The sequence below is a fragment of the Bacillus sp. J33 genome (assembly GCF_000518885.1).
Taxonomy (GTDB): Bacteria; Bacillota; Bacilli; order Bacillales; family Cytobacillaceae; genus Cytobacillus.
Window position 1 is genome coordinate 1 of sequence record NZ_JAEL01000035.1, and the last position, 51,131, is coordinate 51,131.

Here is a 51,131-nt window from a genome sequence, read left to right on the forward strand (position 1 = left end):
GTGGGGAATAAAAATCGCCTTCCCCACTGATTGAGTTTCACTTTATCGCAGATTAACGGGCAGTAAAACCCCTTCTGGTTTTTTCAAAGCAGATTTTGCTTTAACTGCCCGTAAATGCCCGATTCCGTTCAGCCGGAATTCTTAGGGGATCCTTTTTCCGATTTTCACTTTATCACAGAAGTTCTAAAAATCTCAAAGATTGCAGTCATGGCTAATGGAAGAGATAATAAGATAAATAAGATTCAATGAGGTGGAGTTAGGCATGTCCAGAAATGTTGAAATTGAATTTAAAAATATCCTTAGAAAGGATGAATTCTTAGCATTTATGAGGTTTTTGAACATTCGGGAATGTGATTTTACCGAACAGGTAAACCATTACTTTGACACGCCTGAATTTTCTTTAAAATCTAAAGGAAGTGCCCTGAGGGTCCGTGAGAAAAATGGTTCCTTTGAGATAACGCTAAAACAGCCGCACCCTGAAGGGCTTTTGGAAACCAATGAGCAGATTACAGAGTCTGAGGCTCAGGAAATGCTTGCAACAGGAAAAATTCTTAGTAAACAGATTAGGCATACAATAAAGCAAATGGATGTAGATACGGATAAACTTCAATATTTTGGCTCACTCTCCACAGCCCGGGCAGAAATAGAATATTTAAATGGGTTAGCTGTATTGGATCACAGCAGGTATTTAAATCAGGAAGATTTTGAGATTGAATATGAAGTAAAAAATAGGGAAGAAGGCGAAATTAATTTTTATAAAATGCTCAAAGAGCTAAACATTCCCGTAAGAAAAACCGAAAATAAAATTAAGCGGTTCTATAACGAAAAATATAGACAGCAAAAGGAAACATAAAAATTCCCTTTTGCCAAGGAGCTTTACTATGAACGTAGATCAATTAAAATTAATGCTGGAATTACAAGCACTTCAAAGCTTTAACGATAAAAAGCAAACTAATAATTCAAACCCTTTGTTTCAGGAGCTCTTAGCAGGTTTAATGTCAGGCAGCGGACAAACTGCAGAACTTCAAGCTACAGGAGGGCTTGGTACTGTTGCATCTCTGGAGCCTTATTTGAATTTGGCAAATACAAAGCATTTCAATGCTGCGGCCATGCCGCCTGTAAAGCTGACCAAGCTGGCCGACACTACAAAAAGTGATTTCGATGATTTAATTAAAAAAGCTTCAGATATATTTAATGTTCCTGTACAACTAATTAAGTCTGTCATCAAACAAGAATCAAACTACAATCCAAACGCAGTCAGTCCAGCTGGTGCTTCCGGACTTATGCAGCTCATGCCGGAAACCGCGAGAGGGCTTGGCGTAAAAAATGTCTTCGATCCAGCCGAAAACATATTTGGCGGTGTAAAATACCTGCGGCAAATGATGGACAGGTATGGAGATAATATTGAATTGGCACTCGCTGCCTACAATGCCGGACCTGGAAATGTAGATAAATACGGCGGCGTTCCTCCTTTTAAGGAAACTCTGACCTACATTAAAAAAGTAACTTCCACTTTTCTTGCATAAAGATTATATTGAAAAGCCGCCTGATAGCCAGGCGGCTTTTTTCAACGGTAAAGGATCATTATTTTAACTTGCATCCGGATTGATGGTATGTTATTTACTCATACTATTAGAAAAATCTGCATCCAGGCAAAATGGTTCCCTAAGTGCTAAGTTCCAGCGCGGCAAGCTATTTGTTTGAGATATAACCCCCCCATTGATAGAATATAAAGAGATAACAGCATCCTATTTTAAATAGGAAGGTTCTAATAAATGAACTAACTCATAAAAGGAGTTTTTAAATATGGCCGAGAAAATGCACACTCCCTTCGACGCTATTGGTGAGGAAAAGCTGCACAAGCTTATAGACGCTTTTTACCGGCGCGTAGGACAACATCCTGATCTCGTTCCTATTTTTCCAGATGATCTGACAGAGACAGCTAGAAAACAAAAACAATTCATGACCCAATATTTAGGGGGGCCGCCATTATATACTTCAGAGCATGGGCATCCAATGCTGCGAGCGAGGCATATGCCTTTTCCTATAACGGAAACGAGGGCCAGGGCATGGCTTTCCTGCATGAATAGTGCAATGGACGAAATCGGGCTGGATGGACCATTGCGGGAAGACTTTTTTGCAAGGCTTGTTCTTACCGCACAGCATATGATTAACTCACCTGAAAATGATATGAAAGGTGAAGGATCGTGAACAAGCGGGACTCATTTGAATACAAACAGGTATCTCCCCATTGCCATGGCAGTGAGAAAAAGCCGATTGAAGTATATATGTTCGTTGACCCTCTATGTCCTGAATGCTGGGCACTCGAACCAATTCTTAAAAAGCTGCTCATTGAATATGGACGCTACTTTTCAATAAAACATGTATTAAGCGGCCGGTTGGCTACCTTAAATATGGGGAAAAGGCAAAATTATGAAAACATTGCGGATTTGTGGGAAAAAACAGCAAGCCGCTCTGGAATGTCCTGTGACGGAAGCGTTTGGTTTGAAAACCCAATTTCTTCTCCCCATCTTGCATCCATTGCGATTAAAGCAGCTGAATTGCAGGGCAGAAAAGCGGGCATCAAGTATTTACGCAAACTTCAGGAGGTCTTATTTCTTGAGAAACAGAATGTCTCCAGCTTTGAGGTCTTAAAGGATTGTGCAAAAGATGTCGGTCTTGATGTAGTCGAGTTTGTATCTGATATCCATTCAGACAGTGCAGCAAAAGCTTTTCAATGCGACTTAAAAATAACTTCTGAAATGGATGTCCAGGAAATTCCAACCCTTGTTTTCTTTAATGAAAATATTGAAGAGGAAGGAATAAAAGTAACGGGTTATTATCCTTATGAAATCTATGAACAAATCCTGGAGGAAATGCTTCCTTTTAAGCCAGAACGTTCCTCCCTCCCACCATTAGAATATTTTTTAAAATATTTTAAGCTTGTAGCAAGCAAGGAAATCTCAGTTGTCTATAACATGTCAGATAATGAAGTAAATCGGGAAATGAAGAAGCTTCAGCTAAAACAGGTAGTTGAACAAATCCCGGCTAAATACGGGAAGTTTTGGAAGTATATTGGTTAGAAAGAAAGCTGTGCACTAGCACAGCTTTTTCTTTTATTAACTCATTATTAATGAAAAAAACCATGCAGATCGAAAGCACGGCTTTTTTCGGATTATTTATACGAACAAAGGGGATGGGAGAAATTTTTCACAATCAAACAAAGGGGTTTATATTTGCTTGTGATCAACTTCACACCTGTAATATACCATGGAAAAAACCATATTAACAAGCAGTTTGTGTGCTACTTCACAATATTGTCATATTCAAGTCATGATTACTGGACAACCGCATAAGATTATATAGAAAGTTCTTAGACTTTTAATTGTGCAATTTCAAAAATGTTTTATGTAAGGAGGAGAACACAAATGAAAAAACTGCCCATCATCCTGATGCTATTGCTCATTTTGCTCTCCTTTATCCTAAATATTTTTGGATTGATGAAGCTCATACCCATATTTATTACCTCTCCCATTCTGTTTGTTTCACTGCTGATCCTCTTTTTATATTTGAATGACCGCAGACGATTTAAGGGATTTTAAATCAAGATTAAAGGAGCCAGACATGTAGTCCGGCTCCTTTTAATTATGACAGCAAACTCTCCATTTCGTTCAGCTTTTCTTCAAACACTTTGCATGCATCTTCAATTGGCTTGCTGCTGGTCATATCAACACCAGCTTTCTTCAGGACTTCAATTGGATAATCTGAACTTCCCGACTTTAGGAACTCAATATATCGATCTACTGCAGGCTGACCTTCCTGAAGGATTTGTTTGCTTAGAGCTGTTGCTGCACTGAAGCCAGTTGCATATTGATATACATAATAATTGTAGTAGAAATGCGGGATTCTTGACCATTCCAGACCGATCTCTTCATCAATCACAATGTCTTCTTCTCCAAAATATTTCTTATTAAGTTCATAATACTCTTTTGTTAACGAATCTGCTGTTAAGGCCTCATTTTTCTGAGCCTTTTGATGGATTAAATGTTCAAACTCCGCAAACATGGTCTGGCGGAAAACTGTCCCTCTAAAGCCCTCGAGATAGTGGTTCAACAAATATAGACGTTTTTTATCATCATCAATTGTCTTAAGCAAATAATCATTCAGCAGCGCTTCATTACAGGTTGACGCCACCTCGGCTACAAAAATTGAATAGTTGCCATATGGGTATGGCTGATATTTGCGCGTATAATAGCTATGCACTGAATGGCCGAATTCATGTGCAAGAGTAAATAGATTGTTTACATTGTCCTGCCAGTTCATCAGAATATATGGATTGGTTCCATATGTTCCGGATGAATAGGCTCCACTTCGTTTTCCTTTATTTTCATGAATATCCACCCAGCGATTTTCAAAGCCTTCTTTTAAAATATTTAAATAATCTTCTCCTAGCGGTTTCAATCCTTTTAAGATCAGATCCTTGGCTTCATTATAAGGAATATCCATTTTAACTTCTTTAACTAAGGGTGTATATAGATCATACATATGAAGCTCATCAACGCCTAAAACCTTTTTGCGCAGTTTGACATAGCGATGCAGCAGGTGCAAATTATCATTAATCGTGTTCACTAGGTTTTCATAGACACTTTCAGGGATATTATTTGCTGCTAATGCAGCATGGCGTGCAGAATCATAATTTCTAATCTTAGCATTAAAATTATCCTTCTTAACATTGCCGCTCAAAGTGCTGGCAAATGTATTGCGGAATTTACCGTATGTGCCATATACGGCTTTAAATGCGTCATGGCGTACACGCTGATCATCACTTTCAAGGAAACGGATAAATCGTCCATGAGTAATTTCAACTTCTTCGCCTTTTTCATCCTTTATGGATGGAAATTCCAAATCAGCATTATTCAGCATACCGAATGTATTGCTGGAAGCTCCAAGCACTTCGGAAGCCTGCGCAAGCAAAGCTTCCTGCTCAGCAGATAATACATGCGGCCTTTGAAGGTTTATTTCCTCCAGGGAATGCTTATATAATTGAAGTTCCTGTTTTTCTTCCAAAAAGCCTTCAATCTTATCTTCATCCACCTCAAGCAGTTCCGGAACAATATATGCCAATGTACTAGCTGCTGCAGAATAAAGATTTTTAATTTTATCATCCATTCCTTGATAAAAAGAGTTAGTCGTATCTTGGTCATAACGCATATGGGCATATGTATACAGCTTGCCAAGGCGGGATAATAAGTGATCCTGAAACTGAAGGGCTTCATATAATGTCTCAGCACTTTCGCCAAGTTTCCCCTGATATTTGCCTGCATTTGGGATTAACCGCTCTACCTCTTTATATTCTTTGTCCCACTCTTCATCTGTTGAGAAAATATCTTCAAGACGCCAAGTATCTTCCTCTGCTACTTCACTTCTAGCGGGAAGTTTTTTTACAGTTGTTTCGTTCGTCATTATTCATCCTCCATTCAGTAGTCCCAATTCATAAAACACCAATACTGTATCTTCTCCTTTTAACACCGAAATCCTTCTTTTATAGCCAATTATTGTCCAATCCACGATTATTGTATGATTAAAAAGGGATTTTCATTAATTTTTATTCAATTAATACCGATTGTTTTGTACCTTTCATGATCAAAGCCCCTTGTCTATGGTAAAATTCTTCTTCCCGCTGAAGCAGCCATGCCTGTGTTTCCGGTACTGGGCATGAAGATGCTTTCTTGTATAGCCCAATTCCAGCTTTAGCTATTATCTGTAAACGAATAAGAATTTCTAAATATTCTCGAATGGCAAGGTGAGCATTACCGCAAACCAATGGGAGCTTTCTAATTTTAATATCATTTTTTCTTACCCTATTATGAAAGCAGGAAATCACTTTTTCCAAAGAAAAAGGACCTTCATTTAAAAGCACATCCAAAAATAAATAACTTTGCCATTGTATTGGGGATGTTTCAATAAAAGGAGCGTGAAATACCGGGAGGCCAATCTCCGGAGGCAGGAGAACAGGAGACAAAGAGCGGGAATAAAGTTCTTTCAGGAATTTATTTTGGAAAGCACCTCGGATTTGCGGGAGAAGATTTTTAGTTTTTCTTATTTCCCTTAGCCACTCGTACTGGTTTATATGTCCTGTGATATTCGGACAAAAAAGTGCTGTCAAATCAGCTTTGCTCAATGGACTAATATGATAATTTGAAAATGAGTTTCTTACTGTATAAGGGACGATATTGTGGATATTAATAAAGGATTTAGTAATGGGGCAAAAAGAAGGGATCACCCAATGGCCTAGGTCGGTTTTCCGAAGAAATAAATAGTGGAAGCCAGATAGTGATATTTTATTTTTTCCTATGCGTCTTATATTCTTTCCTGCCAAGATCCAAATAGGGATAATGCCTGATTGTATATACGCTTCTGAACGTTTTGTAAATAACTCCTCTGATATGACTGAACATTGAAACTCAATTGCATAATCAATGCCCTTAAAATTGACGCCAATATCAGGCCTTTGAGAAATGTTTCGATAATATGGTTCCAGTATTGGATCAAGTCCCTTTTCTTTCAGCCAGTTTAAAATAAGAACTTTGCCGCTATTATGGTACTCTGATTCCCTTTCATAGCTTTCTGCACAGTTAGAACCCTTTTTGTGACTAAAATGCGGGATTCTCTTCGTGCCAATTTTCATGGCAACCTCTTCTTTGCACTCAGGGCAAAAAAACATCTTACATTCCCTTAATTTTTTTAAAGTGAAGAGATTTCTCTTCTCAGACAGATTTATTCGTTCTCCTTCCTCTGTTTGGGCTACTAACAAATAATCATCTCCTTTCCTAACGTAATGTTACTTCTACACAATGCTTCCAAAATCCTTTAAGTCCTGGCATTATAATTTCATTTTCATAAAATGTAGAACAAAAGCGGAAGCGCCTTGAAATAGAAACTTCAGCTAAAAACCGCCACGTCCTCCCAAAAGCTAACGCTTTCGGTCGTGCGATGATGATGCTGCCGAAGCTTTCCTTGTCCTGTGGCGAACGCTGAAGCCAGCACATCGTGTGCAAGTCCGACAGGCATAAGACGAATCACGCAGGAAACCTCCCAAAGCTCGCTTTGGTCGGGCGGTGTATCGCTGCCGAAGCCTTCCTTGTCCTGATTTCTGGAGTGATTTGTTACGTTCCGAGCAAGATATTCAAGGGAGCCAATTCGGGATAAAAACTGGCTAGGCGCTGGAGCTAGATGCAGACAACTTTTCACAAAGATATTCACATAATTGGATTTGATAATTTGCTAAACATCAAAAAAACCGATTTCAGAAATGAAATCGGTTTGAATTATTTAAAATGCTTCCTTAAGTTTTCGAAAACATTTTCATTTAAAATCAATTTCCCGTATTCCATAATACGGTGAATTGTAGTATTAGTTTCTTGCCCATATTCAAGAAGAATGCTTAGCATGTTATCTATATCATCTTCTTCAAAAAGATCTTCCGGGAACTCTGCAAATAGGTAGTACTTCCCTTCAAATGAATACAGCTTAGTATTAACAGAATCTAAATTTGTACGTTTTGATAATGAAATGATATCCTCGAAGTCCTTAAAAGTTAACAGGAACTCAAGGTCTCCATCATACCCTGAATCTTCATCATCTGATTTTCGGAAGTGATGGTCCAGCATTTCCTCTATATGCTCATCGACAGGCAAATCCTTCACTTTTTCATCAGGTACAGGAAGCTCAAATTTTTGGCCATCCTTGGAAAGCTGAGCCTTTGTAACCAATACTTCCAAGCCCTTATCCAAAGCTTGGACCTGTATCCAAAGCGGCCCCTCTACCAGGAATTCTTCCTCCTGATGCACCTCATCCATCATTTCCCAAAAGAGCTCCTCGCTCCGCTCACGATTGTACCAAATCTCTTCACGGTCAAAGCCTCTTTCTTCTATATCAAGATAAGAAATATAAAATTTAACTGTATGATCATTAATACGTTCGATTTCCATGCAGCAACTCTCCCTTCTGGCTATGATTGAAGGGACTAAATACCCCCAGCAGTCATGTGTGTAATCAATTTACCCATTAATCAATCGGTTAATCCCATTAAAAGAAGGTAAAGTGTATTTTGTACCTTGTACTTTTATTTTATGACAAAATAAGAATAAAGGGAATTAAAAAGTCATATCTTTAAAAAAACCGTTATATGCCTATTACCCGAGCTCCTTATAATATTGCATCTTTTCAGCATAGGTATACTCCAATAAAACAGCTTACTTAAGATATATTCTATTATTATTTCCATTTTCCTTGTTATTTTTCACCCAACATGGACAAAAGCGAAGTGGCTTCGCAGATGCCAAATAATATCTGAGAGCAGCCCTTCCCATAAAATGTACAGCTATAAAATCATCAACTATGAGTTTTGACGAAAATGAATCCAGCCAATCATCATAGAAGTAACCTAACACAGTTAGGCAGTAATAAAAAAGACCTCCTCTGCAAGCAGATAGAAGGTCTAATTATTATTAGTTAACCATGCGCTGGGCTTCACGCAGCTGGTAAGTACGAACCTTTCTTGGCAGAAAACGTCTAATCTCATCTTCATTATATCCAACCTGCAGACGTTTTTCATCAATAATGATTGGACGGCGAAGAAGACCAGGATTTTCTTTAATCAGCTCGAACAAATCTTGTAAAGGCATAGTTTCAAGGTTTACATCGAGCTTTTGGAATGTCTTGGAGCGGGTAGAAATAATTTCATCTGTTCCATCTTCTGTCATTCGAAGAATTTCTTTAATTTCCTCAATCGAAAGAGGCTCAGAAAAAATATTTCTTTCTTTGTAGCTTATTTCATGCTCTTCTAGCCATGATTTCGCTTTTCTGCAAGATGTACAACTTGGTGAAGTGTATAATGTGACCATTTTACAAATTCACACTCCTTAAATTTAGACATATATAAAACCATCTAGATTAATATTTGTTTAATTACATATATTTAGAGCTATCTAAATTAAAATAACTTTAATCAAGTAATTTATATTAAGTATTATACACTAAAAATTTGACATTTGGTATAACTTTTTATAAATATGAAAAAAGTCTTATACATTAATTAAACAAACGTTTTTAGAAAAGAATCTACTATATAAGACGAACCAGAAAGTGAAAAGTTTCATTTTTTTATTAATTTCCCTATTTTATTTCTTAAGGATCTAAATAACCAACTGATTTAAGGAAAATTATGCAGAAGGAAATTCCTGCTGATTTTAATTAATCTCTTATTTAATACCCAGGTTTTTTCGGGTTAAACCTTATAATTTCAATTTTTTATTCTCAATTATTTTATGAAAATGAAAACACAGCCATTAACATAAATGACTGTGTTTTCTAATTATCAATCCCTGCGGATTATTATCCATTATACGTCCTCTAAAACATCCCCGCCCATTTTATCTTCCTCAAAGGTCAAAACTTCTTCAACAGGCTGATAAGACTTGCCGTAAAAGTGAGTATCCCGGTATGTGTGAATCAATTCATACGTTTTTTTCATTGCTTCATAAATCATTTCTTCACTTTGATTTCCTGGGGACCAATAGAGAATCTCCATTGTATTAATTTCATTTGTTGCAAGGGACCTGCGGCTGTAGCCAATAGATTGGGCATGCTCGAAACCTTCTCTTTTATAGAAACGCAAACGCTTTTCAGTATCAGTATCTTCATAATCAACAGGTTCAACTTCTAAAATAATTGGCTTCCCCTTCGCTTTTAGCTTTTCCAGCAGCTTGTGGCCCAAACCTTGGCCTCGCGATTCCTTTGATACAAATAAATAGTCGATAAACACAAAATTATCAAGTTCTGCGTACATAAGGACATGGTGAGGACCTTCATCCTTATGATAAATATCAGAACGCTCCTTTAAAAGGGTTTCCATATGTTCTTTTGACTTCATTTCCTCGATAGGGAAATACTGATTCAATTTTTCATACCAATGCATGGATCTGCTCCTTTTTTCTGCTGCCAAACAGTGATTTGGCAGCTCGAGTATTTATTCCAGCATGATAAGCTCCCAGCTTTCCTTTCCATAGCTGTGTCTTAGAAAGGATAAATGACATATCTTCTATATTATGATCATTCCTGTCTGATTAAGTATTTGAAATTTTTCCCCTTTTAATACAAGAAAATTTCGAATAAAATAAGGATAGGGGATGTTTTTCATAATAATCACAGGATACTGTGAAAAGAAAGATGGAGGTTTATCATGCTTGGTTACATAACAGACTTAACAATTGTTGCTTTGCTCATTATTGGATTTACTGCCTTTTTAGGTGTACTGACTAATGGTATTGGAGAAAAGGTTTTTGGCGGTAAAAATAAAACCCAATTCGTGGATCAATCTGCAAGGGTGCAGACTGGATGGAAAAGCGTAGGCGGAAAGAAAAAATAAATTTCAATATGCCTATATACTATGATAACGCATACAAAAATGGTGTCAAATAATATGAAAAAGAGGCTGGATTTGCAGCCTCTTTTTCTATGGGGTATAATCCACGTTCTGTGTATAAGTATTACCTGCATTCCACAACAGGAATTCATTTATCCCCTGTTCATTGAGGGCCTTAATCTGTGCCTCGACTTCAGCTTTTCCATATTTTTTGTAGTTTCCTGCTCCTAAATAAGAAGCTGTAAAGTCTTGCAGCCAAGGTCTGGAAAGTGGCGGATTTTCCAGTTCATCCAATTTCCTTTTCTCCAGCTTCGCATATTCCGTTACTAGCTTATACGGTTCCAAGTCAGGCTTTGCTATCCCAAAGTAAGAAGTCCAATGGCTAGGATATATCATTGATGAAATTACATCTACATGTTCAGAAATCTTAGAAAAATTCTGGCCAATTCCTGGAGCCTCAGGCAAGGTTGCAGTATATCCAAAAATATCCACTGATACCTTTACTCCATATGGTTCTAATTGCTCTTTTGCATATGCTACAAAATCTGTCACAGCACTTACCCGTTTTTGAACGTTCTCCATTTCTAAATCCTTATACTTTCCCATATTATAAGTCAAAGAAGAGTCCCGATGTTCAAATCCTTCTGGAAAACGGACATAATCAAACTGAATTTCTTGAAAGCCCATTTTTGCTGCATCAATAGCAATTCCTATATTATAATCCCATACCTCTTTCAAAAACGGATTAACAAAGGACTCGCCTCTGCCGTTCTTCCATACTTCATTGCCATCTTTAAAGGACCACTCGGGCTTCTTTTCTGCAAGCACGGAGTCTTTAAACACAACAACCCTTGCAATCGGATAAATCTGCTTTTCTTCCATTGTTTGAAGGATCTTTTTTGTATCTTTTATGTAAGGTTTCCCTATTTTGCTGTATGGGGAGTTCTCCTCTGGAATATAGGTGAGGTTGCCCCAATCATCCTTTATGTCTATAACCATAGCATTTAACTCAGTTTCATCCATTAAATTCACTAGTTTATTAAACCTTTCTCCTCCTGCTGTATGCCCTGTAACATAGACCCCTCTTACAGCATCTGGATATTGAAAGGCATAGCCTGAATCAAATTGAAAACGGCTAATTTGGTCAGGCAATTCCTTTTTAAGAGAAACATATTCTCTCTGCGGCTGGGTGCCCGGCTCCATAACTACCTGGTCTTTTGCTTCACTGGTTTCGGAAATTGCAGATAATGAAACTCCTGCCATAAATAACAGGGATGCAGTCATCTTTTTTGTATTATTCAACTGTTATGCCCCCTCATCCTTGCAAACTTCAAAAATATACCTTCATTATAATGTTATTTTATAGCCCTTACTATATTGAAACTAAAAAACTTGTCCACTATATATATGTATCTTATACTTTTATTCTTTAAACCTCTTTAAATAAAAAATAAATTAAAATTTGTATAAAAGATTTCAACGAAAAGAGTTTACGGAAAAAAAATAATTAATCGAAAATTCTAATAGTAATATTCGTAAAAATGTTGTATTATAAACTAAAGAAAAATACATTAGCGTATAAAAGTGTTAAAGAAATATTTCTGCTCTCTAAATATATGCGGGTCGTTTTTACATCTTGGGATATCCTTTTCGGTAAAGAAAAGATCAAGTGCTAAGTATATCCAAAATAACTTTTTCCAAGGAGTAAAAAAAACGATCTCAAATGAGATCGTTTTTGTTATTTTGCATATTGGGCTTTTAATTGTTCATATTCTTTATCTGAACAATAAACAAAATGGCCAGGTGTAATTTCGCGCATCTCAAGCTTTTCGTTTTCTGCGTAGTTATGCATAGACGGCTCATATGACTTCCTTCTGCGTGAGCGTTCCGTTTCTGGGTCAGGAAGCGGTATGGCCGAAAGAAGAGATTGAGTATAAGGATGCATAGGATTGTTATATAAATCATCTGCTGGTGCCAATTCTACCAGTTTGCCAAAGTACATAACACCAATCCTGTCACTGATATACTTAACCATTGATAAATCATGGGCAATGAATAAGTATGTCAGCCCCTTTTCACGCTGAAGTTTCTTCATAAGGTTAACTACCTGAGCCTGAATGGAAACGTCAAGCGCTGAAATCGGCTCATCGGCAATGATAAAGTCTGGATCAACTGCAAGTGCACGTGCAATGCCGATACGCTGTCTTTGTCCGCCAGAGAATTCATGAGGATAGCGGTTGGCATGCTCTTTGTTTAAACCAACTGTTTCCAATAGCTCATAAACTCTTTCCATACGTTCTTTCTTGCTTTTGGCAAGGCCGTGGATATCGATGCCTTCAGCAATGATATCTGCTACAGTCATACGCGGATTTAAGGAAGCATATGGATCCTGGAAAATCATTTGCATTTTGCGATTGAATTTTTTTAGTTCTTTTGCAGACTTTTTGCCATGAACATCTTCACCCTCGAAAAGAACCTGGCCATCTGTCGCATCGTATAATCTAATAATTGTTCGTCCAGTAGTTGATTTACCGCAGCCTGACTCACCAACAAGTCCAAGGGTTTCCCCCTTGTAGATATCAAAAGTGATGCCATCTACCGCTTTTACCATATTTGGACGACCAACATTAAAGTGCTGTTTTAAGTTTTTAATTTCAAGCAATTTTTCTGCCATGATTATTTACCCTCCTTCACTAATACTGGCTTTTCAAATGTGGAGGATAATTGACGCATGCGTTTCTTTACCGCTTCTGGAGGCTCAACCTTAGGAGCATCCGGATGCAGAAGCCATGTTTTGGCAAAGTGAGTTTCTGAAACCTGGAACATAGGCGGTTCTTCCTCAAAGTCAATCGCCAATGCATACTTATTCCTAGCAGCAAACGCGTCTCCTTTTGGTGGGTTTGTTAAGTCCGGAGGAGTTCCAGGAATGGCTGCCAATTCGGCTGACTCATCACTTTCCAGACTTGGCATCGATGCTAGCAGCCCCCATGTATATGGATGACGCGGGTCATAGAAAATCTCATCAACTGTACCCATTTCAACAATCTGGCCAGCGTACATAACAGCTACTCTATCCGCCACATTTGCTACAACTCCAAGGTCATGGGTAATGAAGATAATTGATGTGTCCATTTTGCTTTGAAGATCTTTCATCAATTCCAAGATTTGCGCCTGAATCGTAACGTCAAGAGCTGTTGTCGGCTCATCGGCAATTAACAGCTTTGGATTAGCTGCAAGAGCAATTGCAATCATGGCACGCTGTCTCATACCGCCAGAAAATTCATGCGGATATTGGTTTACCCTTTTTTCCGGCATCGGAATACCAACAAGACGAAGCAGTTCAATTGCTCTATTCTTGGCATCCTGCTTTGACATATTTTGGTGTTTGATTAAACCCTCTATGATCTGGTTTCCAACTTTCATCGTTGGATTCAGTGATGTCATAGGATCCTGGAAGATCATACTGATTTCTTTACCGCGGATTTTTTCCATTTGTTTTTCAGTTTTAGGTACTATATCGTCACCATTCAATAAAATCTGGCCGCCGGAAATTTGGCCTGGTGGCATAGGGATTAGCTTCATAATTGACTGGGAAGTAACACTTTTTCCTGATCCTGATTCACCAACGATGGCAAGCGTCTCTCCCTTATGAAGGTCAAAGCTGACACCGCGGACTGCTTTTACTGTACCTCCATATGTTTGGAATGAGACTTCTAAATTTTTGACTTCTAATAATTTTTCCATATTCTCACTCCTTTATTTCCGCATTCTTGGATCTAAGGCATCACGCAATCCATCTCCGACTACGTTAAAAGCAAAGATTGTTAGGCAGATAAACGTAGCAGGGAAGAATAAGCGCCATGGATAATAACGCATTGCCGGCAAGCCGTCATTGGCCATTGTTCCCCAGCTGGCAAGCGGTGGAGTCAAACCAAGGCCCAAGAAGCTTAAGAATGCTTCAGTAAATATAGCAGAAGGGACAGTTAATGTCATGGTAACAAGAATTGGCCCCATTGAGTTAGGAATTAAGTGTTTGCCCATAATCCGGTTAGTATTGGCTCCAAGTGTCTTGGCAGCCAGAACATACTCCTGGTTTTTCAGGGATAGTACCTGTCCGCGGACAATACGGGACATATTGATCCACCCTGTTATTGACATCGCTATGATCATTGTTGTAAGTCCCTGACCTAGCACAACCATTAACAAGATAACTAATAGAAGATATGGAACTCCGTATAAGATATCTGCAAAACGCATCATAAACTCGTCTGTGCGTCCGCCCTTATATCCGGCGATACCGCCCCATAAAACACCGATAATCAAATCAATTACGGCTGCTGCAACACCAATAAAGATTGAAATTCTGGCACCTTCCCATGTACGTGCAAAAACATCTCGCCCCAGATCATCAGTACCGAACCAATGTTCTGAAGAAGGAGGCTGGTTTTTATTGCTTAGATCATTTGATGCATAATCATATGGAGTCATATATGGTCCAAAGATCGCCATGAAGATTAGTAGACCTAAAAGAACTAACCCAAACAAAGCGAGCTTGTTTTTTCGAAATCGGATAAAAACGTCTTTCCAAAATGAAAGACTTGGTTTAGAGATTTTTTCAGCTTCATGCAGCTGTGTTCCGACTAGCTTAAACTTATCTTTCGAAATCTGCATAATTACTCTCCTTTCTTCCCGCCAGCAAGTTTGATGCGTGGGTCGATGATTCCGTATGCAATGTCAACAAGGAGAATAGATACAAGCAACAGAATACTGTAGAAAACTGTAACACCCATAATTACCGTATAGTCACGGTTATTGATACTTGTTACAAAGTGTGCACCTAGTCCAGGAATACCAAAGATTCTCTCAATTACAAAGCTTCCTGTTAAAATACCGGCAGTCAACGGTCCCATATATGTTACAACTGGTAATAGCGCATTACGGATCGTATGTTTAACTGTAATTACTCCTCTGCTTAATCCTTTAGATTTAGCAGTCTTAATGTAATCATTTGCAAGTACCTCAAGCATGCTTGAACGTGTTAAACGCGCAATAAATGCCATCGGTGTCGAAGCAAGTGCTAAAGCTGGAAGAACACTATGCATGAAAGATTCCCAACGTGCTACCGGGAAGATACCCATTTTAATAGCGAGGAAATACTGCAGGAAAGACGCCATAATAAAGGAAGGTACAGAGATACCTAGAACAGCAATAATCATCGCTGTGTAATCCGGCCATCTATTATGCTTTAAGGCAGCAATAATTCCTAAAAGTACTCCAGCAGCTACGGCAATAAAAATGGCTTCCATCCCAAGCAAGAATGAAACAGGGAAGCCTTCATTAATTAAATCGTTAACAGTTTGGCTTTTATATTTAAATGACGGGCCGAAATCCCAATTGACAATTCTAACTAAATACTCCCAGTATTGCGCATACCATGGCTTGTCCAGGCCGAAGTGGGCATTCAGGTTAGCTTCAATTTCGGGAGGAAGTTTTTTCTCAGATGCAAATGGGTTTCCGGGTGCAATGCGCATGAAGAAAAACGTTGCTGTAATTATCATCCATAATGAAAGAAGCATATACAGTAAGCGTTTTCCAATATATTTCGCCATTGTCAAATACCTCCAATTTATTACAATGCCTTATTCAGAAACGAAGGTATATGGGATTTTATATCCCATATACCTTTCGTCAAGTTAGCTATTATTCAAAGTATGCCCACTTGTATTGGACGTCACCAAGACCGGATACTGCAACACCTTTTAAGTTTTCAGCCTGTACCCAGTTGTTAGTGTAGAAATAGATTGGAGCAACTGGCATATCTTCCATGAAGATTGCTTCTGCATCCTTTAATAATTGCTGGCGAGCTTCAGGATCTGTTTCTGTTGCAGATTTTGCAAGCAGATCCTGGAATTCTTTGCTTTCCCAGCCAGTGTTATTGTTTCCGCCATCTGCATCACGATACATTTCAAGGAAGTTGATTGCATCGTTAAAGTCACCTAACCAGCCCATACGAGCAACTTGGTAATCCATTTGGTTTACTTTATCAAGGAATACATTCCACTCAGCGTTATCAAGAGTTACTTCTACGCCAAGGTTTTGCTTCCACATATCCTGGATTNCCTGAGCAATCTTTTGGTGTGCTTCAGAAGTATTGTAAGAAAGTGTTACAGCTGGAAGCTCAGAAGCATCTTTCAATCCAAGCTCTTCTAAACCTTTCTGTAAATATTCCTTCGCTTTTTCTACATCATTATCAGGGAAATAGCCTTTTTCGTTTTCTTCAAACATGGATGGTGGTACAATCGCCATTGCAGGAAGCTGTTCACCCTGCAGGATGTTGTCAATAATCTCCTGACGGTTGATCGCATGTGCAAATGCCTTACGAATATTAACGTTGTTGAAAGGCTCAACAGTTGTGTTGAACTTATAGTTGTAGATACCAGCAATCGGCTGTGTTACTAAGCGGCCTTCATCTTTAAGAGCCTGCATAGCGTCAGTTGGAAGGGCACCAGTTGGAGCTCCAGCCCAATCTAGTTCACCATTGTCAAACATTGATAATTCTGTGTTTGGATCATTGATCATGATCATTTCAATGCTGTCTAGCTTAACTGTTTCAGCATCCCAGTATGTTTCGCTCTTTTCAAGAACAATCTTGTCACTGTGAGACCATTCAACTAAATGGAAAGGTCCGTTAGTTGTAAAGTTATCACCAGCATCAGTTGCCCATTCAGGGTTAGCTTCAGCAATTTTGCTGTTAACCGGTAGATAAGTATAGAAAGCTGTTAATTCTTCAAAATATGGAGTAGGATTTACTAATTTAACTTCTAACGTTTTGTCATCGATAGCTTTAACGCCTACATCATCAAGTGAACCTTTACCAGTGTTAGCAGCTTCAGCACCCTCAATGTAGTAAAGCTGGTATGCATAAGTTGAATTGTTGGCAGGATCAAGTGCCCATTTCCAAGCATATTCAAAGTCTTTAGCGATTACAGGGTCTCCATTTGACCATTGAGCATCGCGGATTTTAAAAGTGTAAGTTTTTCCATCTTCAGAAACTTGAATATCTTCTGCCATTGCCTTTTCAGGCTTACCGTCTGGACCGATTCGAGTCAGACCTTCTAAAATCTGGCGAAGAACAGTTCCAGATGTGGAATCCTCAGCTAATCCTGGGTTTAAAGATGGTGGTTCAGTATTAATATTAACTCTTAATTCCTGCGGTACATCAGACTTTCCACCGTCGTCCCCGCCATTGTCTCCGCCGTCAGCATTGTCTCCGCCGCCGTTACACGCAGCAAGGAACATGCTTAAGACAAGCAGCATGCTAAAAAAGATCGATAATCTTTTGTTCACGGTTTTTAACCCCCTATATAATTTCCTCAAACAATATCCTCTACGTGACGTTCCTATTTTAAAACACAACTGTACGCCCCAGGTATATTTCTTAAATAGTCTGTTAATTCGATTTGCAAAAATTTGCAGACTATTTAGAAGGCAACAAAAAAAGTAAGTTTATATTCTTTCAAAGACAGATTATTCCTTTATTCTGACAATTCAGGACAAAAGAATAAATCTTCAATATGTAAGCTATAAACTTACTCATTATGTACCATATTCTCTCTACCCAGAGTGTTATAGTTTTGTTTTAAAATGTTACAAAATCGTAAAGAATATGTTTGTTACGTTTATTATAAATAGTTTAAAAACTTATTGCAAGTAGCTTTTGACAGCACTATTTCAATCTAGCAATTTTTTATTGGCCTAAAAGTCTTGTAAAATAAAGATTTTTTAGATTTTAAAAAAATTTTTCAATTCATTATTTTACGAGTTAAAAGAGGGAAAATAATCCTATTTTTACCATTTTTTCAGGTTGAATTTTTTTGGCATCCAGCTTTTTTCCCAGTAATTTTCTTGATTTTTATATCTCAATCGTTTATTTTAATATATAATAACAATAAAATGTATTAGAAATCGGCAATGAAAAAAGAGTAGTACATTTACTTAGGGTTGGCAGAGAGCCTGTGGATGGTGAGAACAGGAAACCCGGTAAATCGAATGGACTTTTGAGCCTTCTGATTTTCTTCAGGCGTAACCTCTCGTTATCGAGGATCTATGCATAAGATGCATAGGACAGAGTGACTCATTATGAGTAATTAGGGTGGCAACGCGGACCATTCGTCCCTATTTTTTTAGGGATGAATGGTCTTTTTTGCGTTTGTTTTACCCATAATATGTAAATGCCTGGCATAAATACAAATCCAGAAGCCTGCAGTCTTCGCACTTTTTTTATCCGAACAAAGGAGGAAAAACATGAAAACCATCTTTTCAGGTATTCAGCCGAGCGGGACGATTACCCTCGGAAATTACATTGGCGCCATGAAGCAGTTTGTTGAACTGCAAAATGAATATAACTGTTATTTTTGCATTGTCGACCAGCATGCCATAACAGTTCCCCAAGACAGACTCGAATTAAGAAAAAACATCCGCAGCCTGGCTGCCCTCTACCTGGCAGTGGGCATCGACCCTGAAAAATCTACACTATTCATACAATCGGAGGTTCCGGCACACGCGCAAGCCGGCTGGATGATGCAATGTGTTTCATATATCGGCGAGCTGGAGCGTATGACTCAATTTAAAGATAAATCTGAAGGAAAGGAAGCTGTATCTGCCGGATTGCTTACCTATCCGCCATTGATGGCAGCGGATATTCTTTTATACAATACCGATTTAGTCCCTGTGGGAGAAGACCAAAAGCAGCACCTGGAACTGACTCGGGATTTAGCGGAGAGATTTAATAAGAAATATAATGATATCTTCACTATTCCTGATGTTAGAATCGCTAAAGTTGGTGCAAGGGTTATGTCGCTGCAGGATCCGCTTAAGAAAATGAGCAAGTCCGACCCTAATAAAAAGTCATTTATTTCATTATTAGATGACCCAAAACAGATTGAAAAGAAAATAAAGAGTGCAGTAACTGACTCCGAAGGAATCGTAAAGTATGACAAAGAAAGTAAACCGGGTGTCTCCAACCTGCTTTCTATCTACTCCATCCTTTCCGGCAAACCAGTTGAAGAAATCGAAAAAGAATATGAAGGCAAAGGCTATGGCGACTTTAAAGCTGGACTTTCAGAAGTTGTGATTAATACTATCAAGCCAATCCAGGAAAAATATTATGAACTGATGGAATCGAAAGAACTTGATGATGTTCTTGATCATGGAGCTGAAAAAGCACGTACAGTCGCAAATAAAATGATTCGGAAAATGGAAAGCGCTATGGGTCTTGGGCGAAAAAGAAAATAAAAAACAGCTGTTTTGGGGCTATTGACAAATTCCCTCTTCGAACAAAAAAGAAGATGAATCTCTACTAAATGTAGTGTTCATCTTCTTTTTCATTTACTGGATGTTGTGTCCGGTAATGATACTCTTTAGTTTGCCAACAGCCCCTTTTGGCTGTTTTTTATTTAGATACCTGCTTAATTCACTTTAGGGCCATGCTCCATCTCCCACAATTTTTCAAAAAATGGCTGGCCTTTAATTAAATTCTCACAAAATTGCTCATGCTTGCTTGACCAGCCATATTTGCTTTCCTCATACAATTCATACCATGCTTCTTCAAAATTCATTGACTGGATTTGTGAATAGCGTTCCGGGCTCCATTCCGTATACCAGTACCGAACTTCTGCATCATTTTTTGAGGAATGCAGCTGATCTAAAGCCATAAAGAGCAGTTGCTTTAATTGTCTTTCTTTTCTGGTAAGCCCCGCCATAAGGTCTGGTGAAGGCGAAAGAATATGAAATTCTTTTAGCGCTGTCTGGTCATTGAATGAATAGCTTTTCGTTTCTTGATTTTCTAACATCTCATAAGCAAGCTGTTCCTGACGGGGGATGAGCCTGCTCTTTCTAATCGGAATATTATAGCCGATTGTATCCACCGCCAATATGCCTGTCCCATCTGACACCACAAAACAATATTCCAATTGAATTCTTTCATGATTTTTCCGTAAATAAGCCTTTTGATAAATATCATCTAACAGTTGTTGTGGCAGCTCCGAAAGATCGTTCTCAATGTAATTAAATAGGATCGGGTCAATCTTTAATAATGGTACCTGATCAAGCAGCTCTACTCCATCATCTTTTCTCCATTCATGAAAATGGCATACATTATAACCGTTTTCTTCCCCTTCAAACCAGTTCACCCAAACATCATGAAGATATAACATTTTTAAACCCCCACTTCAACAAACTATTTGTCACTCAGTATGGGCAGCCTGCAGTAAATTTATTCCTTAATTACATCCCCAATCCATTTTTCACCTTTCTCTTCTCACAAAAGGAAAATAGATGCTGAACCAAATGATTATAATCCCAATTGGAAGCAAATAGCATTCTAGCCTGTTAGAAATAAAAATCAAGTACTCCTTAAAGGCATGTCCAGTTGTAATCAGATTTAAATATGCAATCACACTGACTCCTCCCGAGACAGCTATGCCAAACCCTGTCAGCAGCCAAAACACCCTAAAAAGCATATTGTTTCACAGTTCTGTGAGCCCTACTTAATAAAAATGCTGACATGAACTCACTCCTTGACCTTTACTTTTTACATATATATGAAAGCTAAAGGTATGATATGTACAAGCTATTGCGCTAAGGCACTTTAAACAACAAAAAAACGCCAATCATGGCGTTTTTTTATTATCTGTTTGATTTAGGATTGAAAGCATCCTTTAGTCCTTCACCAATAAAGTTGATGGATAGAATGGTGAAAGTTAAAACAGCTGCCGGCGGAATCCAGATCCACCATTTGCTAGTTAATACATCTGGACTTCTCGCTTCCTGGAGCATATTACCCCATGTTGGGATATTCATTGGTACACCAAATCCGAGAAAACTGAGAGCTGTTTCTGCTACTATCATTGCAGCAAGGGTAATTGTTGCCTGTACAATGATTGTTGACATAACGTTTGGAAGCAAATGTTTAAAAATTGTTTTCGGAGCTGAACAGCCGATTGAGACTGCACTCATAATGTATTCATTTTCTTTCTCTGCCATAACCTTGCTTCGTACGAGACGTGCAGTTCCCGTCCAGCTGAGTACACTAATGACAAAAATCAGGGTTCCTGTGCTTGACTCTATAAAGATGGATTTTAAAACGATAACAAACAGCAGGAATGGAAAGTTCATCATAAAGTCTGTGAATCTCATTAAGGCATTATCAACCCAGCCGCCAAAATATCCTGCAGTAGCACCAACAAGTGTGCCTAATGCTATTACAGCACTTGTAATTGAAAATGCAAGTAAAAGTGAAGTTTTTCCCCCATGCAACGTGCGGGCAAATACGTCCCTTCCCGATTTATCTGTTCCGAAAAAATGCTCTGCAGAAGGTTCCTTGCTCATTTGAGTTAAATTAATCTTAGCTGTTTCTTCAACCGGCATGGTTAGCGGCTCAGCCAAGATGGACATTGCACAAACAATCAGCAAAAAGACTAAACTGATCATAGCAACTTTATTGCGTAAAAACTTGCGGCGGGCGAGAGCCCATGGTGATTGACTCTTCGGCGGTTTAACAGGTTCTGCTAGACCAGGCGATGTTTGCTGTGAAATTGAAGGATCCATACTCTCACCTACCTAACTTAAACGAATACGCGGATCTACCAAACCATAAAGTAAATCAGCAATTAAATTTCCAACTAAAGTTAAAATAGTCAGCATCATTGTAATAGCCATCATCACAGAATAGTCGCGGGAATTAACTGACTCTACAAATAAATATCCAATTCCCGGGTACGTGAAAATGGTTTCAGTAATAATCGCCCCTCCAAATAGGTTGGCAATATCAAAACCAAGCAATGTAACAATAGGAATAATTGAATTTCTTAGAATGTGCTTATTATAAATCGCAGATTCTTTCGTTCCTTTAGCTCTTGCAGTACGAACATAATCTTTGCGAGAGCTTTCGATCATATCATTTCTTAAAAATTGTGTATAGGCGGCGGTAGCCATAGTACCTAATACAAGAGCCGGCAGGATTGTATGTTTTGCTTTACTTAGATAGTACTCTAGAGTACCCGCTTCCACACCGCTGCCGATACTTCCGCTTGCTGGTACCCAGCCAAGATGGATAGCAAAAATATAAATAGCAACCAATGCAGCAACGAAACTCGGAATTGCAAGACCCAAATAGTTAAAGGCCGATATTAAATAATCTCCAAAGCTATAGGCAAAACGCCCAGAGTATCTTCCCATTAAAAAAGCCAATAAATAAGTAATTATAAGAGCTGTTAATCCCAGAATAATTGTATTCGGCAAACGGTCCCCGATTAATTCCATAACCGGGCGCTTGTGAATAAATGAATCTCCAAAATCTCCTTTGACCACTCCACTCATCCAGCGGACATACTGCACAGGGATAGGATCATTCAGTCCCATTTTCTCACGCATTTCTTCAATATACTCCGGATCTGAGTTTAAAGGGTCAATTTTACCAGATAGTGCATCTCCAGGCATTAACTTAGCCAAAGTGAATACGACTACTGAGATAAGGAAAATTATTGGAATCATACCTATAAGCCGTCGAATTGTGTACTGTAGCATTTTCCATTCCCCTTGCCAAACAAAAGTTTATTCGTTGGTTAAACTGGCAGTAATGGGGGATTATTCCCCCATTACTGCTGTTTTCATTATTTTTTTACTCTACAAGGTGCCAGTTATATACCTCATCAGGCATTACTCCGTCTGCATATAACTTAACTCCACCTACCCGTTTATTAACAGCCCAAGCGTCTATACGCTGTTCAAAGAAAATAATTGGCAATTCTTCATTAACAAGCTTTTGCCATTCATTGTAGATTTCCTGGCGGTGCTCTTGAACATCTTTGCTGGAATCTTCAGGGAATGTTACACCTTTCTTAATAAGAGCGTCAGACTCTTCACTGTACCATCTCCACATATTCCATTTATCAGTAGACAGCCAGATGCCAGCTGGATCCGGATCATTAGCAAGTCCCCACGCACCCATGAACGTTTCTACAGATGGATCATCTGCTTCGATAGTATCATAGAAAAGGTTAAAGTCTTTTAATGAACCGCCGTTAAGCTTTGCATTTAAACCGATTTCCTGCCAAGATTGAAGAATGAATTGAGCACGTGCTTCTGAAGTTTCAGCTCCAGCCATTGCATCAAAGTTGATTGTGAATGGCTTGCCTTCTGGATCTTCACGGAAGCCGTCGCCGTCCTTGTCAACATAGCCTGCTTCGTCAAGTAATTTTTTAGCTTTTTCTACGTCATACTCGTATTGATTGATTTCTGAATCATCAATTTTTGCCCATGATACGGATGGGAATGGAGTGTTTAAAGGCCTTCCTAGGCCGTTTGCAAAACCATCGATGAATGCTTGACGGTCAATAGCATGTGCCATCGCATGGCGAAGGTTTTTGTTTTGGAATTTCTTATTATCAGAAACAACTACACCCTTTTTAGTGTCATAATGACCCCAATCAAATGCGATATAGCTATATGACAATGCATCAACTTCTTGAGGATTCACATTATCTAGAGCCTTTATAGTTTCCCATTGGTCTTTTGGAGCTTCAATAATATCGATTTCTCCATTTTGTACTAAACCTTGCGCAAGAGACCCATCAATGATTTTGTAAACAACACCATCTAATTTTGGTTTTCCTTGCCAGTAATCATCAAAACGTTCAAATTCAATCATTTCACCAGGTACAATGTTTTTAACTTTAAATGGACCTATACCAATTGGATTTTTGCGGATTTGATCAGAATCCGGAAGTTCTTTTGATGAAATATCACCATAATAATGCTTTGGTTCAGGATAAGACCAAATATTATCAATTAAGTTGACTGTTGGTTCTGTTACTGTTACTTCGATTGTATAATCATCAATTATTTTTATGCCTTCAATTTTATCCGCTTTTCCATCCTTATACTCTTGGGCTCCTTTGATCATTGCAACGTTAGCAAAGCGAGCTCCTTCATAAGTTGGATCTGCAATTAAGTACCAGGCATATTCTAAATCCTCTACAGTTAGTTCTTCTCCATCATGCCATTTAACACCTTCTTTAAACTTAATTGTTAATTTCGTATTATCTTCAGACATTTCCCAATCAGCTAGACTGGGTACTGTAGTAAGTTCTTCACTAGTCTTAAAGATGCTTTCATGCATAAATTTAAGGGCATTTGAATCGTCTTCCCCTTCATAATAGGCATAGGATAAAACGCCTTTGAATGGCTGAGTGTAACCGAAAGTTACTGTCCCGCCTTCTGTTGCTTCTGTTTTTATGTCTCCATCACTATCGTCTTTAGGTTCAGTGTTAGCTTTCTCTCCGCCGCCAGAACACGCTGCCAGGAATACAGACATGACCAGAAGAATGGACAGAAGCCAAAATGCTGATTTCTTCATTGTTTTCCCCCCGAAAATTATTTTTGACAAAGCCTTATTTATATAAGTGACAAGCGACTCTATGCCCAGGCTTCACCTCCTTCAATACCGGTTTCACACTCTGGCACTCAGGCATTGCATGCGCGCAGCGCGGATGGAATGTACACCCTTTTGGAGGATCGATCGGGCTTGGAACATCCCCCTCTAAAATAATCCTTTCTTTCTTTTTCCCCGGATTCGGTTCAGGGATCGCAGATATAAGCGCTTGAGTATAAGGATGAAGAGGCTCTGCATAAATGCTGTCTTTCTCTGCCACTTCCACCAGACCGCCCAAGTACATAACGCCAATACGGTCGCTCATATGTTTAACAACGCTTAAATCATGGGCAATAAATAAGAAAGTTAGATCAAATTCATCCTGAAGCTCTTTTAATAGATTCAAAACCTGTGACTGGACAGATACATCCAGTGCTGAAACAGGTTCATCAGCGATAATCAGCTTTGGCCTTAAAGCCAATGCCCTTGCAATTCCGATACGCTGTCTTTGTCCGCCGGAAAACTCATGGGGATATTTATAATAAGCATCTTCAGGAAGCCCCACTTTTCCAAGAAGATCTATTACTTCCGGCTTAAGTTCTTTTTCCGATTTATTGGTGTAGTTTCTGATAGGCTCAGATACCAAATGCCCTACCATCATCATTGGATTTAATGATGCATATGGATCCTGGAAAACCATTTGGAAGTCCTGGCGGATTTTCCTTAGACTAGTACCTCTGACATTTGTAATGTCTTGGCCGTCAAATATAATTTGTCCGTCTGTCGGTTCAAGCAGTCTAAGGATTGTTCTGCCTGCAGTAGATTTTCCGCAGCCGGATTCGCCTACTAGCCCCAATGTTTCCCCTTTTCTAATTTCAAAGGATACATCATCAACCGCTTTAACGACTGCCACTGTCCTTCTTAGGATTCCGCCTTTAATTGGATAGTACGTCTTAAGGTTTTTTACCTCAAGAAGTACTTCATTGTTGCTTTTATCTTTTTTTAGGACAGCAGTATTTTTTAGTTCGGTACTCATTATGCGTTCACCTCTGTTTTCGGTCGGCTTGTTTCGTAAAGAAGGCAGGCAACCTCATGTCCTTCTTCATTCACTGCCAATTGAGGTGTAACCGTTAAGCATTCAGGCATTGCCTTTGGGCAGCGTGCTGCAAACTTGCACCCAGTTTTAGGCATATTTTTTAAGGAAGGCACGATTCCTTTTATCGTGCTTAATGTTTCAACCTCTTCATCCATTTTTGGGATAGCTCCCATCAGAAGTTGAGTATACGGATGTTTCGGATTATGGAAGAGGGAATCAACATCTGTACGCTCTGCAATTTTCCCAGCATACATGACGATCACTTCATCGCACATCTCAGCAACAACACCCAGGTCATGGGTAATCAGAATAACAGACATATCATTGACTTCCTGGATTTCCTTCAGAAGCTCCAATATCTGGGCTTGTACCGTTACATCCAGTGCTGTTGTCGGTTCATCTGCTATCAGCAGTTTTGGCTGGCATGCAATTGCAATTGCAATCATAACTCTTTGCCTCATACCGCCTGATAGCTGATGAGGATATTCATCAACAATTTTTTCAGGCCTGGAAATCCCCACACTCTTTAAAAGTGCGATACTTTTAAGCCTAGCTTCCTTTTTTGAGATTTTCATATGGTTAAATAAAACTTCCTGTAATTGAAAGCCGATAGAGAAAACGGGATTTAAAGATGTCATAGGCTCCTGGAATATCATTGCGATATCCTTTCCCCTGATCTTATTAATCTCTGAATCTGTCATATTCTCCAGGTGGACACCATCAAATATAATTTCTCCATTGCGGATTTTTCCTATTCCTTTTGGCAGGAGCTTCATTACCGAAAGGCTCATTACCGATTTACCGCAGCCGGACTCCCCGACAATTCCAACTATTTGCCTGGGTTTAACCCTGAAAGAAACGTTATCAACCGCGTTATAGTATGTACCATCGATGGAAAAAGCCGTCTCTAGATTTTTCACCTCTAGCAAAGGTGCGTCTTTATGCAGATGGGATTTAGCGCTCATATGACACCTCTTACCTTTTCGAATTATTCAGTTAATTCATTCTATTTGTCTAAAATATTATTACAAACTTGTTACAATTGCAAGATTTTTTTAAAATTTGTCAAGATTCGTTTTTTTATAAATGAAAAAAAGCCCAACTTTAGGGCTTTAAAGCGTTTATATATCCAGATTAAATATAGTTTGATTAACAAAATATTCGGATGGCGCAGTAAAAGATGTTTTTGTAGAATAACTTTTTATCTCCTTATACACTTTTATAATCTCATAGCCAGCTGCGTAACCAAGTAAGTGGGGATAAGGCTTTTCACCATATAGTAACTTCTGGTGAATCCTTTCCTCCTTTGTTGCATTCAAATGATTTTTGAGTATTTTTTTCCAAAATTGTTCAATTTCTTCTCTTGAATAAAGGGTGCACCATTTTCCGCGGTATTTCTTGCCGCAATGAAGTTCAACAGCATGTTCGGCAAGACCTTCCAAAATAATGGAGTCCAGTAAAGTATAATCTTCGAGATTTTTCTTCTGCCTATTGATTCTGGAGGAATGATGGTATTCATGAACAAATAATGCCTCTAATTCCTTTTCGTCTATATTAGGCGGCAGGAATAGAAATAACATCTTTTTAAATGAAACACCGGATTTTCCAATGTTTCTTGAAAATAGCCCTCCTGATGCAGCCGGAAATATATATATATCTATTTCCGGCCCTCTCCATTTAACCTTATATTTATGGTATATTTTTTCAGCCAGATGCCAGACATTTTTTTCTTCCAGCTCCCTGAAGATGTTCCTGCTGCTGCGGTCAGGCCTATACATTCCGAAATTGAATAAGTACTGATATATATTTCGAGGATTATTTTCATTAAAGGGCTCGAGAAGTTTTTCACATATTTTAATTGGGTCATTTAAGCTTTCACTAAGCCATTTATCTGTTCTGACTACCCCATCTTGCCACCCCTTTTTTTAGAATTCTTTTTAAAATTTTATGTATTTGGGAAGATTTTCGTTCATTGAGAGCATGCAAAAAAGCTGGCTCATTCCGGCCGTATACAACGACCTTTTGAGCCAGCTTTTTTATTTACTCATATTTTTTAAAAACAATTGTAGCATTATGGCCGCCAAATCCTAAGGAATTGCTCATCGCAGCCTTTATTTCTCTTTCTCTTGACTTGTTAGGCACATAATCAAGGTCACATTCAGGGTCTGGCGTTTCAAGATTAATTGTTGGCGGCAATATGCCTTCCTTCATAGCCAGCACTGTAAAAATGGCTTCAATTCCGCCAGCTGCTCCAAGAAGGTGGCCTGTCATTGATTTTGTAGAGCTCACTGCCAAATTGTATGCGTGCTCACCAAATACTTCTTTAATTGCGAGAGTTTCAAATTTGTCATTATAATCCGTGCTCGTACCATGAGCATTAATATAATCTATATCCTCCGGCTGTAATCCGCCGTCTTCGATTGCCATTTTCATGGCTCTTGCCCCGCCTTCTCCGCCTGGTGCCGGAGCTGTGATATGATAAGCATCCCCAGTGGCTCCATATCCAACAATCTCAGCATAAATTTTGGCGCCGCGGGCAATTGCATGTTCAAGTTCTTCAAGGACAACAATCCCTGCACCTTCACCGATAACAAATCCGTCACGGTTTTGATCAAATGGACGGCTTGCAGTTTTCGGATCTGGATTAGTTGAAAGAGCGGTATTGGCACAGAACCCAGCCACAGACATTTTTGTGATTGGCGCTTCTGCTCCGCCTGTAATCATGGCATCTGCATCACCACGCTGAATGACCTTAAAGGCATCGCCAATTGAATTCGTTCCTGTTGCACATGCCGTTACGGTACATGAATTAAAGCCTTTTGCTCCAAGATAAATGGAAACCTGGCCGGTTGCCATATCAGGGATCATCATTGGTACGAAAAACGGGCTAACTCTTCGATATCCGCGTTTTAGAAACGTTTCATACTGATTTTCGAAAGTTTCCATGCCTCCGATGCCTGAACCGATCCAAACACCGATGCGATGGGCATTTTCATCCGTAATTTGAAGGTTGGCATCTTTAACTGCCATCAATGAAGAAGCAACAGCATAGTGCGTAAAGCGGTCCATTTTTCTGGCATCTTTTTTATCCATATACTCTTCCGGGCTGAAATCTTTAACCTCAGCCGCAACTTTAGCGGGATACTCTTCTGCATTTAATCTTGTGAGTGGTCCAATTCCGGATACCCCTGCTTTAATATTGTTCCATGTTGTTTCTGTATTATTTCCAAGTGGTGTTACAGCACCAATGCCTGTAACGACAACTCTTCTTTTTTCCATTTTGATTGCAGCTCCTTTTATATTATCATCAAATGGTTTATTTTTTACTATTTATCGTCCCCAGCGCATAGCGATCGCACCCCAAGTTAATCCTCCTCCAAAACCAACCATTACCAGCAAATCATCATCTTTAATCTTGCCGGCCTCAAGTTCTTCAACCAACGCAATTGGAATAGAAGATGCTGAGGTGTTTCCGTATTTATCAACTGTTTTGGACATTTTTTCAATAGGCAGTTCCAGTCTCTGTCTTGACGCTTCCATGATTCGGATATTTGCCTGATGCGGAATAAGAAAATCAACATCTTCCTTTGAAAGCCCTGCTTTATCTAAAACGTTAATACAGCTTTCTCCCATCTGGCGGACCGCAAATTTGAATACTTCCCGTCCGTTCATAATAATATATTCATCTTGGTATAAATGCTTGGCTCCAGTACCATCCGCTCCTAATTCAAACGAGAGGATGCCCCTGCCTTCCGAAACTGGACCGATTACAGCAGCCCCTGCCCCATCACCGAATAAAACAGCTGTATTGCGATCATTCCAATCTGTAACTTTGGATAACTTTTCAACACCTACTACTAATATGTGTTTGTATGTTCCGGTTTCAATAAACTGCTTTGCTGTTATGATCCCATACATAAAGCCTGCGCAGGCAGCACTGATATCCATTGCAGCTGCCTTCACCGCTCCCAGGCGCTCCTGAACCATGCAGGCAACAGAAGGAAAAGGATGATCCGGGGTAACTGTTGCAACAAGGATCATATCCAGATCCTCAGGAGCAATTCCCGCATCCTCCATAGCCTTTTTTGCTGATTCATAGGCCATATCTGATGTATCTATGTTATCATCCGCAATTCTTCTTTCTTCAATTCCAGTCCGTGTCCGGATCCATTCATCAGAAGTATCCACGATTTTCTCCAAGTCGGCATTTGTCACCACTTTTTCAGGCAGATATCTTCCAATCCCAATAATTCCTGCATTCATGGAGCCCCACTCCCTTTCTATCTCTGCGTATTGGCACTTTGATTCATAAACATTATTTTTTATATTTTATTATCAATTATTATGACTTGGTACTAATTTTATCAAAAATAGCAATAAAAACGCAATACTTTTTAACACAGTTTCCTATTTACTTAACAAACGTCCATACCCTCCGATAGCCCTCTTCATATGCTGTTATATAGGCACCTGAAAGGAGGAAGCAGGTTCATGCATGATGAAGAATATAAAAATAAGGACGAAGAGGGTCAAGGCCTGGACCCATTCACACAATTTATGTTTGGCCCAAATTCAAGAAGAAGAATGCATTCGACAGAAGAGATGGCCGAAGAGAAAACTGCTGAAGGCGAAGAAGATGAAAGCAGCAGCCACAACTCTGATGACTTGATATTCGGAGGCAAAAGCAGCAGAAGGCCAGATGAAAATGATGATTGGCTATTTGGCGGAGGCAGAAACAGAAATTCACCAGAACATGATGGGTGGCTTTTCGGCGGGGGAACCAGAGACCGACATGAAGATGATGATAGTTTGAGCAGAAAAGTCAACAATATACTTAACAACATTAATTATGAGGAACTCATGAACAATATTGACACACTTATGACATCTGCCAGCCAATTGAAACCGCTATTGAAAAAAGCACGACCATTAATTGATCAGTTTTTAAAAAAATAGAGCTAGAGATGGATGGAGAGGAGACTCTTCATCTTTTTATTTTATTTCCGCCTTAAAATAAATCCTTGTTTTTGCAGGTCCCATGCCAGCATGGTCATAGATTTTATAATCCTATATGCAGTATGCCTGGAGTCTAGGTTTAGAATTCTCGACAATCTTTGTTCGTTATTTGAGTGCTGACCAGTAAAAGGTAGTCTAATATAGCTTGAACATGACTGGTTCTTGAGGTTTTGTGACATTTAACATAGCCCCATTTTCCACCTTTTCTTATAACCGCAAATGAATTGCAGAATGGGCTTTTGAACCCCTCTTAGTAAATCTTTTTCGCTTATTCCATAAGAACTAAGGATCTCAACTTCTAAAGGTGAATTTCCACTCAAAATTCTCTTTTTTAGAGCTTGCAGGTGGTTTGGCCACCAAATTTGTTTGTTACATATAGATTTGGAATCCATAAGCCTATCAACTATTTTTTCAGTATGAAATGAACTACTCTTTTCAGGTATAATTGTTTTCCTTATCGGTTTTTATATAGGTAGCGGGATACGAAATGACAACGAAATGTTCAATTGGTATAGCCGGACACCTTTCTTTTAGCAGCCATTCTTTAAATTGAGATACCTGGCGCAACACCTGTGAAACTGGATTAGGAATAACCTCTTCCTGCTGTCCGTGTTTTTGAATGACCTGGTCAGACATCGGCTCAAAATATAAAGTACCTGAGTAATTTTTTACTTCTATTATTGCTGCGTAAAAAGAGATATAAGTAAGGAGTCAATTTGAAAATAACTTTGAAGGGAAAGACGAAGATCATTATAAATTCTAAATTCGTTGTTGGCTAGAAAACCTATATAATAATCAAGCTGCTATTCTCCATTATATCCAGCAACCCCATTCCTTTAGTCGGTTTCAATATCCAGCCTTTTCCGGCGGTAATCCAGCAGCCGTCGAAATAAAGCTTCTTTTTGCAGAATTTCTCTTTGGTTTCGTTATTGGTTTCATAATCATAGCAGACCTCCTGGAAGAATTTTTTCATGTTTTAAATTCGGTATAGAGGACCAGTTATCCTTTATTGAATTGAAGTTTTCTGTATCGGGTATGATTTAATATAGTACGGGGTTCCTTTTGCGCGTGTTCCGTCTATTTACGTTCGGCTCCTTCCCTTTTATGCTCACACCTCCTCCTTTTTCGCGCGGACTTTATTTGCTTGCGCGCAGCCGTTTCCTTTGTGCGCGGGTTCTAGCTATTTACACGCGACTTCTTACCTTTTGTGCGTACACCTCCTCCCTTTTCGAGCGAACTTTACTTGTTAGTGCGCAGCTGTTTCCTTTGAGTAACTTCTATCTTTTTACGCATTACCTCCTCCCTTTTCGCGCAGACATTTTAATTTCAAATACACCTCTTTTATTACATTTCCCACCCAATAAAAAAACCAGCCCCTCAGGCCGGTTCCCTCAATCTATTCATTCTCTTTTAGTGCGTCAGCTTTTCCCATTTCATAGGCTTCATTCATGACTTTAGTAAAAAGGGTCATGAATGGCTGGATCATTTCCATGGAGAGTTCGATGCCTGCTTCGTCCAGCTGCTGTTTAGCTTCAGGCATGTATTTCATGGCGATTTGCATGAATTCCATAGATTTGTCATTTGGCTGCATCTGGTTGTACCTCCTATGTATCGTTGTACTGGTTATTCATTGGGCAGTTTGCCTGTTTTTTTGTACTTTTCTATGGCAGCGTTTAGTTCCTTTTTGAATTCTTCATCTACATCAGGGCTGAATTTACCCATTGAGATGACCTCATCCTGGAAATCAAAGCTCAGGTTCCCTGATTCCAGTTCGCCTTTATTAAATTTCTCTGCCACGATTTCGTACAAAACATCAACATGCTGAACGGTGCTCGTCAGCACGACTGATTCGCCCAGGTCGGACTGATCAGATATAAAACCGATCGCGTAAAGTCCTTTTTCTTTCAATTTTTCGATGACAGGAACATTATACCCATCACCGGCGGGATAGACAACATCTGCGTTTTTCGAAATCAGTTTGTCAAGCAGCTTTATCGCTTTTTTGTCGTTATCCCAGTTGCCGACATACTGAATTTCTACATTAACGTTATTGTTTGTTGCGTAGTAGGCTCCTTCAGTAAATCCTTCTATTTCAGGCTGCCATTCGAAGGCTGCAAGTACCCCTACGGTTTCTGTTTTAGTCATGTGTCCTGCGACCATGCCGCCAAAAAAGCCCATTGCATAAGCTTCAAAATTTAAGCTTGTGGTATTGTCATTTTCTGCGTTACCATTAAAGCTGACAAAATGGATATGCGGATATGTTTTAGAGATATTATTAAAGTATTCTGCATATTCATTTCCATGGCCAAATATTAAATTAACGCCTTTTTGGTCAAATTCTTTGACCGCCCTCTCCACAACCATTTCAGAGTTCATGCCTTCTTTATAATAAACCTCTACATTATATTGGGATTGAATTTTTAACATTCCTTTATAGCCTTTTGTGCCCCACACCTGGTCATTTATTGTATCGGGCACTAACAGTCCAGCTTTCTCAAGCTTTCCTGTGGATATTGCTTGTCCGCAGGAACTCAATAAAAGAAGGCACAAAAGAAGGATCCCGAATTTCAATAGTGTCTTATGCATCTCCTTTTTCTCCGCCTCTCTGTAAAAGCAGCTTTCCCCTTACCTTCATACTGATGGTGATCCCGGTTTATTTTACCAAACTAATATAATTTTACCTTGTCTTTAGGTTAATTGGAAAGATATTTTTCTAATTTCACGTTCCATTCCTTTTCGCTAGAGCCTGCAAGTGCCTTCTTTGCTGTTCCAGCCCCTCCGAGTATCTAATGGAGTCCCTCACGGTTTTCTCTATAATTTTACCTTTTTCCAAGTCATCATAACTGTGACTTTTGCTAAATTCTAGCGATAGATATTCGGCACATTTTTGCCAATGGCCGGAAAGGCTGCTTTTTAATAAATATGATCCTCCTTTATTCTTTTCACTTTCCTCCAAAATGGAATAAATAAGGTCATCTATAAAAATAGCATCATGAACCCATTCCCTGTTATTCAGCTCTGCTGTTTTTTTATCCAGGATTGCCTGATGAAAAATAAACTCCTTCGGCTGCCAGGGACCATATATAGCAGGCAGGTAAAAAGAATGTACTGCAATGTTTTTTTCTTTTAAAACCTCAATTGCCCTCTCACAGCGGCTATGAGCCCGATTAATGTCTTTTAGCCACTGAAGCGGAAATAGAAACACGATCTTTGAATTTGCTTTCTCCAACTCATTCTTTTTATGAATAAGATAGTTCTCTATAATCTCATTCTCTCTTATTGCAGATAGTTTATTCTTTAAATAAAAATCATAAATATCAATAAAGATCACTGTATCTTTCAATATTTCTTCTTTAGATGCCATCCATTCAGTGTATTCCTTTTCGGAAAAATTCGCATTGCGTCCAATTTCCAAACGCTTATCGGCTAAATATGGGTCTTCCTCCCCTTTAATAATATGGATGCCATCTATCTCACAGCCCTGATCAAGCAGATGCTTGCACAGGCTGAATCCAATAAATTCAAATGTTCCTATTATAATTGCCCTGTCCATCTTCACCCCTCCTCAAAGCATTCTCACTGTATCCTATGCTTTAGGGATTGTATTTATTTCTGAGCAGAAAGGGCCGCATCTATAATTCCTTTTCATATTTTCTTAAGAAGCCCGTCATTTGAAAAGATATCCGCTGTTTTTTGTCTGGAAGCATATAAAAAACAGAGATGGGAGTATTTTCTTTTTCCCACTGCATTGATCTTTTCTTTAAATAGTCTGATTGCTTGTAGGCTCTTCCCCCAGAGAGAATCTGAATGATCCTGACAGGCACCTTAAGACCTTCTGTAAGGTTTTTTTCATGTTTGTCCAGTAGATCTTGTATTTTTCCAGTTTCGACCTCATACGAATTTGCAATTTCCTTTAATAGCTTTTTGTAGAAAAACTTATGCTCTTTTTCCTGTTCTAAATGGTGCTTTAATGAAAGAATTGGATTAATTAGTACTGCCGAACGAATCATGTCTCCCATCTCATGCATCAATTTAAGCGCCACAAGAGATCCCATACCTTCAGCAATAATGTGGATCTTTTCATTTATAATTTCCGTTCGGACAATGTGCTCATATAAACATTTGGCGTTATCCACCGCTTTATCGCTGCCCCAGTGCCTTCCGTATAGGTTGGAATAGAATATGGTATATCCTTGCTCTCTAAGCTTTTTTATTAATGTACTTTTCCCTTCATTTTGAGTCCAAAAACTGCTGTTACTGTCAACAAAATGCCTATCATCCCCAATAATCAGAATACCGAAACCACTTGGTTTATCTGGATAGTGAATCATACACCATTCGGTATCCAATTGAAAGTTCCGGCTTTTCATAGTAAAACTCCTTTTCAGTTTGTTCATAATAATGTATGTATGTAAAATTAAAATGAAAGGGAGAATTGCCCAGTTTCAGACAAGTTCAATATCCTGCATGGGTTTGCTATCCATTTTTTAAGGTCATGTATAAAAAAGGATCCTTGTAATAAAATCTGCATGAACATGCTGCAAAAATCAATTTATTTCTTTAACAGCTTATGCTAATATGAAAAGGGATTTAAATATGTTAGAGGTGAAATTGATGAGATTCTTTTGGACATTTTTCTGGACTTTCCTTCTTGTTCAAATGTTAACGTACGTGGTATCTTCGATGCTGGGAGCGCATTATGATTTTGTAACCGGTGCCATCCTGGCAGTTGGAACAACTCTCTTAATTTTTGTTGTTGCATCCATTATTCCTGAGGGGCCTGCTGGGAAAGAAGGGCTTCATTAATCATCGTTTTGTCAGCAGGTATTTATGCCGACTTAAAAGAGTCATCCTGACATAGTCAGGATGATTCTTTTAATTTAGCCGGATTATTTTATTACTAGCTCTATTTTTCCGTTATCTGTGGTAATCGCCACTTCACTGTAATCCTTGATTTGCCCTGCTATTATTTTCCGGGCAAGTGCGGTTTCCACATTTCTTTGAATAAATCGTTTGAGCGGCCTTGCTCCATATACAGGATCAAACCCGTTTTCTGCAATATATTCCTTTGCATGATCATTTATACTTAACTTGATATGCTGGTCCGATAATCTTGTTTGAAGTTCGTTTACTAACTTAGATACGATTTCTTTTATTTCATTTAATGCCAATGGCTGAAACAAAATGATTTCGTCCACTCTGTTTATAAATTCAGGGCGGAAATGGCTGCGCAGCTGTCCCATTACTTTGCTTCTAGTGTCTTCTTTAATATCCTCTTCTCCTTCATGACGTTCAAGAAGAAAATGAGATCCAATGTTGGAAGTCATAATAATTACCGTATTTTTAAAGTCGACTGTACGTCCGTGCGAATCTGTGATTCGTCCATCATCAAGCATCTGAAGCAAAATATTGAAGACCTCTGGGTGAGCCTTTTCTATTTCATCCAGCAGAATAACTGAATAAGGCTTTCTTCGCACTGCTTCTGTAAGCTGCCCGCCTTCTTCATAGCCTACATACCCGGGAGGCGCCCCAATTAATCTTGAAACTGCATGTTTTTCCATATATTCGGACATATCGATTCGAATAATTTGTTCCTCACTGTCAAATAGTGATTGTGCAAGAGCTTTAGCCAGTTCCGTTTTTCCTACACCGGTTGGACCCAGGAATATGAATGAACCAATTGGGCGATTTGGATCTTTTATTCCTGCCCTAGCTCTTAAAACAGCGTCAGAAACCAGCTGTACAGCTTCGTCCTGCCCGATTACCCGCTCGTGTAAAATACTTTCAAGACGAAGCAGTTTTTCTCTTTCCCCTTCCACGAGCTTGGCGACTGGAATGCCCGTCCATCTGGCAACAATTCCTGCAATTTCTTCTTCTGTTACTTCCTCTCTCAAAAGCCGGTCCCCTTGGTTCTCATTAACTGCCGTTTCCAGTTCTTTCAGTTCTTTCTCTAGAGTAGGAATTCTGCCATGGCGCAGTTCAGCAGCTTTATTTAAATCATAATTATTCTCTGCTTCCTCCAAATCCCTGCGCATTTTTTCAAGCTGCTCCCGTTTTTCCTGTACTTTTTGGATGCCTTCTTTTTCAAGCTGCCATTTTGCTTTCATGCTATTTGCCTGATCTTTTAATTCTGCCAGTTCTTTCTGCAGGTCAGAAAGCCTCTGTTTACTCGCTTCATCGCTTTCTTTTCTTAAAGCAGCTTCTTCGATTTCAAGCTGCATTACCCGCCTCGTTACTTCATCCAATTCAGATGGCATTGAATCGATCTCTGTCCTGATCATCGCACATGCCTCATCTACCAGGTCAATCGCTTTATCAGGGAGAAAGCGGTCTGTTATATATCTGTCCGATAAGGTTGCGGCAGCCACCAGGGCTCGATCATGAATATTAACACCATGGTGAATTTCAAAACGCTCCTTTAAACCCCTTAAAATCGAGATTGTATCTTCCACATCTGGCTCCTGAACTAAAACCTGCTGGAAGCGGCGTTCAAGAGCAGGATCTTTTTCTATATATTTTCGATGCTCTTCAAGTGTGGTTGCACCTATGCAATGCAATTCTCCCCTGGCGAGCATTGGCTTTAGCATATTCCCTGCATCCATGGCGCCTTCCGTTTTGCCTGCACCTACAATTGTATGAAGTTCATCAATAAAAAGAAGGATTCTGCCTTCACTTTTCTTTACTTCATTTAATACGGCCTTAAGCCTTTCCTCAAATTCACCCCTGAACTTGGCACCGGCAATCAAGGCACTCATATCAAGGGCGAAGATGGTTTTATCTTTTAATCCCTCTGGAACATCTTTGCGGACAATTCGCTGTGCAAGACCTTCAACTATTGCTGTTTTACCTACTCCTGGTTCACCAATCAGGACAGGATTATTTTTCGTTTTCCTTGAAAGGATGCGAATGACATGCCTTATTTCACTGTCTCTGCCGATAACCGGATCAACCTTGCCCGCTTTTACCTCTGCTACAAGATCTCTTCCGTATTTTTTCAAGGCTTCATATGTAGATTCCGGATTTTGAGATGTCACTCTTTGATTCCCCCTAATATCCTTGATGGCTTGCTCCACTTTTCTTTTATTTGTCCCGTATGATTTTAAAAATGAAGCTGTATCGGTGTCTTCAGCTGCCGCTGCCAGGAAAACATGTTCTACTGACATGTATTCATCCTCATACTCTTTCATCGATCTTTCTGCTTCAGCCAGGAGACGCTGCAGCTTACCTGTAATATATAGCTTGCCGTGTTCTGCACCTGATCCGGATACCTGCGGCTTTTTCTGCAAAGCAGTTTTCATCTTATTAATAAATAATTCAGCCGAAATATGCAATTTTGACAGGATTGATTTGATCAGGTTATCTTCCTTTTCCATTACAGCCAGCATTAAGTGGGCTTCATCCACTTCCTGGTGATTTTCTCTTATGGCAATTGCCTGTGCATTCATAAAAGCTTCCTGAAGCCGCTCTGTCATCCGATTCAGATCCATTATGCAACCTCCTATTTGACCATCCTTGACCTTTGCTTTTTATTATATGCCTTTTTTTCCATATGTAAAGTTATCTGATAGCCTATTACCTAATTTATTGCTGATTGGTGCTGTCTTTTGGCTGATTTCGAAAAAGTTTGCTGTTTTTTACGCGGCAAACTAAGTTTAACCAACTGAGTTGATTGTAGCGGAGGACACTTGACTCCTCGAAAATACATTCGCAATTGCTTACACCTAGGTGTTTATTCAGGGATGCTTTCCCAATGTCCTGCTCCGAAGAAAGGGAAGTTTAAGACCCCACGGTGAAGCTGAGGGTGCTCCCATTCCTCCGCTCGGGAAAGCGGAAAGCAACGGGCGGGATTCATAAGTAAAACAACAATTTATGTGAAAAGAGCCTTTTTTTTACCTGAAAAGCCATCCACAAATGGGATGGCTCACTATTTTTATGTTTTTCCCCGTTATATAGGCGGTTAATCCAAATTAAGGCTTTCTTTTATATGTCCAGACACGATTGTGATTAGAGTTTTCCGGAAATTGATCTCCGGCTCTCAGCTTAAGCATTTGAGGATTGTTGACGTTGCTCCCGGTTTCGCCGATTTCTATATAAATGCCGTTATTTGGTGCTTTCTGACCTGGCTTAAACTGTCTATTTTGTCCCATGCAGATACCTCCTTTAGTCTTAAATCATTAATTATTATTTCCACTCAAGCTTCACTCATGAGGGAAACTATTGGTATTGCCATGATTTGAGTGGAGAAAGGAGCTGCGAATTTCCTAATTTTTGCAGATTTTTAGATATTCCTTTACACGTTTGCACTATTTATAGTTAAATGAGGAGGTATGAGATTTTATTAGTTGGAGGATTTACTTGTGGAAGATCTTTTCTTATTGCTGAAATATTTATTCTTAGGATTATTTCAAGGGTTTACAGAGCCAATTCCGATTTCGTCCAGCGGGCATTTAGAAATTGCACAGCATTTTTTCGGGCTTGATATTAAAGGAATGAGCTTTGCACTTTTAGTAAATACTGCTTCTTTAATTGCTGTGTTAATCATTTACCGCGAAGATATTTTTAGGCTGATCCGGAATGGGCTTGCTTACATAACCACTAAGGATAAGCGGGCGGAAGCTGATTTTCGATTTATTATTTACTTAATCATTGGAACAATACCAGCAGGTATAATTGGAATATTATTCGAAGATTTCATTGATAAACATCTTGCAAGCATTAAAACAGTAGGCATTACACTTATTGTTACTGGTCTTGCACTTTGGCTGATCCGGAACATGAGAGGCCGCAAGAACGATGCTGAATTGTCATTCAAAGATGCCATCATTGTAGGGCTTGCCCAGGCAGTTGCCTTAATACCGGGCATCAGCCGTTCAGGTGCGACAATTGTCGCCGCAATGGGCTTAGGGATGAAACAGGAAACAGCTTTAAGATTTTCATTCCTATTATATATTCCGGTGAGTGCCGGCGGAATGATTTTAGGCTTTTCAGATATATTGAACGATCCTAATTTGTCTGAATATGCAATGCCTTATACAATTGCCTTTTTCGCATCCCTTATTGCATCCTACTTCTCTCTGAAGTGGTTCATGAATATTATGGCCAGGGGCAATTTAAAGTACTTTGCCGTTTACTGTTTTATTGTTGGTCCGCTTGTTTATTTCTTATCTTAAGCAAAAGCCTTCTCCAGCATTTGGAGAAGGCTTTTTTTTGGCTTTGTTAAATTTCCTGTTGATTTCCGCTCCAGGCGCTCAAGCTTCCGCGGGCGGTCCGACGCTCCTCAGCACATTCGCGCCTGCGGGTTTTCCCTTTGACTCGTGTTTCCCGCAGGACATTGAATAAGCTCCCTCAAATGAACACCTCGCCGTAAGAAAATGCGTTAGCATTTTCGCTCAACATTTAAATATAAAGCAGACTTCTTTTTATAAAATTTCAGAAAGAATCGCTTTTTGAACATGGAGCCTGTTCCCAGCCTGCTGAAAGACTGCAGAGTTACTGCCATCTATGACTCCTGCTGTGACTTCCTCGCCCCGGTGTGCCGGCAAACAGTGCAAAAAGACGAAATCTTTTTTAGCTTTTTGGACAAGATATTCATTAACCTGATATTTTGCAAAATCATTTAGTCTTTGCTCATTTTCTGCTTCCTGTCCCATGCTCGTCCAGACGTCTGTGTATATTGCATCAGCATCTTTGACAGCTTCTAATGAATCATGTGAAACCTTCACTTCAGCTCCGCTTTGTTCAGCAAATTCTTTTGACAACTTAACAACGCCTGAGTCTGGCTCGTAGCCCTCCGGACATGCAATAGTGATGTTGACCCCCACTTTTGCAGAAGCAATCATAAGGGAATGTGCTACATTATTCCCATCGCCTACATATACAAGTTTCTGGCCTTTTAAAATACCTTTCTTCTCCTGGATGGTTAAAAGGTCGGCCAATGCCTGGCATGGATGATATAAATCAGTAAGGCCGTTAATGACCGGAATGGATGCATGATGGGCAAGTTCCTCTATTTTATCGTGGGAAAATGTGCGAATCATAATGGCATCCACATATTGAGACAGAACTCTGGCAGTATCAGCAATGCTTTCCCCTCTCCCAAGCTGCAGATCCTGGCTATTGAGATAAAGCGCATGCCCTCCAAGCTGAAGCATGCCTGCTTCAAACGAAACCCGTGTGCGCGTAGATGATTTTTCGAAGATCATTCCGAGCACTTTTCCTTGAAGCGGTGAAGATGCTTCACCCTGCAAATGGGCTTCCTTTAATTGTTTTGCTTTATCCAACAAGCCCTTTATTATTTCTGGGGAATAATCGGCAAGAGTTAAAAAATCCTGTCCTTTTATATTAAGAGTATTTTCCGCCTGAGTCGTTATCATAATAAGCTCACTTCCTTTTCTGTGGATGCTGGAACATTGCTTTTTTCCTGATGCCAATCTTCAAGTGATTGGACATCCCATTCCTCTATCGCTAAAGATTTTATAAATGCAATAAGCGTTTCCTTTTCTGTAAAAGTCAAAACCCGGTTTTTAGTTGCTGTTTCCCTCATTTTTTGATCTTGTTCATACTGATTGGGATTATATAAAGCAAGAGCTTCCTGAGCATTCCAAACAGTATCATTTCCCTCTGCGAAAATTGCCTCCGCATTTGCTTTTTCCAGATATGGAGATATCTCATCAAGATTCATATCAGCAGCAATAACCACTTTTCTGCTCACCAAATTTTTTAAACTTGAGTGGAAGGATTTTCTGACAGCTTTTTCATAACTGTTTGCCAGGGAAATACCCTCCCCTGTTGATTTCATTTCCGGACCTACTTTGGAATCCAGCCCTTTTAGCGCATAATTCGAAAACACAGGATATTTTACGCAAACGAATGGAAGCTTAACAGTTTCAGGCATCTCATCCTTCGACAAAAAATATTTCCCGAGCAATATTTTTGTCGCAATTTGTACAAGCTGGATACCAGTCACCTTGCTGATAATTGGGACTGTACGGCTTGCTCTTGGATTAACTTCAAGAATATAAACATCTTCACCTTCTACAATATATTGGATATTCATCAGCCCTTTGTATTGCAGCTTTTGAACGATTGCTTTTGCATAGGAAAGCATTTTCATCTGGACTTCATCTGATAAATTCTGTGGAGGCAGAACAGACATGCTGTCTCCTGAGTGAACACCCGTTTTTTCAATATGTTCCATGATGGCAGGTGCGCATATATGATTTCCATCAGCCGCCAAATCCAATTCGGCTTCTGAGGCATGCATAAAATGGTCAATAAGAATTGGAAACGGAACATCCCCTTTCGTTAGGTATCTTTCCAATTCAGAAGGTGACCCAATTCGTTCCATTCCTTTTCCTCCGATTACATACGAAGGACGTACCAGTATAGGAAATCCTATTTTCTCAACTGCTTGATAAAGCTGCTTTTCAGAATAAACAACATCTCCTTTGATGCGCGGGATCTCGAGGTCATCTAAAAGCTGATAAAAAAGGTTCCGGTCTTCGAGTGCATCAATTGTCTTGGAATCTGTTCCGAGCAAGGTTATTCCATAATCCTCCAAATCTGATGCAAGATTCAATGCTGTTTGTCCTCCCAGCTGTACAATAACCTCGGTAATTGCTTCTGCTTCAATAACATTTAAGATGTCTTCAAGGATTAATGGCTCAAAATAAAGCCTATCTGCAGTTGTATAATCTGTGCTGACAGTTTCCGGGTTATTATTAATCATAATCGTCTCAACACCGGCTTCCTTTAATGCAAACACCCCTTGAACGGAGCAATAATCAAATTCAATGCCCTGGCCAATCCTTATTGGACCGCTGCCGATGATAAGGACCTTTCTTTTACCGCTTTTTTCTTGTTCATTTTCTCCATAATAGCTTGAGTAATAATAATTGGACTGTGCTTCAAATTCAGCCGCGCAAGTATCGACCATTTTATATGAAGGAAGAATCCCAAACTCTTTGCGTTTAATCCTGACTGCTTTCTCGGCAGTATTCCATTCCATCGCCAGGTATTGGTCACTGAAGCCCTTTTCTTTAAAAAGCTGAAGGTCGTCTTTCGTTGCTTCATCTAATGTCAAAGAGGAAATTTTATTTTCGATCTTTACCAGCCCCTGGAATAAATCCAGATAAAAATAGTCGATTTTTGTAATATCATGCAGCGCTTTTAAGGAATAGCCTCTGCGGATTAGTTCCATCAAAATGAAAAACCTTTCATCTGTCTGCTTTTTCAGCAAAGCTTCAAGTGATTCGGTCGTTTTAGTGATTAATGTCTGGCTTTTAAGATCATTCGCTTTGATTTCAAGAGAATGGACAGCCTTTAATAGGGCCCGCTCAAGGTTTCGATCAATTCCCATTACTTCTCCTGTTGCTTTCATCTGCGTACCCAGCTTGCGGTCTGCAGATGGGAATTTATCAAAGGCCCATTTTGGAAACTTAACAATGACGTAGTCAAGAGCCGGTTCAAAGCTTGCAAATGTGTCACCTGTAACTGGGTTTATAATCTCTGATAATGTATATCCAACTGCCAGTTTTGCAGCCATTCTGGCAATTGGATATCCCGTTGCTTTGGAAGCGAGTGCTGATGAGCGACTAACCCTCGGATTCACTTCAATCAGGTAATAATTTTTGCTATGTGGATCGAGCGCAAATTGAATATTGCATCCGCCAATAATGCCTAGCTCAGATATTATTTTGATCGATGCAGACCTTAGCATCTGATACTCCTCATCCGTTAAGGTTTGTGATGGTGCTACTACAATTGAATCACCAGTGTGGATGCCGACAGGATCAATATTTTCCATATTGCAAATGGTAATACATGTATTCTTTGAATCACGCATGACTTCATACTCAATTTCTTTATAGCCGGCAATGCTCTTTTCAATTAAGCACTGATTAATCGCACTTTCTTTTAGTCCTCCCTGAACAAGTGAAGTTAACTCATCAAGGTTTCCAGCAATCCCTCCCCCTGTTCCACCAAGCGTATAGGCCGGGCGGACAATAATAGGAAATCCAATTTCAATGGCAAACTGAACAGCTTCTTCAACCTCATGGACAATGGTGCTTTCAGGAACAGGTTCATTAAGCTCCTTCATCAATTTACGAAAAGCCTCACGGTCTTCTCCTTTCTTAATTGACTCAATGCTGCTGCCCAAAAGCTTTACTCCATAGTTTTCCAGCACACCTTCTTCACTCAGCTGGAAAGCCAGGTTAAGTCCGGTCTGGCCCCCAAGGGTAGCAAGCAGTCCATCAGGACGTTCTTTGCTGATGATCTTTTCCAGGCTGTCAGAGGTCAGCGGTTCAAAATAGATCTTGTCTGCAAAAGCCTTGTCAGACATGATTGTCGCAGGGTTATTATTAACAAGGATTACTTTATAGCCTTCTTCTTTTAAGGCTGCACATGCCTGTGTGCCTGCATAATCAAATTCTGCAGCCTGGCCGATTACAATCGGCCCTGAGCCGATTACTAAAATAGATTGGATACTGGTGTCTTTAGGCATAAGCAAAAACTCTCCTATTCTCGGCTTTAATCATAATCATGAATTCATCAAAAATATAATCACCATCTGCAGGTCCGGGATGTGCCTCAGGATGGAACTGCACAGTCTGGATCGGCAGCACCTGATGCATAAGTCCCTCAACTGACTGGTCATGCAGATTTACATATCGTGTTTTGAATCCAGTTGCTTTTAAGCTATTTTCATCTACTACATAGCTATGGTTTTGTGAGGACATGAATACAGAGCCTTTTTTCAAATCTGCCACCGGATGATTTGCTCCACGATGTCCAAATGAAAGCTTTTTTGTATTCCCGCCAAAGGCAAGCGCTGCGAGCTGGTGCCCAAGGCAAATGCCCAGTGATGGATACTGCTCAAGAATTTTCTTTAATTCAGACAAAATGCCTATCAACTCTTTTGGATCCCCTGGTCCATTGGAGAGGACCACCCCATCAGGATTTAATTTTTTTATCTCCTCTATTTTCGTATCGAAAGGAACGGAGGTAACTTTGCAGGATCTTTTCAGCAAAGAGTCTACTATTGATTTCTTTGCCCCAAAATCAATTACCACCACATGGTTTTCACCTTCACCATAGGTCTCAATCGCTTTTAAAGATACTTTGCAGACCTTTTCATCCTTTTGCAGCATTAATTTAGCAGCTCCGATTTTATTTGATGACATTTTTGCCGGCATACTGCCCTCAGTGCGGATTTTCTTTACAATAGCTCTTGTATCCATATGCCCTAATAAGGGAATATCCCATTTTTTCAAATAATCCGATAATGTATATGCTGACTTATAATGGGAAGGGCTCTTGCTTCCTTCATATACAATAACCCCGGCCACATGGGGCTTTTTGCTCTCGAAATCAGATTCATTTATCCCATAATTTCCTATTAAAGGATACGTAAACACAATTATCTGGTCTTTATAAGAAGGATCTGTCAAAACTTCCTGGTAGCCTGTCATCCCTGTAAAAAACACGATTTCTCCCTCTATATCGCTTTCAGGCTGATTTGTCAGCCATTGGCCCTTATATGAATGGCCGCTTTTTAAATGAAGGTAACCTTCCATTATCAACACCTCGAAGACATCTGTATATTTATATAGATTTATAAATTTTTATGCATTTCTATGAAAAAATAATACAGCCTACACAGCTGATTTTGAGTATTCATTTAGTGTGGATTGAAGAATTTGGGCCGCTTCGTCTATTTCTGATTCTGTTGCAGTCAGCGGAGGCAGCAGGCGCAGGACATTCTCCCCTGCCGGTAATGCCAGCAGTCCATTATCCCTTAATTCCTTAAGCAAAGCTGGTAGATTTACATCTGTTTCAATTCCAACCATCATTCCAAGCTGGCGAATCTCTTTAACAGCTGATAGGTTTTCGAGCGATTCAGACAATTTATGAGAAAGATAAGCGCTCTTTTCCTGTACATCCTTTAAGAATCCTTTCTGAAAAATGGTTTCCATTGTGGCAATTGCCGCTGCAATACTGATCGGATTCCCTCCGAATGTTGAACCGTGGCTGCCAGGACCGAATGCTTCTTCTAAATGTTTTTTCCCAATCACAGCCCCGATAGGCAAACCGCTTCCCAGCCCCTTTGCAGCTGTTACAATATCCGGATTTAAATTAAAATGCTGAAACGCAAAAGCTTCTCCTGTTCTGCCAATCCCAGTCTGGATCTCATCTATTATAAGCAGAGCTCCGTATTCTTTACAAAGCTGCTCTGTTTTTGCTAGAAACTCCTTGCTCCCAATATGAATTCCGCCTTCACCCTGCACGACTTCCAGCATAACAGCAGCTGTTTCTTCATCGATTTCTTCCTTTAGTGCGATAAAATCGTTAAACGGAACATACTTAAAGGTCTCAAGCATAGAGCCATAGCCTTTTTTTATTTTTTCCTGGCCAGTTGCAGCCATGGTGGCAAAAGTTCTTCCATGGAAGGACTGCTGAAAAGTAATGATTTTCTGACGTCCCGTGGCTTTTCTGGCAAGCTTGATCGCTGCTTCGTTCGCCTCAGCTCCGCTATTCGCAAAGAAAACAAGATCCATGCCTGCTGCTTCTGTCAGATGTTTTGCCGCGACCTCCTGCTGCTTCTGTACAAACAAATTGGATACATGCCAGAATTTAGTCAATTGGGTGCCGATTGCTTCTTGTACTTCAGCCGGACGATGACCTAAATTGCAAACACCAATACCCGAAGTAAAATCCAAAAATCGCTTTCCGTTTTTATCTATTAAAATACTGCCTTCTGCAGCTTCCGGCTCCACTTCCCACCGGCTGTATGTCGGGAATAAAAAACTCAATTGTAGACCTCCTTTTTAGCAGAAACATTCGTGCCGATCCAGCAGCCATTTTCATAAAACTTTTCCTTGCCTGATACAATCATTACACTATCCAGCCCTTTTTTGATCGCCTTTGTTGCCGAGGTTACCTTTGGAATCATGCCGCCTGTAATTTTTTCATCCTTTATATGCTGTTCAATTTCTTCCGTATCCAACAGTGGAGAAAGCTTCCCATCAATGAAAATTCCTTTTACATCTGTTACGAAGATACAGTGTTCAGCTTCAATTGCACTGGCGACTGCTGCCGCTGCATAGTCGGCATTTATGTTCAGCTTTGCGCCCGCATCTGCAGCCGCTATAGGTGTTATAACTGGTATAAGATCTTCCCTGAATAACATTTCAAGAACAGACTGGTTTACACTAACAATTTCACCAACCAACCCCAGCTTCTCCTGATCTAAATACTTTCCTTTAAATAATCCCGCATCACTTCCATTTACTCCAAATGCGTTGAAACCGTGCTCCTGGAGCATTCCTGTCAGCTTGCGGTTTGACTGGCCCGACAATACCATTTCTGCCACTTCAAGCACTTCTGGAGTCGTTTTTCTAAGGCCTTTTACAAATTCATGGGGCACCTGATAAAGTTCGAGCATTCTATTGATGGCAGGACCGCCTCCATGGACAAACACCGGCTGATATCCTTGATTCTTTAACTCTAAGAGACTCTCAAAAAATGAATCCCCCAATTCTTCCATAACACTTCCGCCGCACTTAATGACTATACTTTTCATTGTCATCCCCCTAAGTACGATAGCTTGCATTAATTTTGACATAATCATAGGATAAATCGCATCCCCATGCTTTCCCTTTGCCTGCTCCCTGATTAAGATTTACGGAAATTTGTATTGAAGAATTTGATAGATATTCTTTAGCTTCTTCCTCTGAAAATCCCTGTGGTTCGCTATTTTTCAGCATCAAGATTGGTCCTATGGCGATATCTACTGTAGACGGGGTAATACTGGCCTGACTCTGTCCGATAGCTCCTATGATGCGGCCCCAGTTCGCATCCGCTCCATAAATAGCCGTTTTTACCAGATTTGAACCTACAATTTGCTTTGCAACCTTCCTGGCATCCTCGTCAGTCTCTGTCCCGGAGACCACAACCTCTATTAGCTTGGTCGCTCCTTCGCCATCCTTTGCGATTTGTTTGGCAAGACTCTCGCTTGTTTTTGCAAGCATTTCCAAAAATACTTCCCATTCAGGATGATCTGGGGAAAGCTTGCCTGTATTGCTCTGTCCATTGGCCATTACAAGAACCATGTCATTTGTGGAGGTATCCCCATCAACAGTAATCTGATTGAACGTCCGGTCCGTAACTTGTTTTAATGCTGCTTGCAAATCTCCACTGTCTATATTTGCATCTGTTGTGATAAACGCCAGCATTGTGGCCATGTTTGGGTGAATCATTCCAGATCCTTTTGCTGAACCTCCCATCGTGACCGTTTTCCCATCAATTACTGTTGTAAAGCAGCACTTTTTCATGACTAAATCAGTCGTTAAAATGGCTGTTTGAAAAGCCTCGGAGTCAGCAGGTTCATTACCTGGCTCTAATGCCTGAATACCTGCTTCGATTTTATCCATTTGCATGTACTCGCCAATCACACCTGTTGATGCAACAGCTACATGCTGATCCTTTACTTTGAATTTATCTGCAGCAAGTTTTCTCATTTGATAGGCATCCTTTAGTCCTTGGTCACCAGTACAGGCATTGGCGCACGCACTATTTACAATGATTGCCTGGATAAGGCCTTCGGCAGCAATACTTTCCTGTGTAACTTTTAAAGGTGCTGCCTGAAAGTGGCTTGTTGTATAAACTGCAGCACAGTGCGCGGGAGTCTCACTTAAAATAATACCCAAATCTTTTTTTGAATATCGAAGCCCTGCATGGACCCCAGCAGCTGTGAATCCTTTTGGGGTGATGATGCTTCCCGAGGATAGTTCTATTACTTCTGCTACTTGTGATAATGTTGGCAATTCCTTTTCCTCCTTATGGATAGAGCGGAACAAACCCTAGGCCTGCTGTTTCCTCCAGCCCGCTCATAATATTGGCATTTTGGACAGCCTGCCCCGCTGCCCCCTTCATTAAATTATCAATCACTGAAACGATTGTTAGCCTTCCTGTTCGTGAATCAACATGGACACCTATATCACAATAATTGGAGCCTGCCACCTCTTTTACTGAAGGAAAAGTATTTTCCGGCCGTATCCGGATAAATGGGTGCTTCTCATAAACAGAATGGTAAAGTTCAAGAATTTGAGAAGTCGTATACTCTGTTGTTAATTGAACATAGCTGGTTGTCATGATCCCTCTTGTGATCGGGAGGAGATGGGTAGTGAAGGTTATCGGCTGTGTTTCGGCATTCCACTTCGTAAGCTGCTGTTCAATTTCAGGTGTATGCTGATGCTGGTTAACCTTATAAACCCGCAAATTTTCATTTGCTTCGGCATAGCTTGAGTTTCTTGATAGCGACCTTCCAGCCCCAGATACGCCAGATTTTGCATCCACAATAATACCTGCCAGGTTTATCACATTCTCTTTTACAACCGGCGCAAGACTTAACAGTGTCGAGGTTGGATAACATCCGGGATTGGAAACCAATTCAGCCCCGGCAATTTCATCATGATGCCATTCAGAAAGTCCATACACAGCTTTTTCAACAAGGCTTTCTGCCACAGGCTCGTGCTTATACCAATGGAGATATTCCTGTGCAGGAATTCTTAAATCACCTGAAAGATCAATCACCTTAATATTTTCCCCTGAAAATCCTTCTGCCAGTTTCCCTGATATCCCTGAGGGCGTAGCCAGAAAAACGATTTCTGATTGCTCGGCAATTTGATCGAAATCGATTTTCTGCAAGGTGCTGTCCATGATTCCATAAAGATGTGGGTATTCATTCCAGATGGGGAGATCTTCCTTTGTAGAATGTATTGATTTAATATTAAATTCCGGATGATTCTTCAGGATGCGGAGCAATTCCGCACCTCCGTATCCGGTTGTTCCGATAATTGAAACGTTCATAATTGCTCCCTTCCCAGCATAATTGTATATTTAATCATCATTATACATATTTATAAATTTGTGTTTCTCTTATTATAGAAACTGGGAAAAAAAAATGCAACCCATTTTCTATAAGTTTTAAACATTCCTAAAATAGAAATTGCATTTTTAATAGTGAAGAGGTTGACGGTACTGAATTTTTGCCTTTAAATCAAAAGTATGTTGCAATCATTGCATATTCTTTATTAGGTTCGTTTTCCCACGGACATGACAACGGGAAAAGGTGGTTTTTAGCATGAAGCCAATGATAAGCGTTTCGGCAGAGCTAAAAGAATTATTGCTGGCCGTTCACCATAAATTAAAATCGAAAAAGGAAGTTTTTTATTTCAAGAAGGTTCCCCGGCGAATGAGCTTTTTATCATTCTTACCGGGAAAGTTCAGGTGGGCAAAATTGTGCCTGATGGAAGGGAACTCACAGTACGCATGTGCTCGGAAGGGGAGTTGCTTGGAGAATCATCTTTGTTTTCTTCGGTCCCCAAGTATATGTTAAATGCTAAAGTAATCGAAAGCGGAGAAGCCGCTGTTATAAATAAAGATGCACTTGAAGATCAATTAAGCAAAGACAGCAAGCTTGCCTTAGAGCTAATGAAGTGGATGAGCCTGCAGCATCGAAAAAGCCAGACAAAATTCAGGGATTTAATCCTTCACGGAAAAAAAGGCGCCCTATACTCGACATTGATTCGCCTTTCCAATAGTTATGGTGTCAGAATCCGAGAAGGAATTCAGATCGATGTAGCCCTGACGAATCAGGAACTGGCGAATTTCTGCGGAACTTCCAGAGAAGTTGTAAACCGTCTTTTAAGTGAATTGCGGAAATTAGGTGCTATAACTATTCATAAAGGAATAATTACCATCATGGATCTTGATTATTTGAAAATGGAAATTGACTGTGAAAATTGTCCAGCCGATATTTGCAATATTGAATAGAAAATCCGGCCTTATTTGGTCAAGCCCCCATATAGTATAGATATTAAAAAACCGGAGCTGTATCCTCATGGAAATGGCTCCCTTTTTTTGATATTTTAGTTATTTCATTCTTTTTATTTACTTGACATNGAGCCTCGTCACNCATGATTTCCACGCTAGAAAGCCAAGTTTGTAACACAACTAGCTCCCCAATAAGGTATCATGCGTTGCTCCATATCAAGTAGTGCACTTAAAATATTTTGTGTGTTCCTTTTTGGGGACCCATTTCCTTATGCTATAAGGTGCTGGCGGCGATAATTTACTGGAGACTGTCGATTTAATCGTTT

General features: G+C 39.6%; 45 protein-coding genes, 1 pseudogene and 1 other annotated feature. Of the genes and pseudogenes, 11 read left to right on the top strand and 35 right to left on the bottom strand.

Going from position 1 to position 51,131, the window contains the following annotated elements; all coding sequences use genetic code 11:
• Positions 1 to 262 precede the first annotated feature (262 nt).
• The 5 genes from L634_RS0112290 (at position 263) to L634_RS33840 (ending at position 3,602) form a co-directional block, all read left to right on the top strand.
• Positions 263 to 853 (top strand): CYTH domain-containing protein, encoded by a 591-nt coding sequence (locus L634_RS0112290; RefSeq protein ID WP_026582708.1) that lies wholly within the window; start codon positions 263 to 265, stop codon positions 851 to 853.
• Positions 854 to 881: 28 nt separating this feature from the next.
• A complete protein-coding gene (locus L634_RS0112295) occupies positions 882 to 1,526 on the top strand; it encodes a lytic transglycosylase domain-containing protein (RefSeq protein WP_026582709.1) in 645 nt (214 codons plus the stop codon).
• 280 nt (positions 1,527 to 1,806) lie between these two features.
• Entirely contained in the window at positions 1,807 to 2,211 is a 405-nt protein-coding gene (locus tag L634_RS0112300) for a globin domain-containing protein (RefSeq protein WP_026582710.1), read from the top strand.
• Complete coding sequence (locus tag L634_RS0112305) at positions 2,208 to 3,083, top strand: ClpXP adapter SpxH family protein (protein WP_026582711.1); 876 nt, start codon at positions 2,208 to 2,210, stop codon at positions 3,081 to 3,083. The genes L634_RS0112300 and L634_RS0112305 overlap by 4 nt, the downstream gene beginning before the upstream one ends.
• Positions 3,084 to 3,428: 345 nt before the next feature.
• Positions 3,429 to 3,602 carry a hypothetical protein gene (locus L634_RS33840; protein ID WP_034262612.1) on the top strand — a complete coding sequence of 58 codons (174 nt, stop codon included), beginning with the start codon at positions 3,429 to 3,431 and terminating at the stop codon, positions 3,600 to 3,602.
• A 43-nt stretch (positions 3,603 to 3,645) separates the two neighbouring features.
• Here L634_RS33840 and pepF read toward each other — a convergent pair whose 3' ends face one another.
• The 5 genes from pepF to L634_RS0112345 form a co-directional block, all read right to left on the bottom strand.
• Positions 3,646 to 5,463, bottom strand: a complete 1,818-nt coding sequence (pepF, locus tag L634_RS0112315) for an oligoendopeptidase F (protein ID WP_026582712.1) — start codon at positions 5,461 to 5,463, stop codon at positions 3,646 to 3,648.
• 142 nt (positions 5,464 to 5,605) lie between these two features.
• A complete protein-coding gene (locus L634_RS0112320; protein WP_026582713.1) occupies positions 5,606 to 6,814 on the bottom strand; it encodes a competence protein CoiA in 1,209 nt (402 codons plus the stop codon).
• A 514-nt stretch (positions 6,815 to 7,328) separates the two neighbouring features.
• A complete protein-coding gene (gene mecA, locus L634_RS0112330) occupies positions 7,329 to 7,991 on the bottom strand; it encodes an adaptor protein MecA (protein WP_026582714.1) in 663 nt (220 codons plus the stop codon).
• Between the two features lie 519 nt (positions 7,992 to 8,510).
• Complete coding sequence (gene spxA, locus L634_RS0112340) at positions 8,511 to 8,906, bottom strand: transcriptional regulator SpxA (protein WP_026582716.1); 396 nt, start codon at positions 8,904 to 8,906, stop codon at positions 8,511 to 8,513.
• A 497-nt stretch (positions 8,907 to 9,403) separates the two neighbouring features.
• Positions 9,404 to 9,979, bottom strand: coding sequence for a GNAT family N-acetyltransferase (locus tag L634_RS0112345; RefSeq protein WP_026582717.1), 576 nt, complete (start codon positions 9,977 to 9,979; stop codon positions 9,404 to 9,406).
• Between the two features lie 264 nt (positions 9,980 to 10,243).
• On the opposite strand from L634_RS0112345, the gene L634_RS0112355 reads away from it, so the two are divergent.
• Complete coding sequence (locus tag L634_RS0112355; protein WP_026582718.1) at positions 10,244 to 10,429, top strand: hypothetical protein; 186 nt, start codon at positions 10,244 to 10,246, stop codon at positions 10,427 to 10,429.
• Positions 10,430 to 10,516: 87 nt separating this feature from the next.
• On the opposite strand, the gene L634_RS0112360 is transcribed toward L634_RS0112355, so the two are convergent.
• The 6 genes from L634_RS0112360 to L634_RS0112385 all read right to left on the bottom strand — a co-directional run bounded on the left by L634_RS0112360 (position 10,517) and on the right by L634_RS0112385 (position 17,773).
• The gene (locus L634_RS0112360) at positions 10,517 to 11,689 is read right to left on the bottom strand and encodes a putative glycoside hydrolase (protein WP_442852699.1); all 1,173 of its coding nucleotides are present in this window, start codon (positions 11,687 to 11,689) and stop codon (positions 10,517 to 10,519) included.
• 475 nt (positions 11,690 to 12,164) lie between these two features.
• Complete coding sequence (locus L634_RS0112365; protein WP_026582720.1) at positions 12,165 to 13,100, bottom strand: ABC transporter ATP-binding protein; 936 nt, start codon at positions 13,098 to 13,100, stop codon at positions 12,165 to 12,167.
• Positions 13,101 to 13,102: 2 nt separating this feature from the next.
• Positions 13,103 to 14,170 carry an ABC transporter ATP-binding protein gene (locus L634_RS0112370; protein WP_026582721.1) on the bottom strand — a complete coding sequence of 356 codons (1,068 nt, stop codon included), beginning with the start codon at positions 14,168 to 14,170 and terminating at the stop codon, positions 13,103 to 13,105.
• 12 nt (positions 14,171 to 14,182) lie between these two features.
• A complete protein-coding gene (locus L634_RS0112375; RefSeq protein ID WP_026582722.1) occupies positions 14,183 to 15,100 on the bottom strand; it encodes an ABC transporter permease in 918 nt (305 codons plus the stop codon).
• Entirely contained in the window at positions 15,100 to 16,035 is a 936-nt protein-coding gene (locus L634_RS0112380; protein ID WP_026582723.1) for an ABC transporter permease, read from the bottom strand. The genes L634_RS0112375 and L634_RS0112380 overlap by 1 nt, the downstream gene beginning before the upstream one ends.
• A 91-nt stretch (positions 16,036 to 16,126) precedes the next feature.
• The gene (locus L634_RS0112385) at positions 16,127 to 17,773 is read right to left on the bottom strand and encodes a peptide ABC transporter substrate-binding protein (RefSeq protein WP_026582724.1); all 1,647 of its coding nucleotides are present in this window, start codon (positions 17,771 to 17,773) and stop codon (positions 16,127 to 16,129) included.
• Positions 17,774 to 18,388: 615 nt separating this feature from the next.
• Positions 18,389 to 18,606: a binding site (T-box leader), on the top strand.
• A gap of 124 nt (positions 18,607 to 18,730) precedes the next feature.
• Here L634_RS0112385 and trpS point away from each other — a divergent pair.
• Positions 18,731 to 19,720, top strand: a complete 990-nt coding sequence (trpS, locus tag L634_RS0112390; RefSeq protein ID WP_026582725.1) for a tryptophan--tRNA ligase — start codon at positions 18,731 to 18,733, stop codon at positions 19,718 to 19,720.
• A gap of 173 nt (positions 19,721 to 19,893) precedes the next feature.
• On the opposite strand, the gene L634_RS0112395 is transcribed toward trpS, so the two are convergent.
• The 10 genes from L634_RS0112395 to L634_RS0112440 form a co-directional block, all read right to left on the bottom strand.
• Positions 19,894 to 20,640: a YjbA family protein gene (locus L634_RS0112395; RefSeq protein WP_026582726.1), complete on the bottom strand. Its 747-nt coding sequence runs from the start codon at positions 20,638 to 20,640 to the stop codon at positions 19,894 to 19,896.
• A gap of 90 nt (positions 20,641 to 20,730) precedes the next feature.
• The gene (locus L634_RS0112400) at positions 20,731 to 20,883 is read right to left on the bottom strand and encodes a hypothetical protein (protein WP_442852698.1); all 153 of its coding nucleotides are present in this window, start codon (positions 20,881 to 20,883) and stop codon (positions 20,731 to 20,733) included.
• 229 nt (positions 20,884 to 21,112) lie between these two features.
• On the bottom strand, positions 21,113 to 22,033 hold the full coding sequence (opp4C, locus tag L634_RS0112405; RefSeq protein WP_026582728.1) for an oligopeptide ABC transporter permease: 921 nt from the start codon (positions 22,031 to 22,033) through the stop codon (positions 21,113 to 21,115).
• 12 nt (positions 22,034 to 22,045) lie between these two features.
• Positions 22,046 to 23,011: an oligopeptide ABC transporter permease gene (gene opp4B, locus L634_RS0112410; protein WP_026582729.1), complete on the bottom strand. Its 966-nt coding sequence runs from the start codon at positions 23,009 to 23,011 to the stop codon at positions 22,046 to 22,048.
• Between the two features lie 94 nt (positions 23,012 to 23,105).
• A complete protein-coding gene (gene opp4A, locus L634_RS0112415; RefSeq protein ID WP_026582730.1) occupies positions 23,106 to 24,842 on the bottom strand; it encodes an oligopeptide ABC transporter substrate-binding protein in 1,737 nt (578 codons plus the stop codon).
• 34 nt (positions 24,843 to 24,876) lie between these two features.
• Complete coding sequence (locus tag L634_RS0112420) at positions 24,877 to 25,893, bottom strand: ABC transporter ATP-binding protein (RefSeq protein WP_051428321.1); 1,017 nt, start codon at positions 25,891 to 25,893, stop codon at positions 24,877 to 24,879.
• The gene (locus L634_RS0112425) at positions 25,893 to 26,918 is read right to left on the bottom strand and encodes an ABC transporter ATP-binding protein (RefSeq protein WP_026582732.1); all 1,026 of its coding nucleotides are present in this window, start codon (positions 26,916 to 26,918) and stop codon (positions 25,893 to 25,895) included. The genes L634_RS0112420 and L634_RS0112425 overlap by 1 nt, the downstream gene beginning before the upstream one ends.
• A gap of 156 nt (positions 26,919 to 27,074) precedes the next feature.
• Complete coding sequence (locus tag L634_RS0112430) at positions 27,075 to 27,731, bottom strand: DUF2268 domain-containing protein (RefSeq protein ID WP_026582733.1); 657 nt, start codon at positions 27,729 to 27,731, stop codon at positions 27,075 to 27,077.
• Positions 27,732 to 27,993: 262 nt separating this feature from the next.
• Complete coding sequence (gene fabF / locus L634_RS0112435) at positions 27,994 to 29,232, bottom strand: beta-ketoacyl-ACP synthase II (RefSeq protein WP_026582734.1); 1,239 nt, start codon at positions 29,230 to 29,232, stop codon at positions 27,994 to 27,996.
• A gap of 51 nt (positions 29,233 to 29,283) precedes the next feature.
• A complete protein-coding gene (locus L634_RS0112440) occupies positions 29,284 to 30,216 on the bottom strand; it encodes a beta-ketoacyl-ACP synthase III (protein WP_026582735.1) in 933 nt (310 codons plus the stop codon).
• A 228-nt stretch (positions 30,217 to 30,444) separates the two neighbouring features.
• Between L634_RS0112440 and L634_RS31075 the strand changes: the two genes are divergently transcribed.
• Positions 30,445 to 30,909, top strand: a complete 465-nt coding sequence (locus L634_RS31075; protein ID WP_051428322.1) for a hypothetical protein — start codon at positions 30,445 to 30,447, stop codon at positions 30,907 to 30,909.
• Between the two features lie 495 nt (positions 30,910 to 31,404).
• Here L634_RS31075 and L634_RS34910 read toward each other — a convergent pair whose 3' ends face one another.
• The 5 genes from L634_RS34910 to L634_RS0112470 all read right to left on the bottom strand — a co-directional run bounded on the left by L634_RS34910 (position 31,405) and on the right by L634_RS0112470 (position 35,339).
• Positions 31,405 to 31,668 carry a nuclease-related domain-containing protein gene (locus L634_RS34910; protein ID WP_084028893.1) on the bottom strand — a complete coding sequence of 88 codons (264 nt, stop codon included), beginning with the start codon at positions 31,666 to 31,668 and terminating at the stop codon, positions 31,405 to 31,407.
• 697 nt (positions 31,669 to 32,365) lie between these two features.
• Positions 32,366 to 32,560 carry a ComZ family protein gene (locus L634_RS0112455; protein WP_026582736.1) on the bottom strand — a complete coding sequence of 65 codons (195 nt, stop codon included), beginning with the start codon at positions 32,558 to 32,560 and terminating at the stop codon, positions 32,366 to 32,368.
• 32 nt (positions 32,561 to 32,592) lie between these two features.
• Positions 32,593 to 33,555, bottom strand: coding sequence for a BMP family ABC transporter substrate-binding protein (locus L634_RS0112460; RefSeq protein WP_026582737.1), 963 nt, complete (start codon positions 33,553 to 33,555; stop codon positions 32,593 to 32,595).
• A gap of 133 nt (positions 33,556 to 33,688) precedes the next feature.
• The gene (locus L634_RS0112465) at positions 33,689 to 34,522 is read right to left on the bottom strand and encodes a hypothetical protein (RefSeq protein ID WP_026582738.1); all 834 of its coding nucleotides are present in this window, start codon (positions 34,520 to 34,522) and stop codon (positions 33,689 to 33,691) included.
• A 79-nt stretch (positions 34,523 to 34,601) separates the two neighbouring features.
• Positions 34,602 to 35,339, bottom strand: coding sequence for a serine aminopeptidase domain-containing protein (locus L634_RS0112470; RefSeq protein WP_026582739.1), 738 nt, complete (start codon positions 35,337 to 35,339; stop codon positions 34,602 to 34,604).
• Positions 35,340 to 35,583: 244 nt separating this feature from the next.
• On the opposite strand from L634_RS0112470, the gene L634_RS0112475 reads away from it, so the two are divergent.
• Entirely contained in the window at positions 35,584 to 35,775 is a 192-nt protein-coding gene (locus L634_RS0112475; RefSeq protein ID WP_026582740.1) for a DUF2929 family protein, read from the top strand.
• Between the two features lie 83 nt (positions 35,776 to 35,858).
• Here the strand turns inward: L634_RS0112475 and clpB are convergent, their stop codons facing one another.
• Positions 35,859 to 38,456 carry an ATP-dependent chaperone ClpB gene (gene clpB / locus L634_RS0112480; RefSeq protein ID WP_026582741.1) on the bottom strand — a complete coding sequence of 866 codons (2,598 nt, stop codon included), beginning with the start codon at positions 38,454 to 38,456 and terminating at the stop codon, positions 35,859 to 35,861.
• A gap of 480 nt (positions 38,457 to 38,936) precedes the next feature.
• Positions 38,937 to 39,116: a YjzC family protein gene (locus L634_RS0112485; protein WP_026582742.1), complete on the bottom strand. Its 180-nt coding sequence runs from the start codon at positions 39,114 to 39,116 to the stop codon at positions 38,937 to 38,939.
• 210 nt (positions 39,117 to 39,326) lie between these two features.
• Between L634_RS0112485 and L634_RS0112490 the strand changes: the two genes are divergently transcribed.
• Positions 39,327 to 40,139 carry an undecaprenyl-diphosphate phosphatase gene (locus tag L634_RS0112490; protein WP_026582743.1) on the top strand — a complete coding sequence of 271 codons (813 nt, stop codon included), beginning with the start codon at positions 39,327 to 39,329 and terminating at the stop codon, positions 40,137 to 40,139.
• Between the two features lie 249 nt (positions 40,140 to 40,388).
• Here L634_RS0112490 and argF read toward each other — a convergent pair whose 3' ends face one another.
• From argF to argC, 7 genes are all read right to left on the bottom strand, one after another.
• Complete coding sequence (argF, locus tag L634_RS0112495; protein WP_026582744.1) at positions 40,389 to 41,342, bottom strand: ornithine carbamoyltransferase; 954 nt, start codon at positions 41,340 to 41,342, stop codon at positions 40,389 to 40,391.
• The gene (locus L634_RS0112500) at positions 41,339 to 44,473 is read right to left on the bottom strand and encodes a carbamoyl phosphate synthase large subunit (RefSeq protein WP_026582745.1); all 3,135 of its coding nucleotides are present in this window, start codon (positions 44,471 to 44,473) and stop codon (positions 41,339 to 41,341) included. The genes argF and L634_RS0112500 overlap by 4 nt, the downstream gene beginning before the upstream one ends.
• Complete coding sequence (locus L634_RS0112505; RefSeq protein ID WP_026582746.1) at positions 44,466 to 45,545, bottom strand: carbamoyl phosphate synthase small subunit; 1,080 nt, start codon at positions 45,543 to 45,545, stop codon at positions 44,466 to 44,468. Before L634_RS0112505 ends, L634_RS0112500 begins: the two co-directional genes overlap by 8 nt.
• A gap of 78 nt (positions 45,546 to 45,623) precedes the next feature.
• On the bottom strand, positions 45,624 to 46,781 hold the full coding sequence (locus tag L634_RS0112510; protein ID WP_026582747.1) for an acetylornithine transaminase: 1,158 nt from the start codon (positions 46,779 to 46,781) through the stop codon (positions 45,624 to 45,626).
• On the bottom strand, positions 46,778 to 47,551 hold the full coding sequence (gene argB, locus L634_RS0112515; RefSeq protein WP_026582748.1) for an acetylglutamate kinase: 774 nt from the start codon (positions 47,549 to 47,551) through the stop codon (positions 46,778 to 46,780). The genes L634_RS0112510 and argB overlap by 4 nt, the downstream gene beginning before the upstream one ends.
• A gap of 10 nt (positions 47,552 to 47,561) precedes the next feature.
• A complete protein-coding gene (gene argJ, locus L634_RS0112520; protein WP_026582749.1) occupies positions 47,562 to 48,794 on the bottom strand; it encodes a bifunctional ornithine acetyltransferase/N-acetylglutamate synthase in 1,233 nt (410 codons plus the stop codon).
• A 13-nt stretch (positions 48,795 to 48,807) separates the two neighbouring features.
• On the bottom strand, positions 48,808 to 49,839 hold the full coding sequence (gene argC, locus L634_RS0112525) for an N-acetyl-gamma-glutamyl-phosphate reductase (protein ID WP_026582750.1): 1,032 nt from the start codon (positions 49,837 to 49,839) through the stop codon (positions 48,808 to 48,810).
• A 283-nt stretch (positions 49,840 to 50,122) separates the two neighbouring features.
• On the opposite strand from argC, the pseudogene L634_RS31080 reads away from it, so the two are divergent.
• Positions 50,123 to 50,805, top strand: a pseudogene (locus L634_RS31080) (Crp/Fnr family transcriptional regulator).
• Positions 50,806 to 51,131 lie beyond the last annotated feature (326 nt).

Excerpts from the sequence above, each read along its gene's own strand:
- L634_RS0112290 (WP_026582708.1), top strand. The coding sequence starts at position 263 with ATGTCCAGAAATGTTGAAATTGAATTTAAAAATATCCTTAGAAAGGAT.
- L634_RS0112295 (WP_026582709.1), top strand. The coding sequence starts at position 882 with ATGAACGTAGATCAATTAAAATTAATGCTGGAATTACAAGCACTTCAA.
- L634_RS0112300 (WP_026582710.1), top strand. The coding sequence starts at position 1,807 with ATGGCCGAGAAAATGCACACTCCCTTCGACGCTATTGGTGAGGAAAAG.
- L634_RS33840 (WP_034262612.1), top strand. The coding sequence starts at position 3,429 with ATGAAAAAACTGCCCATCATCCTGATGCTATTGCTCATTTTGCTCTCC.
- pepF (WP_026582712.1), bottom strand. The coding sequence starts at position 5,463 with ATGACGAACGAAACAACTGTAAAAAAACTTCCCGCTAGAAGTGAAGTA.
- mecA (WP_026582714.1), bottom strand. The coding sequence starts at position 7,991 with ATGGAAATCGAACGTATTAATGATCATACAGTTAAATTTTATATTTCT.
- spxA (WP_026582716.1), bottom strand. The coding sequence starts at position 8,906 with ATGGTCACATTATACACTTCACCAAGTTGTACATCTTGCAGAAAAGCG.
- L634_RS0112345 (WP_026582717.1), bottom strand. The coding sequence starts at position 9,979 with ATGCATTGGTATGAAAAATTGAATCAGTATTTCCCTATCGAGGAAATG.
- L634_RS0112355 (WP_026582718.1), top strand. The coding sequence starts at position 10,244 with ATGCTTGGTTACATAACAGACTTAACAATTGTTGCTTTGCTCATTATT.
- L634_RS0112360 (WP_442852699.1), bottom strand. The coding sequence starts at position 11,689 with ATGGCAGGAGTTTCATTATCTGCAATTTCCGAAACCAGTGAAGCAAAA.
- L634_RS0112365 (WP_026582720.1), bottom strand. The coding sequence starts at position 13,100 with ATGGCAGAAAAATTGCTTGAAATTAAAAACTTAAAACAGCACTTTAAT.
- L634_RS0112370 (WP_026582721.1), bottom strand. The coding sequence starts at position 14,170 with ATGGAAAAATTATTAGAAGTCAAAAATTTAGAAGTCTCATTCCAAACA.
- L634_RS0112380 (WP_026582723.1), bottom strand. The coding sequence starts at position 16,035 with ATGGCGAAATATATTGGAAAACGCTTACTGTATATGCTTCTTTCATTA.
- trpS (WP_026582725.1), top strand. The coding sequence starts at position 18,731 with ATGAAAACCATCTTTTCAGGTATTCAGCCGAGCGGGACGATTACCCTC.
- L634_RS0112395 (WP_026582726.1), bottom strand. The coding sequence starts at position 20,640 with ATGTTATATCTTCATGATGTTTGGGTGAACTGGTTTGAAGGGGAAGAA.
- opp4C (WP_026582728.1), bottom strand. The coding sequence starts at position 22,033 with ATGGATCCTTCAATTTCACAGCAAACATCGCCTGGTCTAGCAGAACCT.
- opp4B (WP_026582729.1), bottom strand. The coding sequence starts at position 23,011 with ATGCTACAGTACACAATTCGACGGCTTATAGGTATGATTCCAATAATT.
- opp4A (WP_026582730.1), bottom strand. The coding sequence starts at position 24,842 with ATGAAGAAATCAGCATTTTGGCTTCTGTCCATTCTTCTGGTCATGTCT.
- L634_RS0112420 (WP_051428321.1), bottom strand. The coding sequence starts at position 25,893 with ATGAGTACCGAACTAAAAAATACTGCTGTCCTAAAAAAAGATAAAAGC.
- L634_RS0112425 (WP_026582732.1), bottom strand. The coding sequence starts at position 26,918 with ATGAGCGCTAAATCCCATCTGCATAAAGACGCACCTTTGCTAGAGGTG.
- L634_RS0112430 (WP_026582733.1), bottom strand. The coding sequence starts at position 27,731 with ATGTATAGGCCTGACCGCAGCAGCAGGAACATCTTCAGGGAGCTGGAA.
- fabF (WP_026582734.1), bottom strand. The coding sequence starts at position 29,232 with ATGGAAAAAAGAAGAGTTGTCGTTACAGGCATTGGTGCTGTAACACCA.
- L634_RS0112440 (WP_026582735.1), bottom strand. The coding sequence starts at position 30,216 with ATGAATGCAGGAATTATTGGGATTGGAAGATATCTGCCTGAAAAAGTG.
- L634_RS31075 (WP_051428322.1), top strand. The coding sequence starts at position 30,445 with ATGCATGATGAAGAATATAAAAATAAGGACGAAGAGGGTCAAGGCCTG.
- L634_RS0112455 (WP_026582736.1), bottom strand. The coding sequence starts at position 32,560 with ATGCAGCCAAATGACAAATCTATGGAATTCATGCAAATCGCCATGAAA.
- L634_RS0112460 (WP_026582737.1), bottom strand. The coding sequence starts at position 33,555 with ATGCATAAGACACTATTGAAATTCGGGATCCTTCTTTTGTGCCTTCTT.
- L634_RS0112465 (WP_026582738.1), bottom strand. The coding sequence starts at position 34,522 with ATGGACAGGGCAATTATAATAGGAACATTTGAATTTATTGGATTCAGC.
- L634_RS0112470 (WP_026582739.1), bottom strand. The coding sequence starts at position 35,339 with ATGAAAAGCCGGAACTTTCAATTGGATACCGAATGGTGTATGATTCAC.
- L634_RS0112475 (WP_026582740.1), top strand. The coding sequence starts at position 35,584 with ATGAGATTCTTTTGGACATTTTTCTGGACTTTCCTTCTTGTTCAAATG.
- clpB (WP_026582741.1), bottom strand. The coding sequence starts at position 38,456 with ATGGATCTGAATCGGATGACAGAGCGGCTTCAGGAAGCTTTTATGAAT.
- L634_RS0112485 (WP_026582742.1), bottom strand. The coding sequence starts at position 39,116 with ATGGGACAAAATAGACAGTTTAAGCCAGGTCAGAAAGCACCAAATAAC.
- argF (WP_026582744.1), bottom strand. The coding sequence starts at position 41,342 with ATGATAACGACTCAGGCGGAAAATACTCTTAATATAAAAGGACAGGAT.
- L634_RS0112500 (WP_026582745.1), bottom strand. The coding sequence starts at position 44,473 with ATGCCTAAAGACACCAGTATCCAATCTATTTTAGTAATCGGCTCAGGG.
- L634_RS0112505 (WP_026582746.1), bottom strand. The coding sequence starts at position 45,545 with ATGGAAGGTTACCTTCATTTAAAAAGCGGCCATTCATATAAGGGCCAA.
- argB (WP_026582748.1), bottom strand. The coding sequence starts at position 47,551 with ATGAAAAGTATAGTCATTAAGTGCGGCGGAAGTGTTATGGAAGAATTG.
- argC (WP_026582750.1), bottom strand. The coding sequence starts at position 49,839 with ATGAACGTTTCAATTATCGGAACAACCGGATACGGAGGTGCGGAATTG.